A 56811-nucleotide genomic window follows, 5' to 3' on the forward strand; every position below is an offset into this window, starting at 1 on the left:
TTCGGGCGGTGGCGGCTCATCGGGAGGGGGCGGAGCCTCCGGGGATTGGTAGGATGCTGAGCGACACCGACAGGACGCGCATCGCCGACGCAATCGCCACGGCGGAATCGACCACGTCGGCGGAAATCGTCGTTCTCGTGGCCGCCCGCGCCGGCCTCTACCGGTCCGCCGCTTTGGTGCCGGCTTTGGCCCTCGGGCTCGCGGCGCCCTGGCCGCTGATCCTGCTCACCCCGTGGAGCGCCGCCTCGATCGCCCTGGCGCAGGCCGCCATCGTCCTCGCGGCGCTCGCCGCGGCCGCCCATCCGCGAGCCCGCCTTCTCCTCGTTCCACGCTCGATCCGACGGGCACGGGCGCACGAAGCGGCATCGCGGGAGTTCACCGCCCGCGGATTGGCCCGGACGCGCGGACGCACGGGCATCCTGATCTACCTCGCCGTCGCCGAGGGCCATGCGGAGATCGTCGCCGATTCGGGCATCGCCTCCCGGATTTCCCCGGCGGCGTGGTCGTCGGCCATCGACGCGCTGCTGTCGTCCCTTCGACGGGGCGCGGCGGCCGACGGTCTCGTCTCCGCCGTGGAGGGGATCGGCGCGGTCCTCACCAAGCATTTGCCGCGTCGGGCGGGGGATATCGACGAGTTGCCCAACCGTGTGATCGTCACGGACTGACATCGTCCGCGCCTTTGTATTTTTCTCTCTGGCCCCGAAAGAATTTTTGAGCGAGAAGAAACCTGACGATCCGCCATCAAGGACGGGTCGCGGGAGCGAGACGTCGATGGGTGCTATACAGAAGCACGGGCCGTGGGCCCTTGTGGGTGCGTTGGGCGCGGCGGCCCTGGCGATCGTCGCCACCAGCCGCGGCGAATCGATCAACGCCCTGTGGATCGTCGTGGCCGCGGTCTGCGTCTATCTCATCGCCTACCGCTATTACTCGCTCTACATCTCCGACAAGGTGATGCAGCTCGATCCGAGCCGCAAGACCCCGGCCCACCGTCACAACGACGGGCTCGACTACGTCCCCACCAACAAGACCGTCCTGTTCGGCCACCATTTCGCGGCGATCGCGGGCGCGGGTCCCCTCGTCGGCCCGGTCCTGGCCGCGCAGATGGGCTACCTGCCCGGCATGCTCTGGATCCTGGCGGGCGTCGTGCTCGCGGGCGCGGTGCAGGACTTCATGATCCTGTTCATCTCCATGCGCCGCGACGGGCGCTCCCTCGGTGAGCTGATCCGGGCCGAGCTCGGCGTGATCCCCGGCGTGATCGCGCTGTTCGGCACCTTCATGATCATGGTGATCCTGCTCGCAGTGCTGGCGATGATCGTGGTCAAGGCGCTGGCCGAGAGCCCCTGGGGCACCTTCACGGTGGCGGCCACGATCCCGATCGCGATCCTGATGGGCCTCTACGCGCGCTTCATCCGGCCGGGCAAGATCGGCGAAGTGTCGATCCTCGGCTTCATCCTGCTCATGGCCGCCATCATCGGCGGCGGCCAGATCAACGAACACCCGGTCTGGGGCCCGGCCTTCACCTTCACCGGCACACAGCTCACCTGGATGCTGATCGGCTACGGCTTCGTCGCCTCGATCCTGCCGGTCTGGCTCCTGCTCGCCCCGCGCGACTACCTCTCGACCTTCCTCAAGATCGGCACCATCATCGGCCTCGCTCTCGGCATCGTCGTGGTCGCACCGCATCTGCAGATGCCGGCCATGACGAAGTTCGTCGACGGCACCGGCCCGGTCTGGGCGGGCTCCCTCTTCCCGTTCCTGTTCATCACCATCGCCTGCGGTGCCGTCTCCGGCTTCCACGCGCTGATTTCGTCGGGAACGACCCCGAAACTCATCGACAACGAAGCCGACACCCGCTTCATCGGCTACGGCGGCATGCTCATGGAGAGCTTCGTCGCGATCATGGCGCTGGTCGCCGCGAGCGTGATCGATCCGGGCATCTACTTCACCATGAACTCGCCGGGCGCCCTGCTCGGCACCTCCGCCGAGACGGCGGCCGCCGCCGTGACCAATCTCGGCTTCCCGATCTCCGCCGATGTGATCACCCAGACCGCCAAGGATGTCGGCGAGCACTCGATCATCTCGCGCACCGGCGGCGCCCCGACGCTCGCCGTCGGCATGGCCCACATCATCTCGTCCGCCATCGGCGGCAAGACGATGATGGCCTTCTGGTACCACTTCGCGATCCTGTTCGAGGCCCTGTTCATCCTCACCGCCGTGGATGCCGGCACGCGGGCGGGACGCTTCATGCTGCAGGACCTGCTCGGCCTGATCTCGCCGACCTTCAAGGACACCTCGGCCTGGGCGCCCAGCATCCTGGCCACGGCCCTCTGCGTCTCGGCCTGGGGCTACTTCCTCTACCAGGGCGTCACCGACCCGCTCGGCGGCATCTACACCCTGTGGCCGCTGTTCGGCATCTCGAACCAGATGCTGGCGGCCGTGGCGCTGACGCTGGCCACCGTTGTGATCTTCAAGATGAAGCGCGAGCGCTACGCCTTCGTCACGGTCATCCCCACCGTCTGGCTGTTAATCTGCACGCTCACGGCGGGCTGGCAGAAGATCTTCTCGGCCGATCCCAAGATCGGCTTCCTGTCCCATGCGGACCGGTTCTCGGCGGCGATCGCCGAGGGCAAGGTGCTGGGTCCGGCCAAGAACATGGCCGACATGCACAAGATCGTCTTCAACGACCGGATCGACGCGGCGCTGGCCGTCATGTTCGTCGGCCTCGTGGTGGCCATCGCCGTCTTCGGCGTCCAGGCCTGCCTGAAGGCCTACAGGGCCGACCGCTGGACGGCGCTCGAGAGCGGCGGCCCGTCCCCCGTCCCGGCGGAGTAAGAACAATGGCGCTGTCGTCGACGGAATTGCGGGACCGGCTCAAGACCTTCTCGAAATGCGTATGCGACGGCGCCCGCCTCATGGTGGGGCAGGGCGATTACGAAGCCTATGCCGCCCATATCCGCCGGACCCATTCCGACCAGGAACCGATGACCGAGCGGGAATTCTACCGCAACCGGGAGAATGCCCGATTCGGCGTCGGTAACCGGAATGGTTTCCGCTGCTGCTGATCGGAGCGATCTCCTTCGATCATTCGACAGTCGGTGAGACAGATCTCCCCCTCCATCGCGATCACGCGATGAAAACGCTTTTAATACAGGTCTCCGGGCAGACATTCGAAGACCGGACGGGGGCTTTGTGACAATGGCGGCGGCCCCGTACTTCATCCGGGCAAGAGCAGGCCGATCTAAAGTCACGTCGGCGGGTAGCCTCGTCTGAGACGATAGGCTTATATGTCGCCTCCCGAGAGAGGAGGTATCATGTCGCAGCCGCCAATGACCGACACGCGATCCGGGATGGACCGCTCCGGCCCGATCACCTTCGACAGAACACTCAAGGGCCTCACCGGCATCGCCGTCCGTGGCTTCCTCCTGTCCCTCGTCACCTTCGGCATCTACCGGTTCTGGTACATCACCGAGTTGCGGCGCTACTTCTGGAACCGGACAATCGTCGACGGCAGCCCGGGCGAATATACCGGAACCGGCAAGGAGCTGTTCCTCGGCTTCCTCGTCGCCGTCGCCATCCTGATCCCCGTCTACGTGCTGATCTTCATCGCGACGATCTCCGCGCCCTGGCTCGCGGCCTTCGGCAGCGTGCTGTCCTTCCTCGTCCTCTACGTCCTCGGCCAGTTCGCGATCTATCGCGGCCGGCGCTATCGCGCCTCGCGCACCCTGTGGCGCGGCATCCGCCTCGGGCAGGACGGATCGGCGATCACCTACGCGCTGATGGCTATCGGCTGGTCGCTGCTGACGCTTCTGACCCTCGGCCTCGCCTTCCCCTTCATGCGCGCGAGCCTGGAGCGGTACCGGATCAATCACACCCTGATCGGGTCGAGCCGGATGGAATCCACCGCGCGCGGGCGCTCGCTGCTGCTGCCCTGGCTGGCCTTCTACGTGGTGGTGGTGCTGCCCATCGCCGCCGCGCTGATCGCCTTCCTCGTGGCCGCCGATTTCACCATCCCCGACGACCTGTTCATCCCCAAGGAGGGGGGCAAGCCCGGCGAGACGGAGTTCAACAGCGATTACGAGGGCACCCCCATCGCAACGTTCGGGGAGCTCTTCCTCACGACGCTGGGGATTACCATTCCTCTCGGGCTGCTGCTCATCCCCTTCTACCGGGCGCGGGAGACACGGCTCTTCATGAACGCGGCCAGCCTCGGCCCCGTGCGCCTTTCGTCCACCCTGAAGGCCCGCCAGTTCTACTGGCCCTATCTCGTCTACCTTCTCTCCGTGATCGGATTCGTGCTGATCCTCGGCCTCGTCATCGGCGGCGGCGGCCTGCTCCTCCAGGCGCAGGGCATGGAAAGCGGATTTCATTGGGCGCTCTTGTTCGGCATGGCATTCGGCTATCTCGGCGGCGCGCTGTTCTTCGCGGTCCTCTATGTCCGGGTCATCACGGCGCGGCTCTGGGCCGCGGTCGCCACCACGACGGTGGTCGAGAATGCCGGCGGCCTCGATGCCGTGCTCGCGTCGAGCCGGCGCGTGGGCAGCGGCCTCAACGAGGGCCTCGCCGACGCGCTGGATGTCGGCGGCGCCCTCGAAGTGGGGTTCTAGTGCCGGCACAAGCGGTCCACGGCACGTACTACGATGGCTTGAGCGCCAGGGCCCATCCCGTGACCCTGGTCCTCGAGGACAGCCTGGAGATCACCGGGCGGGACCTCCGCCTCGCCTGGACACTCGCCGACCTCGCGGCGGGCGACACGGCCGCCCCGCTCATGCGGGTCGGCCCGGCGGGACGTGCCGAGCGGGTCGATTTCACCGACGAGACTCTGGCCGCCGCGCTGAAGGATCGCTGTCCGGACCTGTACCGAACCGACTCCTCCGCCTCGGGCGGTCGCCTGCGCCTCGTCCTGTGGTCGATCGCGGCCGGGATCTCGGTGATCGGTCTGGCGATCTACGGTGTCCCGGCCATTGCCGTGCGTCTGGCACCCGTCATCCCGGCGGCGATCGAAGCGCGGCTCGGCGGCGCGGTGGACGGGCAGATCGGCAAGATCCTGGGCGACCCGCCGGTCTGCGGCGATGCCCCGGCGCGGGCCGTCCTCGACCGGCTGATCGAGCGGATGACGGCGAATGGCGGCCTGCCGGTCGATCCGGCGATCAGCGTCCGCCGGCACGCCATCGCCAATGCCCTGACCTTGCCCGGTGGGCGGGTCGTCGTCCTGTCGGACCTCATCGATCAGTCCCGGACGCCCGACGAATTCGCCGGCGTGCTGGCCCACGAATTCGGCCATGTCGCCGCGCACGATCCCATGCGCGCTCTGCTGGCGGCGAGCGGAAGCTCGTTCCTCCTCAGTCTCGTGCTGGGCGACCTGACCGGCTCCACGATCGTCGTCGCGGTGGGACAGGCCGCCATCTCGGCCGGCTATTCGCGTGAGGCCGAGAACGCGGCGGATTCCTATTCGGTGGAGGTCATGCGCCGGTCGGGCGGGGATGCGACGGCGCTGGCGACGATCCTCGAACGCATCGCCAAGGACGACGAGAAGCCCGAGTTCGCGGGCCTGCTCCGCAGCCATCCCTTCACGGTGGAACGCGCCAACCGCATCCGCGCGATGGCGGGCTCGGAGACGGTGGGCCGCCGCATTCTCGATGAGACGGACTGGACGACGCTCAAGGGCATCTGCCGCAACGTGCCGGCCAAACCCGCGAAATAGGCGCGGTCCTGGGCGGAGCGTCTCCGCGTACCGGTTACATCCGGAAACAAATATCCCGGCCCGGTCCGCCGCTTGCGTCGCGGCGTCACGGCTACAGATCACCTCGTCGCATGCGACGAACGTGGTACACCAGCCCGAACAGGTTTGCGCGGATACCGTATGGGCCTCGTCCAGTATGCTCTGAAGTTTCGCATCACGATCTACGTGCTGGCCGTGCTGATGATGCTCGGGGGAGCGGCCTCGGTGATCGTGGCGCCCAAGGACGTGCTGCCCACCGTGGACATCCCGGTGGTCGTGGTGGTGTGGACCTATACCGGCCTTTCGACCTCCGAAATGGAGCGTCGCATCACGACCTATGCGGAGTTCTCGCTCTCGAACAACGTCAACAACATCGCCCGGATGGAATCGACGACGCTGCAGGGCACGGCGATTCAGAAGGTCTATTTCGACCAGTCGGTGAGCATCGATCTCGCCATCGCCCAGACCGTCTCGGCGATGAACTCGATCCGCTCGACCATGCCGCCGGGCGTGCAGCCGCCCATCGTCCTGCGGTTCTCGGCTTCCTCCGTCCCGGTGATCCAGCTCTCGCTCTCCTCCACCAGCGAGAGCCTGACCAAGGTCTACGATTACGCGCAGTACCGCATCCGCCAGCGCCTGACCCAGGTGCCGGGCTCCACGCTGCCCTCGCCCTTCGGCGGCACGCCGCGCCAGATCATGGTCGATCTCGACCTCCAGGCCCTGCGCGCACTGGGCCTGACGGCGCTGGACGTCACCAACGCCATGACGGCGCAGAACCTCACCGTGCCCTCGGGCCTCGCCAAGATCGGCGAGCAGCAATACCCGATCCAGCTCAACGCCACGCCGGACGCCATCGAGGCGCTCAATCAGGTGCCGATCCGGGTGGTCGGCGGACAGCCGGTGCTGGTGCGCGACGTGGCCAATGTCCGCGACGGCGGCCCGCCGCAGGTGAACATCGTGCGGGCCGACGGCCTGAACTCTGTGCTGATGCGCATCTTCAAGAACGGCACCGCCTCGACCCTCGACGTCGTCAACAACGTGAAGAAGGCCCTGCCGGACATCCGCGCCGCCGCCCCCGAGGGCATGGCGCTACGCGAATTGTTCGATCAGTCGGTCTTCGTCTCCGCCGCCATCGAGGGCGTGATCCACGAGGCGGTCATCGCCGCCGCGCTCACCGGCCTGACCATCCTGCTGTTCCTCGGCTCCTGGCGCTCCACCATCGTGGTGCTCGTCTCGATCCCGCTGTCGATCCTGACCTCGCTCGCGATCCTCACGGCGCTGGGCGAGACCATCAACGTCATGACGCTGGGCGGACTCGCCTTGGCGGTGGGCATCCTCGTGGACGACGCCACGGTGGCCATCGAGAACACCTACCGGCTGTTCGAGGAGGGGGAGCCGTTCCGCAAATCCGTGGTGGAGGGCGCGGCCGGCATCGCCAAACCCGCGCTGATCTCGACACTCTCGATCTGTGCCGCCTTCGTCTCGGTCTTCGCCCTCACGGACACGCCGAAATACCTGTTCACGCCCCAGGCGCTCGCCGTCGTCTTCGCGATGCTGACCTCCTACGTCCTGTCCCGCACCCTGGTGCCGGTGCTGATCGACGTGCTCGTGGCACGGGAATACGAAGCGCATCACGGCAAGGGCGGGCAGGCTCCGCGAAGGGGCCGCGTCGCCCGTGCGCTGGGATGGCTGTTCGGGCCGCTCTTCCGCCTCGCGGGCTGGTTCCGGCGGGGATTCGAAGCCCGGTTCGCCCGCTTCCACCGTAGCTATCTCGGACTGCTCCACGTGGTCCTGCGCCGCCGCGTCGTCACGCTGGCCACCGTGGCGGTGATCTTCGCGGGCACGGCGGGCCTGTTCGGCTTCGTCGGCCAGGATTACTTCCCGCAGGTCGAATCGAGCCAGATGACGCTGCATCTGCGCACCCGGCCGGGCATGCGCATCGAGACGGCGGTGCAGACCTTCGCCGAAGTCCAGGCCGTCGTCCGCGAGGTCATCCCCGAGGGCGAGATCGACCAGGTTCTCGACAATCTCGGCCTGCCCGCGAACAACTACAATTTCGCCTTCTCGGACGGGTCGTTCGTCGCCAACAACGACGGACAGATGCTCATCAACCTGAAAGAGGGCCACGGCTCGGTCGCGGACTACACCAAGCGCCTGCGCGAGGTGCTGCGCGAGCGCTTCCCCGACCTGATCGTCTATTTCCAGCCATCCGACATCATCACGCAGATCCTCAATTTCGGAACGCTGGCGCAGATCGACATCCAGGTCTCGGGCCGCAACACCGCCAAGGACCTCGCCGCCGCGCAGAACATCGTCCGTCGCCTCAAGGAGACGCGCGGGGCGGTGGACGTCCATCTCCACCAGATCGTCGGCACGCCGCAATTCTTCGTCGATGTCGACCGGCGCCTCGCCTCCGAGCTCGGCCTCACCGAGCAGCAGATCGCGCAAGGGCTCAACGTCTCCCTGTCCGGCTCCTTCCAGGTGACGCCGAACTTCTGGACCGACCCGAAGACCGGCATCCCCTACCAACTCTGGGTGCAGACCCCGGAATACCGCAACGACAGCCTCACGGCGATCCAGAACACTCCGCTCCTCGTCAGCGGCAATTCCGATGCGCCGGGCGTGCTGACGCTGCTCTCCAGCGTCTCGACCATGCGCCGCGAGGGGTCGCAGACCGTGATCAACCACGTCAACACGCAGCCGACCTTCAACATCTACGCGGCGGTGCAGGATTCCGATCTCGGTTCGGTGGCCAAAGACATCCGCCGGATCGTCGAGGAAGAGCAGAAGGCCCTGCCGGCTCCGGACAAGATCACCGTGCGCGGGCAGATCGAGAACATGCAATCGGCCTTCTTCCGCATGGGAATCGGCCTCTCCATCGCCCTGGTGGCGGTCTATCTGCTCATGGCCGTGAACTTCCAGTCTTGGGGCGACCCACTCGTGGTGCTTGCGGCGCTCCCGCTCGCCTTCTGCGGGATCGTCGCGAGCCTGTTCATCACCGGCACGACCTTCTCGATCCCGTCGCTGTTCGGGGCGATCATGTCGGTGGGGATCGCGTCGGCCAATTCCATCCTCCTCGTCACCTTCGCCAAGGAGCACCGGGAGGCCACCGGTTGCAGCGCGGCGGAAGCGGCGTTGCTCGCGGGCGAGACGCGCCTCCGGCCCGTGCTGATGACGGCGGGCGCGATGTTCCTCGGGTTGATCCCGATGGCCCTGGGGACGGGTGAGGGCGGCGAGCAGAACGCGGCGCTGGCCCGCGCCGTGATGGGCGGCATCGCCATCGGCACGCCCTCGACCTTGCTCTTCGTGCCCTTCCTCTACACCCTCCTCAGGCGGGACGAGGTCAAGCCGCTTCAGGATTACGCATGAGCGGGAACAGCCCTGGTGACGCGATCGATGAGAAGTCCGGCACGGTGACGGCTCATGGTTCGAGTGATGGGTCCGGGCGAGGCCCGGCGGAGATCCCGCCGCCGCCGGGGAAGGGGCCGTTCCTCATCGCCGGGCTCATCGCCGTCGGCCTGCTCGGCTGGGGCGGTTACGGCCATTGGCAGAAGGCCGCCGCGGCGCAAGAGACGCAGCGCAAGGCCAGGGAGTTCGTGCCGAAGCTGCGGACCATCGCGGTGGAGCGGGCCGACCAGCCCATCGACATCACCCTGCCCGGACAGACCGACGCCTTCGCCAGGGCCTCCCTCTTCGCCCGTGCCACGGGCTACATCGCCGAGCGCCGGGTCGATATCGGCACGCGGGTGAAGCAGGGCGACATCCTCATCCGCATCGCCGCCCCCGATCTCGACCAGCAGCTGGCGCAGGCCCAGGCGCAGGTGGGCCAACTCGAAGCCCAGCTGCTCCAGGCGAGGGCCATGGTCGATCAGGCGAAAGCCAACGTGAATCTCGCCACCGCCACCAACAGCCGTACCTCGACCCTCGCCGTGCAGGGCTGGGCCTCGAAGCAGAACGCGGACAATTCCCAGGCCAGCGTCCTGAGCCAGGGCGCGAGCCTCGCCTCGGCGGAAGCGGGAGTGAAGGTGGCCGAGGCCAACATCAAGGCGCAGCGCGCCACCGTGGACCGCCTGAAGGCACTGACCGGCTTCAAGGACGTGATCGCCCCGTTCGACGGTGTCGTGACCGCCCGCAGCGTCGATATCGGCGATCTCGTCCAGGCCGACGGCACCGGCACCGCCCTGCTGTCCATGGACCGGGACGACGTCCTGCGCGTGGTCGTCAACGTGCCCCAGAATCTCGCCGTCGGGGTAAGCCCGGGCGTCGCCGCGACGATCAAGGTGCCGCAGATCCCGGACCGGACCTTCTCCGGCAAGGTCGAGCGCAGCTCGGTCGCCCTGCTGACCTCGTCCCGGACCCTGACCACGCAGGTGGACGTTCCTAATGGCGACGGCAGCCTGCGGCCCGGCCTCTACGTCTACGTGACGCTGAAGGTGCCGCGGACGGGAAGGAACACGGTCATCCCGGCCGAGGGCCTGGTGTTCAATCAGCGCGGCACCCAGGTCGCGATCTCCCGCGACGACGGCACGGTGGAATGGCGCGGCGTCCATATCCAGCGCGATCTCGGCACCACCATCGAGATCGACCAGGGATTGGACGGGGGCGAGCAGATCGTCCTGAGCCCGCCCGTCGACCTGCGCGATGGCCAGAGGATGGAGCGCCAGGCACCCAAGCAGGATGGGAAGCCCCTGAAATCGGCGGCACGATAGCGCCGGCTGGCCGGGTGCGCAGCCCGGCCCAGCCGTCCGGCAGGTTCCGTGGAAGGGGGATGATGGCGTAGAGCCTCACCCTCCATGCGCCCTCTCGCGCATCCCTCGGAACGGCCCTGGATCATGCTCGATCGCCCCGCCTCGGACACCCTCGATCGCGCGCATGTGGCGGCGATGAGCGCCGCGATCACCTGCGTGGCGGTGGTCGGCATCGGCCTCAGCCTGTCGATCCCGCTCCTCTCCCTCGAGATGGAGCGTATGGGCGTGACGAGCACGGTCATCGGCATCAATACGGCTCTGGCGGGTCTCGCCAGCATCGTCACCGTGCCGTTCGTACCGCGTCTGGCCGCCCGGATCGGCGTCGTGCGCTTTCTCATCGTGGCGATCTGCGTCGGCGCCGCCTCCCTCGTCGGGTTCAAGCTGCTCCACGATATCCGCTGGTGGTTCCCCCTCCGCTTCGTCTTCTCGGCGACGCTGGGCGTGCTCTTCGTCCTGTCCGAGTTCTGGATCAACGAGGTCGCGCCCCCGGCCCGGCGCGGCCTCGTCATGGGCATCTACGCGACGGTGCTGGCGCTGGGCTTCGCGGTGGGTCCGACCCTCCTCGTCGTCATCGGCACCCAGGGTTACGCACCGTATTGCGCCGGTGCGGCTCTCTTCCTCCTCGGGACCGTGCCCATCGCCCTGGCGCGCGGCCTGGCGCCGGTGATCGAGGGAAAGAGCAGCCGAGGCGTCCTCGGCTATGTCCGGCTGGCGCCCGCCGCCATCTTCGCGGCCCTGGTCTACGGCGCCGTCGAGACCGGGGGATTCGCCATCCTGCCGCTCTACGGCCTGCGGATCGGGCTCGACGCGGAGAGTGCGGCCGGGCTCGTCAGCATGCTCGCGCTGGGCCACGTCCTGTTCCAGATCCCGTTCGGCCTCCTGGCCGACCGGTTCGACCGCCGCCACCTCCTCCTCGCCTCGGCCCTTGGCGGTGCGATCGGCGCGGCCTTGATCCCGGCGGCGTCGGCATCCCCTTTCTGGCTCGCCGTCCTTCTGCTGATCTGGGGCGGCCTGACCGGCACGCTCTACACGGTCGGCCTGGCCCATCTGGGGGCCAGCGTGCGCGGGGCCGAGCTCGCCGGCGCGAATGCCGCTTTCCTGATCTTCTACAATGTCGGCCTGATGGTCGGGCCGCCGATCATCGGCGGCGGCATGGACCTGATGCCCCCCCAGGGCTTCGCCCATGCCATGTGCGGCGTGCTCGTCGCCTATGCCGGCCTCGTCCTGTGGCGGCTTCGGAGAACCGCCCCGGCCTTGACGAAGTGAGCCCGATGAGGCAATGACCGCGCGGAATTCAGCCGGTCCGTGCCGGCCATTTTGCGTTTCGCTCAAGCGGAATGCCGCCACCTTCAGGAGCACCGCGCCATGGCCAAGGCCGTCACCGTTAAAGTCAAGCTGATCTCGACCGCCGACACCGGCTACTTCTACGTCACGAAGAAGAACTCCCGGACGCAGACCGAGAAGCTGTCCATGAAGAAGTACGACCCCGTCGTGCGCAAGCATGTCGACTTCAAGGAAACCAAGATCAAGTAAGCCTAGTCTCCTCATCGAGACTGCACAAAAAAGCCGCCCTTTCGGGCGGCTTTTTCCGTTTGGGATCGGTGCTGGAATTACATCGGCGCGGTGGGGTAGGAGCGCACGCCAGGGCGGGCGCCGGGGACCGTGGTGGCATCGGAGGGCGTCGTGGTCGGCGCGGTCCAGCCATCGGCCTTCCAACCTTCGGCACGCTCGGTGACGTTCACCGAACCGTGCTCTTCCAGCACGTCCATCACCTGCGACGCGCGGGCATCGTCGGCCTTGACGGTCACGAGGGTACCGCCCCGGCGCACGCCCTCGCTGTAGGTATGGGCATCGGCTTCGCTCAAGCCCGCGCCGGTCAGGCCGCCGACGAGGCCACCGGCCGCGGCACCGATGCCGGCACCGGCCAGGGTGGTGACGAGCCAGCCGGCGGCGACGACGGGACCGACGCCCGGGATGGCGAGGAGGCCGAGCCCGGTCAGGAGGCCGGCCGCGCCGCCCAGCAACGTACCGACGCCCGCTCCGGTGCCGGCACCCGTCGATGCCGTCTCGGCGGTGTCGGTGCGAGTATGATCGGCGGTGGTCACGCGTCCGGCATGCCGGTCGTTCTCGTTGCTGCTGACGATGCTGATGTCGCTGTGGCTGATGCCCGACGCTTCGAGCTTGGCGACAGCCTTACCGGCATCGTCGTAGGAATCGTAGAGTGCCGTAATGGTCTGGTATGCCATGGGATCGTTCCTCTCACTGTATCGACAGGCCGGCGGATTCAGGGACGCGGCTAGTTGGCCGCGACGTTGCCCTTGAAGTCGACGCCGACGGTGACCGGCTTGCCGTTGAGCGTCGCCGCCCCGCGCCAGATGCCCTTGTCGTCCTTCTTGAGTTCCTTGACGTCCTTGTAGCCCGCCTGCTCGAGCCGGCTGCGGGTCTGGCCCTCGGTGAAGCTGTTGGCGCCTTCTTCGAGCTTGGCGTTGGCCGCTGTCGCCTGTGTGGTGGCGGGGCGGTTCGCGTCGGGCTTGTCGGTGTTGGGCCGCGTCACGGATTCCTGGCCGCCGGACTTGGCGCTCGTCTCGGCGTCGGTGGCGGGCTTGCCGGTCACGGTGGTCTGCGCGTAGGCCGCGCTCGAACCAAGAATCGCCACAAAGGCGAGTGTAGCCAGCTGATGTCGCATGATAATCTCCCTCATCGGACCCATTCAATTCCGAGGGAAGCCAAAGCGTTCCGTAGATATCACCCGATACACGGCCGCTAAGCGTAGCTGGGATCGCGGCCGTCTCGAAAAATATTTAGCGTTACCATTGCAACCATGCTTCAGGCCGCCACCCATGGCTCAGATGCATGTCGATATCGCCAGGCTCCTACCTGCGATCTTACCGGAGCGACCACGTCGAAGGAGGCTTCGTCCCGGTCCGGCACGTCGCAATTGTGTGAATGTACAACGCTCTTAGGCCCGGATACCGAGCGCCCCACGCGATGATCCGGCCATAGGCACTGTCAGGCCCAGACATCGCTGCTCGAACACGGGTGGAAACGATGGCGACGTACAGCGTCTACGACAAGGTCGATTTTCGAACGCTGGATATCTGGCACCTCGATAAGACGGGTGGACTTTATTACGATACTGGCCCGAACGGATACGAGCTCGATTTCAACGATCGCACGGCCATCCTGGTCCAAGGCCACGATCTGACTTACGCGAGGAACGGAGACCCGACATCGGGGACGACGACGGCACTCGATTACGACGACGGCGCGGGCCTCTACAGCACGCTGCGCGGCATCGACGTGACGGTCGCCCACGAGAAGACATTCTTCGATCACAACGACACGCAATACGTGCTGAAGGACATCTTCGCCGGGAACGACACGATCAACGGATCGCGGTATTCCGACTACATCGATGGCTATACCGGCGCCGATACGATGAAGGGCGGCGATGGTGACGACGTCTACATCGTCGATAATTCCGGCGATCGCGTCATCGAGCGGAGCTTGAACGGCGTCGACCTCGTCAAATCCTCCGTGTCCTTCTCCATCGGCGGCCAGTTCATCGAGAACCTCACGCTCACCGGCACGTCGGCGATCGACGGAACCGGCAACACCGGGGACAACGTTCTCACCGGCAACGCCGCCGCAAACACGCTGAAGGGCGGCGCGGGGGACGATGCACTGATCGGCGGACGCGGCCGCGACGTCCTCCTCGGCGGGGCGGGCGACGACACCTTCCAGTTCAAGTCCGTCAGGGACAGCGCGGTGGGCGCCGAGCACCGGGACCAGATCTCGGATTTCACCATCGGTGCCGACCATATCGATCTGCACCTGATCCAAGCCGTGACGGGTGCGACGGGCGATCAGCCTTTCAGCTTCATCGGCGACGCCGCCTTCAGCAAGCAGGCGGGCCAGCTCCACGCCCTCGTCTCAGGCAGTGCGACGATCGTGGAGGGCGACGTGACCGGCGACGGCAAGGCCGACTTCCAGATCTCCCTCAAGAACGTGGTGGAGAGCCTGCACGCGAGTGACTTCCTCCTGTAGCCGGCACGTCGTTCGGACGTCGAGCCCGCGGCCGGGCAGCCATCCCGGCACGGCATAACCATCTGCGACGATGGATTCTCGGCGTTCGGCGATGACGGGCATCGTGTTCCTGCGATAGAGCGGACGGAACCAGCCCCGCGTTCCGCCAAGATCGCCGAACCCGCATCCGTCACTGTGAGGAATCTGCCATGACCGACGAATTCGACGTCGATCTGTTCGTCATCGGTGGCGGCTCGGGGGGCGTGCGGGCGGCACGCATCGCGGCCGGCTACGGCGCCAGGGTCAGTCTTGCCGAAGAGTACCGGATCGGCGGCACCTGCGTGATCCGCGGCTGCGTTCCGAAGAAGCTCATGGTCTATGCCGGGCGCTTCGCCGACGAGTTCGAGGACGCGGCCGGATTCGGCTGGTCGGTGGGCGAGCCGCGCTTCGACTGGAGCGTCCTGAAAACCCGCCGGGACGCCGAGGTCTCGCGCCTCGAATCGATCTACGACACCAATCTCGAACGGGCGGGCGTCACCGTCATCGCGGAGCGGGCCGTCATCGAGGACGCGCATACGATCCGCCTCGTCGCCTCGGGGCGCCGCGTGCGGGCGAAATACATCCTCGTGGCGGTGGGCGCGTATCCGGTGAAGGTGCCGGTCATTCCCGGCGGCGATCTCGGCATCACCTCCAACGAAGTCTTCGAGCTGGAGACCTTGCCCGAGCGTATCCTCATCATCGGCGGCGGCTACATCGCGGTGGAATTCGCCAGCGTCTTCGCGCATCTCGGGTCGCGCACGACCCTGCTGCACCGGGGCGACCGCCTGCTGCGCGGGTTCGACGACGAGGTCCGCGACGCCCTCGGCCTCGCCTTCGACAAGCGCCTGGATCTCCGGCTCGACCAGACGGTGGAGCGCCTCGAACGGCGCGACAGCGGCATCTCCGCGACCCTGGGCGATGGCAGCGTCATCGAGGTCGACCAGGTCCTCGTCGCCACGGGGCGCAAGCCGGCGGTGAGCGGCCTCGGCCTGGAGAATGTGGGCATCGAGACCGACGAGAGCGGCGCGATCCCGGTGGACGCCTTCTCGCAGACCAGCGTGCCCTCGATCTACGCGGTGGGCGACGTCACCAACCGTGCCGCCCTGACGCCCATCGCCATCCGGGAGGGCCATGCCTTCGCCGACACCGTCTTCGGCGGCAAGCCTTGGGCGGTGAACCACGACCTCATCGCCACCGCCGTGTTCTCGACGCCCGAAATCGGCACCGTCGGCCTCACCGAGGATCAGGCGCGCGAGCGGTTCGAGGCGGTCGATATCTACAAGTCGAGCTTCCGCTCGATGAAAGCGACGCTCTCCAACAGCGCCGAGCGTGTCCTGATGAAGATCATCGTGGATTGCGCCAGCGACCGGGTGCTCGGCGTCCATATCGTCGGCCACGATGCCGGCGAGATCATCCAGGCGGTGGCCATCGCCGTGACGATGGGCGCGACGAAGGCCGATTTCGACCGGACCATCGCGGTCCATCCCACCGCGGGCGAGGAACTCGTCACCATGCGGGTGCCCGCCGTGACCAAACGGCCGGAGGGAGTGGGTTAGAGCCGCACCCCGGAACAGGGACTCGGCGCTGCCGTTGGCTTGCCAACCGACCCAGTGTCAGAGGCCCAGCGAATGACCGACAAGATGGCGGAGCCGAAGATCGAGGCCTATGACGGGCCGGCCGGCGGCTGGGGCTCGGCGCAGTCCCTCACCGAGATCCTTCTGCGGGAGGGGATCCCGGTGTCGGGCGCGGCGCTGCTGATGAAGCAGAACAAGCCGGACGGGTTCATGTGCGTGTCGTGCGCCTGGGCCAAGCCCGCCAAGCCGCTGACGTTCGAATATTGCGAGAACGGCGCGAAGGCGACGGCCTGGGAGCAGACCGCCAAGCGCTGCGGCCCCGACTTCTTCGCCAGGCACACGGTGACGGAACTCCGCGACTGGACGGATTACGCCCTGGAAGAGCAGGGCCGGCTCACGCATCCGATGCGCTACGATGCGGGCAGCGATCGTTACGTGCCGGTGTCGTGGGACGAGGCCACGGCGGCGATCGGTCGGGAATTGCGTGCCCTCGATCCGAAATCGGCGGTGTTCTACGCATCGGGAAGGGCGTCGCTGGAGACGTCCTATATGTACGGGCTCCTTGCCCGGATGTACGGCAACAACAATCTGCCCGACTCGTCCAACATGTGCCACGAGCCGACCTCCGTCGGCCTCAAGGCGTCGATCGGCGTCCCCGTGGGAACGGTGGTGCTGGAGGATTTCGACACCACCGACCTGATCCTGTTCTTCGGCCAGAATGTCGGCTCGAACGCGCCCCGGATGCTGCACCAGCTGCAGGAGGCCCGCAAACGCCGGGTTCCGATCGTCACCTTCAACCCGCTGCGCGAGCGCGGGCTCGAGCGCTTCACCAACCCACAATCGGTGGTGGAGATGGCGACGCGCCACGCCACCGAGATTTCGACGCAGTACCATCAGGTCAAGGCGGGCGGCGATCTCGCGGCGATCACCGGGATGTGCAAGGCGCTCATCGCCGCCGACCGGGAGGCGCTGGGCGTCGGACGTCCGGGCATCCTCGACCGGAGCTTCATCGACGAGCACACCCACGGGTTCGACGCCTTCGCGGCCTATTGCGAAAGCCAGGATTGGGCGGCTCTCGAAGGCCGGTCGGGTCTCACCCGCACCGCCATCGAGGCGGCGGCTACCGTCTATGCCCGCGCGCGTGCCGTCATCGGAGTCTACGGCATGGGGTTGACCCAGCATCGCAAGGGCACGGAATCCGTGCAGATGCTGGTGAACCTCCTGCTCCTGCGCGGAAATATCGGGCGGAAAGGCGCCGGCCCCTGTCCGGTTCGCGGCCATTCCAACGTTCAGGGCCAGCGCACGGTGGGGATCACCGAGAAGCCGGAACTCGCGCCCCTCGATGTCCTGAAGGAGCAATACGGTTTCGAGCCGCCCCGCGAGAAGGGCCTCAACACGGTGGAGGCCTGCGAGGGTATCGTGTCCGGGGACGTGAAGGCCTTCATCAGCCTCGGCGGCAACTTCGTCCGCGCCATCCCCGAGACGGTGCGGATGGAGGAGGCATGGCGGACCATGCGCCTCACCGTGCAGATCTCGACCAAGCTCAACCGCTCGCACCTCATCAACGGTGAGATCGCCTATATCCTGCCCTGCCTCGGCCGGATCGAGATCGACACCCAGGCAAGCGGACCGCAGGCGGTCTCGATGGAAAGCTCGACCTCGTGCTTCCATGGCTCGCGGGGCAAGACCAATCCGGTGAGCGACCAGGTCCGCTCCGAGCCCTGGATCGTCGCCGAGATCGCCAAGGCGACGCTGGAGCCGAATCCGAACGTTCCCTGGGACTCATGGGTCGGTGACTATTCCCGCATTCGCGGGGCCATGGAGGCGACCTACCCCTCGGTGTTCCACAACCTCGAAGGCCGGATGTTCGAGCCGGGCGGCATCCACAAGCCGCTGGCCGCCCGCGACCGCCGCTGGGAGACGGAGACGGGAAAGGCCAATTTCACGGTTCCGGAGGGAATCGAAGCCGATCCCGACATGCCGCTCAGGGGCGCCGACGCCCTCGACCTCATCACGTTGCGCTCGAACGACCAGTTCAACACCACGGTCTACGGCTACGACGACCGCTTCCGTGGCGTGAAGGGCACGCGGACGATCCTGTTCATGAATGCCGACGACATCGCTCGCCTGGGCTTTGCCGATGCCGAGATCGTCGACGTGACGACGGTCTCCGACGATAGGGTCCGTTCGGTGAAGGGGCTTCGCATCGTCGCCTACAACATCCCGCCAGGGAATTGCGCGGGCTACTACCCGGAGCTCAATCCGCTGATCCCGCTCTGGCACCACGACGAGCAATCGAAGACGCCGGCCGCCAAGGCGATCCCGGTGACCATCGCCCGCTCGGCCTCGACCCTTCAGGGCTGAGGCCGCCGCGTCCTCCGGCGCGATGAAGTCGGCGATGCGGGGCTCTCTTGTTTCGAGCGGCTTTCGCGCTCCATAACGGGGCATGGCAAAGAACGACGACGCGCACGACCGGCGCCAGGCGATCATCGACCGAATGCTGGAACAGGCGCTGTTTCCGGATGTCGATCGTCGCCTGCCGAGTCACGACGCCCTGCCGGAGGACATGCGCGAGACGGTGGATCGCCTGCTCGCCAAGGCCGAAGCGCAGCGGGCGCGCCGCCTGACCTACGAGGATCTGGAGGAGGCCCTGCCGCCGCGCGACGTGACGGCCGAGGATCTCGAGGCGATCTTCTGGATCCTGTCGGAACACGGCATCGCCGTGGAGGACGGGGAAGGGGAGTAGGGCGAGGCAGCCGCTCCCGCGTAAGGAGCGAGCGTGCCGTCCTCGACGAGTCCGGAGAAACGCAGTCTTAACGGGAACTCGTCCAAACTTGGTTGTAGACCAATTTCTGGACGACTCTTCCGTGATCGAGCGGCGCACGACGATCGATGCCATCCGTGGTCTCTGCCTCGTCAACATTTTCGTCAATCATCTCGATGGCGGCTATCTCTTCCACCTCTCGCCGTCCCGCCTCGGCTTCTCCGACAGTTCGGAGGTGTTCGTCCTGCTCAGCGGGATCTCGACGTCGCTCGCTTTCTCGAAGCGCCCGCATCCGGTGGACGTCGCCGGGCTCGTCAGACCCCTGTGGGTGCGGGCCATGCGGCTGCACACGTTCAATATTGCCCTGATTCTCGCCACCCTCGCCCTGCTCGCGCTCATTCTGGAAATCCGCGGGCCGATCGGCGAGGTCACGGGCGACGCGGCCTTGCTGCGCGACCACGGCCCCTGGACGATGTTCTGGCATGCGGTGACGTTCCGTCAGACCGTCGGCTATTCCAGCGTCCTGCGCCTGTACGTAGTGCTGATGCTGATCGCACCCGTCCTGCTGCGCCTGGCCGCGTGGCGCTGGTGGGCCCCGATCCCGCCCGCGCTGATCACCTGGGCCATCGCCGGCCATTTCGATCTCGTCTTGCCCAACAGTCTGTCCGGCCAACCCTTCGCCCTGACCATCCTGCCCTGGACCCTCCTGTTCGCGACAGGGATCGCCCTCGGCCGGGCGATGACGCTGGACGTCCCGTTGCCCCATAGCGGCTCGGCGCTTGCCCTATCCCTGGCCTACCTCGCCACATACCCGATGCTCGCCGCGATCGTGATCCGCGTCTCGCCGGACGCCCTCGAATGGGCGGAGCATCGCAACGCGTCGTTCTGGTTCGGCGCCAGCAAAACCTACCAATCGCCGCTGCGTTTCCTGCATGTGATGGCCCTGGCCTATGTCGTCGCCGCCGCGCCGCGAGCGCCGCTCATCCGCCTGTTGTATCGGATGGGGCCCGATCACCCTCTCAGTCGCCTCGGCCGGAATTCCCTTCTCGTCTTCACCGTCGGAGCCGTCGCAGCCGTGGCGGTGAGCGAAATGCTCCATCTCGTCAGGATTTACGTCACCGACGTCCTCGCCGCGAGGATCGCCATCGAGTTGGCGCTGACAGGCATCTTCATTCGCGCCGCGCTCTGCCTCTCACCCAAGGCCTCGCGCCCGGGTCGATCCGCTCCGGCGATCCCCGCCATGGCGTGAGGCCCGAGGAACCCGGCCGCCTTCGGTCTCGCCCCCTCGATGTCACGGGCGAGGAACCCGCTCGCCGTTCCGCCGTCTCGCCGTGGCGATGACCTCGCGCGCGGGGCAGCCCGTCGATCCGAAGCGCTCGCTTCTCTTCGAGAACCGCTCTATAAGCCGCGCTCTTCGCAAAGGATTCCCCCTTTCGTGAAGCCGGCCGAGAGGTGGACGGGAGATCATCATGGGCGAGCGTTGGACATCGAAGACCGGTTGGACGCCGACATCCTGGCGCAACCTGCCGATCCAGCAGGTACCGGCCTATCCGGATGCCGCTGCGCTCCAGACGGTCGAGACCCAGCTCGCCAGCTTTCCGCCCCTCGTTTTTGCAGGTGAGGCGCGCAAGCTGAAATCCGCGCTCGCCCGCGTCTCCACCGGGGAAGCTTTCCTGCTTCAGGGCGGCGATTGCGCCGAGAGCTTCGACGAGCATTCGGCCGACAACATCCGCGATTTCTTCCGCGTCTTCCTGCAGATGGCGCTGGTGCTCACCTTTGCCGGTGGGTCACCGGTGGTGAAGGTCGGGCGTATCGCCGGGCAGTTCGCCAAGCCGCGCTCCTCGCCCACCGAGACGATGGATGGCGTGAGCCTGCCGAGCTACCGGGGCGACATCGTCAACGGCATCACCTTCTCGGAGGAGGCGCGCATCCCCGATCCGCGCCGGCAGTTGGAGGCGTACCGCCAGTCGGCGGCGACGCTCAACCTGCTGCGTGCCTTCGCCACCGGCGGCTATGCCAATCTCGAGAACGCACACCGCTGGATGCTCGGCTTCGTCAAGGACAGCCCGCAATCCTCGCGCTACCAGGACGTGGCGGAGCGGATGAGCGACGCCCTCGACTTCATGCGCGCCATCGGCATCAACCCGGAGACGCATCAGGAGGTCCGCACCACGGATTTCTTCACGAGCCACGAGGCGCTGCTGCTGGGCTACGAGGAGGCGCTGACCCGCGTCGATTCCACCAGCGGTGACTGGTACGCCACATCGGGTCACATGCTCTGGGTCGGCGACCGCACCCGCCAGGCCGACCACGCGCATATCGAGTATGCGCGCGGCATCAAGAACCCGATCGGGCTGAAATGCGGGCCGTCGATGACCTCCGAGGGGCTGATCAAGCTGATCGACCAGCTCAACCCGGAGAACGAAGCGGGCCGCCTGACCCTGATCTGCCGCTTCGGCGCGGACAAGGTCGGCGAGCATCTGCCCGGTCTGATCCGGACGGTGGAGCGCGAGGGCCGCAAGGTCGTGTGGGTCTGCGACCCGATGCACGGCAACACCATCTCGGCCGGCCGTTACAAAACGCGTCCGTTCGAGCGGGTGATGACGGAGATCGAGGGCTTCTTCGGCGTCCACCGGGCGGAGCAGACCATCGCCGGCGGCATCCATCTGGAGATGACCGGCAAGAACGTGACGGAATGCACCGGCGGCGCCCGCGCGCTGACGGCCGACGACCTGCAGGATCGCTACCACACCTATTGCGATCCCCGCCTCAATGCGGAGCAGGCGCTGGAAGTCGCGTTCCTCACGGCCGAACTGGTCAAGCGCGAACGCGCCGAGATCGTCCGCCCGCGCCTCGACGCCGCCGAGTAACGTCAGTCCAAGGCCCGCAAACGAAAGAAGCCCTCTCTCCCGGCAAGGGACAGAGGGCTTTTCCATTTCATACCCGCAGCAACGCCATCGCGCCGGAGGATGTTTCCGTCCCAATGCGGCTCAGTGCAGCCAGGACGTGAAGAAGTAAATCAGCAGAATGATCGGCAATGGGATGCCGATCAACCACAGCAAACCGCCCTTCATCATGGTCGAACTCCAACTCTATCCTCGTTTGTTCAACGGAATGTGAGCGGGTCCGGTTCCTGGATCGTCTACAGAACCTCGCGGACGTTCCGGCCGTTGCGCTCGTAGAAGAACGGGATCGGCAGGTAAGGCGCGAACCCGCCGGCGATCTGCACCTCCAGCTCGTCGAGGACCACGCGGGTGATTCGCGGCAGGTCGAGTTCCCGCGCCTCGGCGAAGCTCACCCAGGCGAGTTCCACGAGTTCGGATGTCGGCGTGACGATCCCCGGCTGTTCGGCGGCCACGGCCTTGCGGTCGATGGTGAAGAAGCGCGTGTCGAACCGGCGCGGCCGGCCCGGCGGCGTGATCGCCCGCGCCACGAGGTGGAGCGCTTCGAGGTCGGGCATCACACCGAACTGCTTGAACGCCTGCCAGCTTCCCTCCGGCACGGTCTCGGGCGGGCCGTATTCGGTGGTGCCGAGGAAGAGGCCGGTCTCCTCATGGGTCTCGCGGATCGCCGCCAGGGCGAGCGCCCGCCCGAGGGAGTGCGAAGCGCGGGGCACGCGTTTCACCAGGGCGTCCTCGGCCCGGGACGAGAGGGCACCGGCCACGCTCATGCGCCGGTCGCCGGGCTCGATCCGCCCGCCGGGGAAGACGAACTTTCCGGGCATGAAGGCGAGGCCCTCATGCCGCTTGCCCATCAGGAACTTGGGATGCCGCGCCGTGCGGTCGATGATGATGAGGGTCGCCGCGTTGCGGGGCCGCAGAGCGGCGGCGCGCCTGGGGGATTCAGGCGCGGCCGAGGCCGGGGGTAGGATTGTCGCTTGGTCCAAGCTGAACCTCCTCGGAGCGGGCAATTGCCACGCTTGGGCCAGTCGGTAGCGTGGCAAAGCCCCCCATGCCAAGGGCGTACTGCAATCCGACCACCGCGCCCTTCACCGGCTGCAGCAGGGCAAGGGCCGATCCGAGGGTGACGATCGGCCAGAACGAGAGCTGAAACCACAACGGCACGTCGTAATTCGTCTCGAGCTCGAGGATGAAATACCCGACGATGTGTCCGATGATGAAGATCACAACATAGGGAGGAAGGTCATCCGCCCGGTGGTGGTGGAATTCAAGCCCGCACGCGTCGCAGGCCGGGCGGACCTTCAGGAACTTGCCGAAGAGCTTGCCCTCGCCGCAATGCGGGCAGCGGCACACGAAGCCACGCGCCATGGATTTGACGAGGCCGATGCGCTCACCGGGCAGGGACTCGACGCTCGCTGTCATGGCTTCCCTACTTTCTGCTTCAAATCTCGAACGCCGCAACCTCATCCCGAGGTGCCCGCGAAGCGGGCCTCGAAGGAGCCCTCCAGCCACCACTGAGCCAGCTGGAGCCCTCCTTCGAGGCCGCTGACGCGGCACCTCAGGACGAGGGGAGCGGTAGGGAGAGATGAACGCTCAACGTTCAGTGACCCTACACCAGCCGCCCTAGCGGCGCGACCCGCGGTGGCGCGACCCGGAGTTGCGGATGCCGGCGGGCCTGCCGGGCGGGCCGGCCTTGTGGAAGCTCGGCGAGCGCGGAGATCTCGCCCCCCCGGCCCCGGGCCGCGTCTGGCCTTCGGAGAGCAGTTCGAAGCGCAGGGCGCCGGCCACGGCCGCCGCCTCCACCAGCCTCACCTCCACCCGGTCGCCGAGGCGATGGGTCTCGCCGCTGCGCGAGCCGACCAGGGCGTGGCGGGCCTCGTCGTGGTGGTAGAAATCGTTGCCGATGGTGGAGATCGGCACGAAGCCGTCGGCACCGGTCTCGTCGAGCTTGATGAACAGCCCGGCGCGGGTGACGCCCGAGATCTGGCCGGTGAAGGTGGCCCCGACCCGGTCGGCGAGGTGATGCGCGATGAGCCGGTCGATGGTCTCGCGCTCGGCCGCCATGGCGCGACGCTCGGCGGCCGAGATCTGCTCCCCGATCTGGTCGAGGGCGCCCACCGTCACGTCTGAGGACAGGCCGTCCGGCCCGAGGCGGCAGGCGGCGATCAGCGCCCGGTGGACGATGAGATCGGCATAGCGCCGGATCGGCGAGGTGAAATGGGCGTAGCGCCTGAGATTCAGGCCGAAATGCCCGAGATTCTGCGCGGCATAGACGGCCTGCGCCTGCGAGCGCAGCACGACCTCGTTGATGAAGATCACGTGCTCGGTCTCGGCCACCGCGCCGAGGATGCGGTTGAACAGGGCGGGGCGGAGTGCCCCTTCCTTGGGGATCTTGATGCCGATGGAGGCGAGAACCTCGCCGAGCGCGCGCATCTTCTCCAGGGCCGGCTCGTCATGGACCCGGTAGATCAGCGGCTGTTTCGCCTGTTCCAGGGTCTCGGCGGCGGCCACGTTGGCCTGGATCATGAACTCCTCGATGAGCTTGTGCGCATCGAGGCGGGCCGGCACCACCACCCGGTCCACGGCCCCGTCCGGCGTCAGCAGCACCTTGCGCTCCGGCAGGTCGAGGGCGAGGGGGCCGCGGGCCTCGCGCGCCGCCGTCAGGGCCGCGTAGGCGGCCCAGAGCGGGCGCAGGATCGGCTCCAGCAGCGGCGCGGTCGTCTCGTCGGTGAATCCGTCGATGGCCGCCTGCGCCTGGGCGTAGGACAGCTTGGCGCGCGAGCGCATCATCACCCGGTGGAAGCTGTGGCGCTTCTTCACTCCGTCGGGGCCGATCACCATGCGCACCGCGATGGCGGGGCGATCCTCCTTTTCCCTCAGCGAGCAGAGATCGTTGGAGATGCGCTCCGGCAGCATCGGGACGACGCGGTCGGGGAAATAGACCGAGTTGCCGCGCAGCAGCGCCTCGCGGTCGAGGGCCGAGCCGGGGCGGACATAGGCGGCCACATCGGCGATGGCGACGGTGACGACGAAGCCGCCCTGATTGGCCTCGTCCGGGTCCGGCACCGCCATCACGGCGTCGTCATGGTCCTTGGCGTCGGGCGGGTCGATGGTCAGGAGAGGCTCGGCGCGCCAATCCTCCCGTCCCTTCATCCCCACGGGCTCCACCGCATCGGCCTCGGCCAGGGTGTCGGCTGCGAAGACGTGGGGGATGTGGTGGAGATGGAGCGCGATGAGGCTCACGGCGCGCTCCGAGCCGAGCGACCCGAGGCGCTCGGTGACGCGCCCTCGCGGCAGGCCGAACCGGCTCTCGCTGACGAGGCTGACGCTGACGAGGTCGCCGTCCCGCGCCTCGCCTTCCTCGCCGGCCGGAATCGCGATCTCGCGGCCCTGCGCCCGCTTTTCAACAGGCACGATGCGTCCGCCATCGGGGCCGGAGCGGTAGACGCCGAGCACCTCCGCCTTGTTCTTGCCGATCACCTTGATGACACGGCCGGAATAGCGCCCGCTCTCGCCGGGAATGAGTTCGACGCGCAGAAGGGCGCGGTCGCCGATACCGGGCGCGGCACGGCCGGGTTTCTTGCCGTTGCGCGGTGACGAGACAAGGATCTTCGGGGGCGGACCCTTGGCGTGGTCCCATTCCACGGGAACCGCGAAGAAATCGCCGTCGCGATCCCGCGACTTGATATCGGCCAACGTCACCGGCGGCAGCCGGCCGGGCGGAACCAACCCGGCCCGCCCGCGCTCGATCTCCCCTTCCTCCTCGATCTCCTTGAGGATGCGCTTCAACCCGATACGGTCGGCGCCCTTGATGTCGAAGGCCGCGGCGATCTCGCGCTTGCCGACCTTATCGGTCGCCTGCGCGATGAAGGCGAGGATCTGCTCGCGGGAGGGAAGGGCGCTCTGCCCGGGGTTGGGATTGATGCGTCTGGCCAAATGTCTCTGGGCTCGAACTCGTATAACGCGCCGCTCATGTCTTGGCGACGAGAGGTCGAAAGGCCTCAGGCTCGGGCCTTTCCACATCCGACAACATGGGACCGCGCGAGGCCGGGGGCAATGTTCTTCCGATGTCCATCAACCGGTGGACGCGGAACCGGCGATCCGCTCCACGCCGAGATCGACGTCGAAGCCTGGGTCGAGCAGGTCGGCGAGAGTAAACGGGGAAGAAGCCGGCAGGCCAAACGACACCCGGCCCTCCGAAACCTGGAATTCGGGCGACTCGGCCTCGCCCACGGCCAGCGTCCAGATCCCGTCGATCTTGAGGGATTTCGCCGCCTCGGCGTCGGAAACGAGGGCGGTATGGGCGCTCCGCGCCTCCTCGCGCCAGCGCAGGCTTTCCGCATCGTCCGAGATCAGGGCCGCCTTCACGAGGCTGGCGAGAAGGGTCTGAAGAATCGTCGTCATTGCTGCGGCCTCCGGCATCATGGAGGGTCAACGCACAAGACCCGCGCCGGGCCTCGCATCGGCGGGTTCCCGGCACGGAGCATTACCCTCAGAGCCTGTTTGAGTCGCTTTTCCAACGCTCTAGCTCATCCTGAGGTGCCGCGTAGCGGCCTCGAAGGAGGCTTCCAGGGATCACGCGAGCACTGGAGGGCTCCCCCAAAGCCCGCTGACGCGGGCTCCTCAGGATGAGGCGGTCTGCTGGGATGCTCGACTCTGGCGTGAGCATCCGCTGAGAAATCCAATCGAACAGGCTTTCAATACGGGGTGCCCTTGGCGCGCTGCGCCTTCAGGGCCTCGGCGTGCCAGACGAGCTCGTCGAGGAACCGCTTGGCGGCCTTCGAGAGCCATTCCTCCTGCGGCACGCCCTCTTCGTCGAGCGCCTTGTGGATGCGGGGGATCGGCAGCAGCGACGCGATGCTCGGCGCGCCGAGCTCGGCCATCATCGCCCGGAGCTGCATCGCCGCCCGTACCCCACCATATTGACCGGCCGAGTAACAGACGATGGCCGAGGGCCGCCAGAAATACTCTTCGAGGAAATGATCGAGCGTGTTCGAGAGGGCCGGCGGGATCGAGTGGTTGTACTCGGCCGAGACGACCACGAACGCATCCGACCGGCGGTAGAGCGTGGCAAGGTCGTCCAGCACCGGAGGCGCCTCGCCCTTGGGATATTCCTTGTACATCTTGTCGAGAAGCGGAAGCTTCAACTCGGCCGGGTCCACCAGCGGAGCTTCGATGCCGCGCTCCTGCAGGCGCGCCACGAGGAATCGCGCCGCGCGCAATCCCTGACGTTCGCTGCGGACGGAGCCGAGGATGACGGGGATCACGAGGGACATGGCGCTGCTCCGGCGAAGATGAATGCGGTGGGTTCATCGTAACGCCACAGGTGAAGGCTGTCGCGTCCTCGCGACCGGACCCGCCGGACCTTTACGGTCCGGGCCGATCCTCACCCTTCGTCAGGCCGCGTTGAGGCAGCACTTCTTGTACTTCTTCCCGCTTCCGCACGGGCACGGATCGTTGCGGCCGATCTTCACCGGATTGCGGATCGGAAGGCCCGCCCCCTCGGCGGTCCAGGCCAAGGCCCCGATGGGATCGTCGAACGTGCCGTAATTCTGTCCGTCGAACCGCTGCAGGTCGCTCGGCTTCGCGGTCGCCCGGCGCAGGGTGGTGTGAAACCACCCTGCATCGCTGAACTCGTCGCTCAGACGCCCGTCGGCCCTGGCCGCCGTGCTCCGCAGGGCAAGGTCGGCGAAACCGAGAAGCGCGATGGTCTCCTCCCAGCCGACCCAGGCGATGTCGCCCTCGACGGCGGCGCGCTTGTCGTCGAACCGCACGAGGAGATCGTGGGTCTGGGTCCGGTCGATCCGTCCGATCTGGGTCAGGTAGGCGAGGGCGGCGAAGACTTCGTAGCGGGCAAAGCCGTCCACCGTCGAATCGAGCAGCAGCGCATGCATCGGCGCCACGTCGCCGTCGAAGAGGCTGGTGAGCATCTTCGCCATGGTGATGGTGAGGGCGTCGCCGAGGAGCGCGTCCAGCCCGTCGGAATCCTCGCGCCGCAGGATGGTGAGAAGCGGGAGGAAGGCCCGCGTCTCGCCGGCCGCCGCCAGGACGTGTACTCCCCAGAACAGCAGGTTGCCCTGCGCCTCGTCGAGCTCCTTGCCCTCCGCCGCCATGCCAAGGACGGCGAGGACCGGCTCGGCGATGTCGGCGGGGCTCGCCAGGGCCTCAAGCATCGCCGCCTTCGGCAGATGCTTGGCGGCCGACAAGACGTCGATCAGTTCCTGGTTCGCCATGTGGTCGGCTTCCTTGTCTGGAGTTCCGAGCGCCGTTTCAAAGCCTGTCGGATCGGATTTTTCGGTGGCTGCTCATGCTCGAGTCGATCATCGAAGCAGACAACCTCATCCTGAGGTGCCCTTTGCCCCGGCGAAGGGCCTCGAAGCAGGCCTCCAGAGGCCGGTGCGTGATCTGGAGCCCTCCTTCGAGGCCGCTACGCGGCACATCGGGATGAGGTAAGGCCTTGGAAAAACACCTCAGACAAGCTCTCACCCCCTCAAAGTCGCGCCGGTCTTGCGGGCGACCTCGGCGACGATCTTGGCCGTCACGGCCTCGATCTCCGTGTCGGTAAGGGTCCGCTCCACCGGTTGGAGCCTCACCGCGATGGCGACGGATTTCGCGCCCTCGGGAATGCCCGTCCCCTCGTAGATGTCGAAGACGTCGATCCCGGCGATGAGCTTGCGCTCGGCAGCTTGCGCCGCCTTCACAACCTCGCCCGCCGCCACGTCGCGCCCGACGACGAAGGCGAAGTCGCGCGAGATCGGCTGGAAGTCGGAGAGGGCCAGCGCGGGCTTCACCTTGGTGGGGCGGTATTTCGGCAGGGGGATCGTATCCAGGGTGATCTCGAAGGCCACGAGCGTGCCCTTCAGGTCCAGAGCCTTCATCACGCGGGGGTGGATCTCGCCGAAATAGCCGATCTGGTTCTTCGGCCCGAACTGCATCGTGCCGGAGCGTCCGGGATGAAGCCAGCCGGGACCACCCGCCACGATCTGGAGGCCGCCGGTCGGCACGCCCAGCGCCGTGAGGAGCGCCAGCGCGTCGGCCTTCGCCTCGAACGCATCGACGGTGGCGGCGGCCCCCGCCCAATGGCGGCCGGCGCCCTCGTGGCGTGCCGTTCCCCGGCGAATGGCCGTGGCGCGGATCGACTGGCCCTCGGGCTGGTCGGTCTCGAAACACTGGCCGACCTCGAACAGGGCGACGTCGCCATAGCCGCGGTCGGCATTGCGCTGGGCCGCCCGGAGTAGGCCGGGCACCAGGCTCGGGCGCATGTCGGAGAGATCGGCGGCGATGGGGTTGGCCAGCGCCAGATCCGCCTTGCCGCCACCGAACAGGACGGCGTCGTCATGCGGGATGAACGACCACGTCACCGCCTCCACGAGGCCGCGCGTGGCCAGCGCCCGCTTGGCGAGACGCGTGCGCTTCTGCAGGGGGGTCAGCGTCGCCTTGGCGATGGCGGCATCACCGCGCGTCAGTGGCTTCGGCTCGATCCGGTCGAGGCCGGCGATGCGGATGATCTCCTCCACGAGATCGGCCTTGCCTTCCACATCCGGGCGCCAGGACGGGGTGAGAACCTTCACCCGCTCGCCCGAGCCGGCCACGTGAAACCCGAGGGTCTCCAGCGTCACCTTCATCTCGGCGCGGGACAGCTCGATCCCGGCGAGCCGGCGGGTCTCGGTCCAGGGAAAATCGATGACACGCTCGGTCTCGGGCAAGTCACCGGCGATCACCGCCTCGCTCGGCGTGCCGCCACAGATCTCGACGACCATGCGGGTGGCGAGGTCGAGCCCCGGCAGGGCGAAGACGGGGTCGACGCCGCGCTCGAAGCGGTAGCGGGCATCGGTGATGATGCCGAGACGCCGGCCGCTCTGGGCGATGTTCACCGGATCCCACAGGGCGGATTCGATGATGACGTCCACGGTGCCGTCGTCGCAGCCGGAGGCCTCGCCGCCGATGATGCCGCCGATGGATTCGGGGCCGTTCTCGTCGGCGATGACGACGATGCCGTCATCAAGCGCATAGGTCTTGCCGTCGAGGGCCTTCAGGCTCTCGCCGTCGCGGGCGCGACGGACCGTGAGAGCGCCCTTCACCTTGGCCGCGTCGAAGACGTGGAGCGGGCGTCCGCGATCGAAGGTGAGGTAATTGGTGATGTCCACGAGTGCGTTGATCGGGCGGAGGCCGATGGCGCGCAGGCGGGCCTGCATCCAATCGGGGGAGGGGCCGTTCTTCACGCCGCGCACGAGGCGCAGGGCGAAATACGGGCACAATCCCTTATCGAGGGGCTCGAAATCGAGGGCGACCGGCACGGGGCACTCGCCCTCGCCCCGCACAGGCGGCATCGGCTCGCGCTTCAACACGCCGATGCCGGCAGCCGAAAGATCGCGGGCGATGCCGTGGATCGAGGTACAATCCGGGCGGTTCGGGGTGAGGTTGATCTCGATGACCGGATCGTCGAGCCCGGCATAGAGCGCGTAGGTCTGGCCGGTCGGGGCGTCCGCCGGCAGGTCGAGGATGCCGCTGGATTCCTCGCCGAGGCCGAGTTCGGCGCCCGAGCATAGCATGCCGAGGCTCTCGACGCCCCGGATGTTGCCGACCGCCAAGGTCTTGTCGAGACCGGGCACGTAGGTGCCGGGGGGCGCGAACACCGTCTTCATCCCGGCGCGCGCATTCGGCGCTCCGCAGACCACCTGCACGGGCTGCCCGTCGCCGGCATCCACGGTGCAGACACGCAAACGGTCGGCATTGGGGTGCTGTTCGGCCGTGAGCACATGGGCGATGACAAAAGGCGCGAGCGCCGCCGCCTTGTCCTCGATGCCTTCGACTTCGAGGCCGATCCGAGTCAGCGTCTCGGAGATGTTCTCCAGAGACGAGTCGGTGTCGAGGTGCTCCTTGAGCCAGGAGAGGGTGAATTTCATTTTCTTCTCGCCTGGAAGAGGAGGTGAACGGCTAGGGTCTGACGGTCTGGGCCGGTCAAACCCTCTAAGCGCGAGACGACACTTCTTGCCCGATCAAGATGTTCCTTGACCGCGGCCAGTTCGAACAGGTTGCTCCGGGGAGGCGAATAATCCGCAATCATGCGCGCCTCCTGAAGCTGGATCAGGTCGGTTCCGATGTCCCGTAGAGCGATCGTCTGCTTCAACGGGCCATTCGTCTGGAATGCATTCTTCATCGGGCCATGATCGATGCCGCGATAGACGCGTTCGAAATCAGCGGAGTTGGTATCGCCGCCGGGCAGCATCTCGGAAGCACAAAGCCACATGAGGGCATGGAAAGCCGCATAGTAGGCCGAGCTAACGGCCCGCCGCTTCGCCGCACCGCTACGGGGGTTCTGTTCGACCAGAGCTTCCGCCTGATCCAACATGAGATCGACCATCGACGCCATGGATCAGTCTATATCGCTCTCAGTCTGCTTTTCGCTGGCGACATCGTTCTTCAACAAGATGAAGCGATCCTCTCCTCGGCTGATGAGAGCAGACCTCAAGATATGGCTGGCATTCAGCAGCGGATCGGGCTTCGTATCTGGCCGACGTTGATAACGAGCGACGATCTTGATGACCGGATCTCCGTCAAAATCCGAACTGGAGACGGCTTCGGCCCCCAGGAACCCGGCCTCGGGAACCTGCTCGCGCAGAACCTCGGACACCAGTCTGGTAATCTCCTGATCGGTCATCGATCGCTCCATGCCCATCAACTCGTCAGCCCGGCCACCAAGCTCGGGATGTCCAACGGGCGGAAGCCGTAATGCTCCAGCCATCGCACATCCGCCTCGAAGAACGGGCGCAGGTCGGGCGTGCCGTATTTCAGCATCGCGATCCGGTCGATGCCCATGCCGAAGGCGAAGCCCTGGACGAAATCCGGGTCGTAGCCGCAATTCCTGAGCACGTTCGGATGGACCATGCCGCAGCCGAGAATTTCGAGCCAGTCGGTGCCCTCGCCGAAGCGGATCTCGCCGCCTTTGCGCGAACACTGGATATCGACCTCCGCCGACGGCTCGGTGAAGGGGAAGAAGGACGGCCGGAACCGCATCTTCACCGCATCGACCTCGAAGAAGGTGCGGCAGAACTCCTCCAGCACCCATTTCAGGTTGGCGATGGTGGCGCTCTTGTCGATCACCAGCCCCTCGACCTGATGGAACATCGGGGTGTGGGTCTGGTCGGAATCGTGGCGATAGGTGCGGCCGGGGCAGATCACGCGGATCGGCGGCTCCTGGGACCGCATGGTGCGGATCTGGACCGGAGACGTATGGGTGCGCAGCACCTTGCGCTGGCCGTTGCGGTCGGGCGCCAGGAAGAACGTGTCGTGCATCTCGCGCGCCGGATGGCCGGGCGGGAAGTTGAGGGCGGTGAAGTTGTAATCGTCGGTCTCGATGTCCGGGCCTTCGGCCACTGAGAAGCCCATATCGGCGAAGATCGCGGTGATCTCGTCCATGACCTGGCTGATCGGATGGATGCGCCCGCGCGCTTCCGGCGCCTCGCGCACCGGCAGGGTCACGTCGATCCGCTCCGCCGCGAGGCGGGCTTCGAGGGCTGCTTCGGCCAGTGCCTCGCGCCGCGTGGCGATGGCGCCCTGGACCCTGTCGCGCAGGCCGTTGATGAGCGGACCGCGCTCCTTGCGCTCGTCCGGCGTCATGCTGCCGAGGGTCTTCAGCAGGTCGGAGATCGAGCCCTTCTTACCGAGCGCCGCGACGCGCACGGCATCGAGGGAGGCCTCGTCGGACGCGCTCCCGACCTGTCCGAGCAGATCGCCTTCGAGGGTTTCGAGATCGGTCATCGGTTCAAACCACCGGTTGGCATCTGGCCTTCGGATCGTGTGCGGCCCCCGCGAGCGGTTTTGCGGGTAAGCGCCGCCAATGCAAGCGCGCCTGCCGACGATCCTTTGCGAAAAACGAAGGCGCGGCACCTTTCGGTCCGCGCCTTTCGCATCGACGAATGAGAGGGCGTGTGAACGCGCCTCAGGCAGCCTTACGGATCAGGCAGCCTTGGCGAGGTCCGGGAGAGCGGCCTTGGCCTTCTCCACCACCACCGCGAAGCTGGCCGGCTCGTGAATGGCGAGCTCGGACAGGGCCTTGCGGTCCACCTCGATGCCGGACTTCGCGAGACCGTTGATGAAGCGCGAATAGGTCAGGCCGTGCTCGCGGACAGCGGCGTTGAGGCGCTGGATCCAGAGAGCGCGGAACGTGCGCTTCTTGTTCTTACGATCGCGGTAGGCATACTGCATGCCCTTCTCGACCGCCTGCTTGGCGATCCGGATCGTATTCTTGCGCCGGCCGTAATAGCCACGGGCGGCCTTGAGGACTTTCTTGTGCTTTGCGTGACTGGTCACGCCGCGCTTGACGCGGGCCATGGGTTCTCTCCTGGATTACGAAAACAGTATCGGCTGCGGCGAAGGATTACCGGCTGTTGGGCAGGAAATACTTCTTCACGTTGGCAGCATCGCCCTCGAACAGGGTGGTGGTGCCGCGCAGGTTGCGGATCTGCTTCGTCGTCCGCTTGATCATTCCGTGGCGCTTGCCGGCTTGGGCATACATAACCTTGCCGGTGCCGGTGATCTTGAAGCGCTTCTTCGCGCCCGACTTGGTTTTCAGCTTGGGCATTTGGCTCTCCTGAACGCGCATGCCCTCCGACCCTGGGACAGGTCGAAGGCGTGCGCTCGGTTGATGCTTCTGATGGAGCAGCACGAACCGCCACGGCAGCCCTATCGGCCGGGCGGTTCAACGCGAGGGGGCGTATGACAGAAAAGAGACGTGGTTTCAATGGCGGCCGTGCTCGTCGAGCCGTCTCCCCGTCCGCACGATCCCGTCTCGAAACGACGGTGACCGGATTTTCCATGGAAATGCGGCGTCCGGTTGCTTGACAGGCCGGGGTGCGGAAACTAGACCCCCGACACCGCCGGAAACGGGGCGGGACGCCGTGCGGGCGTAGCTCAGTTGGTTAGAGTGCCGGCCTGTCACGCCGGAGGTCGCGGGTTCGAGTCCCGTCGCCCGCGCCACGTCCATCATCGACCCGCATCATGTGGGACGATCCGAATGCCAAGCTACCCAGATACGCGGGCGTAGCTCAGTTGGTTAGAGTGCCGGCCTGTCACGCCGGAGGTCGCGGGTTCGAGTCCCGTCGCCCGCGCCATTCACACAACCCAAATCACCGAACGTGCAGCCTCGATACGGGTCGCGCCGGGGATACACTCGACACGGGACGTTCGCGCCCTAGCCTTTTCCCGAGCGCAACTCGCGAAATGGGCTGTCCGAACCATGGCAGGCTTCTTCTTCCTGTATTTCACCGCCTGCATGGCGAATGCGCCGGAAACCTGCGAATCGAAGCGGCTGCCGCTCGATGTCGCCGATGCGAGGGGCTGCATCCGCGTGGCACAGCCGCAGTTGGCGCGGTGGATCGACACCCATCCCGACTACCGTATCACAGCGTGGCGCTGCGGTTCGCCGCCCCGGGAGCTCGGAACGCGGATCTGACGGGATCGGCGCGGGGTTCGAGCTTCGCCTGAATCCATCCGCACAAACACCACGCGTGGCGGATCGGATACACCCGCCCGTCCAACGACCCGGTTCGTCCCGCCGCCGCGATTTCGCCCCATCGGACCGGGATGGCGGAGCCGACGACACCGCAGCGCAGCGAACCGGCACCGAGCGATGATCCCCTTTTCCATGTCTCCCATTCTGTCGCGGCTATGCGCCGTCGTCCTCGTGGGGAGCCTACTGACGCTCGGCGGCTGCGGCGGGCCGACGATCCTGCCCGAGGCCGACAACCTCACCAGCCCGGTGATCCTGGACGAGGGTGCCGCCGCCGCGGCGATCTCCCGCTACAGGGCGTCGCACGGCCTCGGCCCGGTGGTGCTGGATTCCAGCCTGATCAGGGCGGCCTCCTACCAGGCGGAATCCAATGCCAAGGCCGGCAGGCTCAGCCACGAGATCGGCGGCACCTTCGAGTCGCGCATGGCGCGGGCGGGATTCGGCCGCTCCTTCGCGGCCGAGAACCTCAGCGCCGGCTCCAACACCTTCGACGAGGTGCTCGCTCGCTGGAAAAATTCGTCCGAGCACAACAAGAACATGCTGATGCCTCAGCTGAAGCGGATCGGCATCGCCCGCGTCGATGCGCCGGGTACGCGCTACAAGCGCTTCTGGGCCCTGGTCCTCGCAGGAAACTGAAGCGCATCCGTCCTCGCAGCGCGGCTCAATCCGTGAGCTGATCCGACTCGGTCAACCCGTCCTGGATGCTGCGGATGATCGTGCGCATCTCGGGGATCATCGCGATGGCCCTGGCGATCCGCAAAGCCTCCTCGCGGGTCATGAGGCCGGTCGCCTCCCGCTTCTCCGCCTCGTCGGAAAAGTAGGTCCAGGCCACGGCGGCCCCGTCCGCATCCTCGATACAGAAACTCTCGACCTTCTCGACGACGAGCCAGGGTGTGGGGAAGCCGCGCGCGGTCATCGCTGGTCTCTGTAGCCGGGGAGGGGCAAGGGAACGGGAAGAGGCGTGGTGGGCGGTGACGGGCTCGAACCGCCGACCCTCTCCGTGTAAAGGAGACGCTCTACCAACTGAGCTAACCGCCCGATGCGCGCCGCATCGTTAATCCAAGCATCGTCGGGATGGCAACCCTCAGCGGGCCACAAAGAAAAGGCCCCGGAGCGTACTCCGGGGCCTTTCCATTTTCAAAGCACCCTATCGCCTAATGGGCGATCACGGTGGCGGGCTCGTCCTCGCCGACGACGGGACGGCGCGGCGAGGGGAGGGGCTCCTCCCACTCGATCGGCACCGGCTGCCGCACGAGGGCGTGCTTCAGCACCTGATCCATCCGCGAGACCGGGATGATCTCCATCCCGTTCTTCACGCTGTCGGGCACCTCGGCGATGTCCTTGGCGTTTTCCTCGGGGATGAGGACGGTCTTGATCCCGCCGCGCAGAGCCGCGAGCAACTTCTCCTTGAGGCCGCCGATGGGCAGGATGCGGCCACGCAGGGTGACCTCTCCGGTCATCGCCACATCCTTCCTCACCGGGATGCCGGTGAGGGTGGAGATGATGGCGGTGGCCATGCCGATACCGGCAGACGGACCGTCCTTCGGGGTCGCCCCTTCGGGAACGTGGACGTGGATGTCGCGACGCTCGAACAGCGGAGGCTCGATGCCGAAGTCGACGGCCCGGGAGCGGACATAGCTTGCCGCAGCCGAGATCGACTCCTTCATCACGTCACGCAGGTTGCCCGTGACCGTCATCTTGCCCTTGCCGGGCATCATGACGCCTTCGATCGTCAGCAACTCGCCGCCGACCTCGGTCCAGGCGAGCCCCGTCACCACACCGACCTGATCCTCCTCGTCGATCTCGCCGTAGCGGAACTTCGGCGCACCGAGGAAATTCGGCAGGTTCTCCTCGGTGACGGCGACGGCCTTCACCTTGGTGATGAGGATCTCCTTCACCGCCTTACGGATCAGGTTCGAGATCTCGCGCTCCAGGTTACGCACGCCCGCTTCCCGCGTGTAACGGCGGATGAGCATGAGAACGCCCGAATCGTCGATCTCCCATTCCTTGACCGTGAGGCCGTGCTTCTTCACCGCCCCCGGGATGAGGTGCTTGCGCGCGATCTGAAGTTTCTCTTCCTCGGTGTAGCCGGCGATACGGATCACCTCCATGCGGTCCATCAGGGGCGCAGGGATGTTGAGCGTGTTCGCCGTGGTCACGAACATCACGTCCGAGAGGTCGTAATCGACCTCGAGGTAGTGATCGTTGAACGTGCCGTTCTGCTCCGGGTCGAGCACCTCGAGGAGCGCCGCGGACGGATCGCCGCGGAAATCCTGGCCCATCTTGTCGATCTCGTCGAGCAAGATGAGCGGGTTCGAGGTCTTGGCCTTGCGCATCGACTGGACGATCTTGCCGGGCATCGAACCGATATAGGTCCGACGGTGACCGCGGATCTCGGCCTCGTCACGCACGCCGCCCAGCGACATCCGCACGAATTCGCGGCCGGTCGCCTTGGCGATGGACTTGCCGAGCGAAGTCTTGCCGACGCCGGGAGGTCCGACAAGGCACAGGATCGGGCCGGTGAGCTTGTTGGCGCGCTGCTGCACGGCGAGATACTCGACGATGCGCTCCTTGACCTTCTCAAGACCGAAATGGTCCTGGTCGAGCATGGTCTGGGCGCCCAGCAGATCCTTCTTGATCCGCGACCGCTTCGACCACGGGATGCCGAGCATCCAGTCGAGGTAGTTGCGCACGACGGTGGCCTCGGCCGACATCGGCGACATCTGGCGGAGCTTCTTCAACTCGGCCGTCGCCTTCTCACGGGCCTCCTTCGAGAACTTGGTCTTCTCGATCTTCTCCTCGATTTCGGCGAGCTCGTCCTTGCCGTCCTCGGAATCGCCCAGTTCCTTCTGGATCGCCTTCATCTGCTCGTTGAGGTAGTACTCGCGCTGGGTCTTCTCCATCTGCCGCTTCACGCGGGTCCGGATGCGCTTTTCCACTTGGAGCACGGAGATCTCGCTCTCCATCAGCGACAGGACGCGCTCGAGGCGCTCGGCCACCGTGGGGATTTCGAGGATCGCCTGCTTGTCGGCGATCTTGACCGCGAGATGCGAGCCGACGGTATCGGCGAGCTTCGAGGGCTCGTCGATCTGGGTGACAGCGGAGACGACCTCGGGCGAGATCTTCTTGTTGAGCTTCACGTAGTTCTCGAACTCGGAGATGACCGAGCGGGCGAGCGCCTCGGCCTCGACGGGGTCTCCGAGCTCGTCGGTGAGCGTCTCGACCTCGGCCTCGTAGAACGAATCCGATTTGTTGAAGTTCGTGATCCTGGCGCGACCCGCGCCTTCGACGAGCACCTTCACGGTGCCGTCGGGCAGCTTCAGCAGTTGCAGGACGCTGGCCAGCGTGCCGATCTTGTAGATCGCATCGGTGGACGGATCGTCGTCGCTGGCATTGATCTGGGTGGCCAGCAGGATGTGGCGGTCGGTGCGGACGGCCTCTTCGAGGGCGCGGATCGACTTCTCGCGGCCGACGAAGAGCGGCACGATCATGTGCGGGAAGACGACGATGTCGCGCAAGGGCAGAACGGCGTAGGAGCCCGTCGAACCCGGAACGACCGGCTGGCGAGATTTCGATTGGGACATGTCGGACTTCCTCTTGATGGACTCCGGGCTCTAGCTCCTCGAAATGAGCAAGCATCCTGCCACGGGCCGACCAGGCCGCATCGCGGGGTCGGGGACATCGTTGAACTGTGAGGCTGGAGGCGGACACCGCACCTCAGAAGGTGAGCGTGCGGCCGTCGCGTCTGACAATTCAGATGGAAGCCGGGGAGGACTTTTTCAAGAATTCTCCCCGGACCGTTTCGGCGGCTAACCTCGGCCGCCGAGTCGCACCCTCAGGCGCTGACGCTCGCCGGAACGTCCTTGTTGCGGTCGCCGTGGATGTAGAGGGGGCGCGACTTGCCCTCCACCACTTCCGGACCGATCACCACCTGCTCCACGGATTCGAGGCCGGGCAGGTCGTACATCGTCTCGAGCAGGATGGTCTCGAGGATCGAGCGCAGACCACGGGCGCCGGTCTTCCGCTCGATGGCCTTGCGGGCCACCATGGAGAGCGCCTCGTCCTGGAAGGTGAGGTCGACATTCTCCATCTCGAACAGGCGCTGGTACTGCTTGACGAGCGCGTTCTTGGGCTCCTGCAGGATGCGCTTGAGCGCGGTCTCGTCGAGGTCCTCCAGCGTCGCCAGCACGGGCAGACGGCCGACGAATTCCGGGATCAGGCCGAACTTCAACAGGTCCTCGGGCTCGACATTGCGGAAGATCTCGCCGGTGCGGCGGTCGTCCGGAGCCTGGACGGTGGCGCCGAAGCCGATCGAGGTGCCCTTGCCGCGCGCCGAGATGATCCGCTCCAGGCCGGCGAAGGCGCCGCCGCAGATGAAGAGGATGTTGGTGGTGTCGACCTGCAGGAATTCCTGCTGCGGGTGCTTGCGGCCGCCCTGCGGAGGCACGGAGGCGACGGTGCCTTCCATGATCTTGAGGAGGGCCTGCTGCACGCCTTCGCCCGACACGTCGCGGGTGATCGACGGGTTGTCGGACTTGCGAGAGATCTTGTCGATCTCGTCGATGTAGACGATGCCGCGCTGCGCCCGCTCGACGTTGTAGTCGGAGGCCTGGAGCAGCTTGAGGATGATGTTCTCGACGTCCTCGCCGACATAGCCGGCCTCGGTCAGCGTCGTCGCGTCGGCCATGGTGAAGGGCACGTCGAGGATGCGGGCCAGGGTCTGCGCGAGCAGGGTCTTGCCCGAACCGGTCGGCCCGATCAGCATGATGTTGGACTTCGCCAGCTCGACGTCGTTGTGCTTCGAGGCGTGGGCGAGGCGCTTGTAATGGTTGTGGACCGCGACGGAGAGAACCTTCTTCGCGAAATCCTGGCCGATAACGTAATCGTCCAGAACGCGGCGGATCTCCTTCGGCGTGGGCACGCCGTCACGCGATTTCACCAGGGAGGACTTCGATTCCTCGCGGATGATGTCCATGCACAGTTCGACACACTCGTCGCAGATGAACACCGTCGGGCCCGCGATCAGCTTGCGGACCTCGTGCTGGCTCTTGCCGCAAAACGAGCAGTACAGCGTGCTCTTCGAGTCGTTGCCGCCAGTCTTGCTCATGTCGGTCTCCGTTCGCGGGTGCGACGCCAGCCCCGGGGCGCACGCGCATCTTTTAAGATCTAAGGGCGCCCGCCTAAAGAAACAGTCACCTGCGCGCTTTCTGCCGGTAGGTCAGACTCGCGATGCAAGCATGCTGCCGCGACGGGATCAAGGCAAAGCCGCACGCGCGGCCCGCCTCTAAAGGACGCGCCGGGGCCGCCAGGCGGCCACGGCGCGGTCGAAATCAGGCGGCGGCCGGCTCGGGACGCTTCTGGATCACTTCGTCGATCAGGCCGAATTCCTTGGCCGCGTCGGCGGTCATGAAATTGTCGCGCTCGAGCGCCTGGACGATGGTGTCGTAGTCGCGCCCGGTATGCTTCACGTAGATCTCGTTGAGGCGCTTCTTCAGCGCTTCGATCTCGCGGGCATGGATCAGGATGTCCGTCGCCTGGCCCTGGAACCCGCCGGAGGGCTGGTGGACCATGATGCGGGCGTTCGGCAGCGCGAAGCGATGGCCGGGCTCGCCGGCGGTGAGCAGCAGCGATCCCATCGAGGCGGCCTGGCCGACGCAGAGGGTCGTCACCGGGCAGCGGATGAACTGCATCGTGTCGTAGATCGACAGGCCCGAGGTCACCACGCCACCGGGCGAGTTGATGTAGAAGGAAATTTCCTTCTTCGGGTTCTCGGCTTCGAGGAACAGCAGCTGCGCCACGATCAGCGAGGCGCCGTAATCCTCGACCGGGCCGGTGAGGAAGATGATCCGCTCACGCAGCAGGCGGGAATAGATGTCGAACGCGCGCTCGCCGCGGCTCGACTGCTCGACCACCATGGGAACGAGTGCGCTGTTATAATAGTCGACCGGATCTCTCATCATTCTCGTGCCCCAGGCTTCAAGGGGTCCGGCCGCGCGAATCAGGGCGCGGGCCGGACGTGTCAGCGAACTACGGCGGCGGTGAACGCCGCCTTTACATCCAAGCCCGCCGCCCTTTTGGGAGCCTCGAGCTCAATCGACCTTGGCGACGGCCGGCAGATCGTCGCCCGAAGGAGCCTGGGATTCGTCCGCCTTCGACTCGGTCGATTCGGCGCTGGCCGCATCGGCATCCTCATCGGCGAACAAAGCATCCTTCGAGACGGGCTCTTCGACCAGCTTCACCTGAGCGAGGACATGGTCGACGACCTTCTCCTCGAACAGGGGTGCGCGAAGCTCGGCCAGGGCCTGTGCGTTCTTCCGGTAGAAGTCCCAGACCTGCTGCTCCTGCCCGGGATACTGCCGGACACGGGCGATCAGGGCCTGGTTCACCTCGTCGTCGCTGACCTTGATATCGGCGGTCTCGCCCACCTGCGCAAGCACCAAGCCGAGACGGACGCGCCGCTCGGCGATCTTGCGGTACTCGGCCGTGGCCTTTTCCTCGGTGGTTCCCTCGTCCTCGAAGGTCTTGCCGCGGGTCTTCAGATCCTGCTCGACCTGGGCCCAGACGGCGGCGAATTCCTGGTGGACGAGGCTCGGGGGCAGTTCGAAGGCGTATTTGCCGTCCAGCGCGTCGAGGAGCTCCTTCTTGAGCTTGCGGCGCGACTGGGCCTCGAAATCGCCGCCGAGGGCGCCGGCGACGGCCTCCTTCAGCTTCTCCAGCGATTCCATGCCGAAGCCCTTGGCGAGCTCGTCGTCGATCTTGGTCTCGCCCGGAGCCTGGATCGCCGTGACGGTCACGTCGAACTCGGCGTCCTTTCCGGCGAGATGCTCGGCACCGTAGGCCTCGGGGAACGTGGACTTCACGACCAGGGACTGGCCGACCTTGGCGCCGACCAGCTGGTCCTCGAAGCCGGGGATGAACGAGCCCGAGCCGAGTTCCAGATCGACACCCTCGCCCTTGCCACCGTCGAACTCGACGCCGTCGATCTTGCCGACGAAGTCGATGGTGACGCGGTCGCCGGTGGCGGCCTCGGCGCCCTCGTCCTTCGGGGTGAAGGCGCGGTTGGAGGAGGCCATGCGGGTGATGGCCTCGTCGACTTCCTCGTCGCTGGGCTTGGCCACCTGCTTCGTCAGGGTGACGTCGGACAGGTCGGCGAGCTCGAAGCTCGGCAGCACTTCGAGGGCGACGTTGAAGGACACGTCGTCCTTGGCTTCGAGCGCCCGGTCGACGATCGAGGCCTCGCCGGGGAATTCGATCTTCGGCTCGAGGGCGAGCTTCAGGTTGTTGTCGGTGACGATCTTCTGGTTGGCCTCGTTGACCGCGTTCTGCAGCACGTCGGCCATCACCGAGCGGCCGTAGAGCTTGCGCAGATGGGCCACCGGCACCTTGCCGGGGCGGAAGCCCTTGATCTGGGCCTTGTCCTTGAGGGTGGACAGCTCGGTCGTCAGGCGCTCTTCGAGCTCCTTGGCGGCCAGAAGCACCTGGAACTCGCGCTTCAGACCCTGGGAGAGTGTCTCGGTCACCTGCATCGTCGTCTTCCCGCTGTCGTCCGTGTGATCGGTCAAAAATTCTCGCGTGGCACCGCCGTCAGGGCGTGACACCACAGGCGGCGTTTGACGAAGCGCGCCCGACCGGAGGCCGACTCCGAGCGGCAGAGCGGGCCGGCCATCGCTGTGAGCCAATCCGTTCCCGACGGCGGAGGCTGGTGCGGGCGGAGGGGCTCGAACCCCCACGTCTTGCGACACTGGAACCTAAATCCAGCGCGTCTACCAGTTCCGCCACGCCCGCAAGCGCCAACGCCCGGCGCGCCTTTTCAGCCGCCAGAGCGCGGTCCTATAGCATGCGCGCGCAAGTCCGCAGCAAAAAAATAAGACGTCGTCCATCGGGCGCGCGGCGGCGGTTGGCGCCGCGCGGGAGCGCCGTCTACAAGCATGCCGGCGGGGCGGATGCGACCGCCCGTCCATCGACTTCCGTCCGAGGTGACATGCCGAGTTCCGACCCGAAGAATGGCCGTTCCCCCTCGGAGACCGGCGGCCTGTCCCGCCGTTCCCTGATCGGCCGGGCGGCGGCCCTCGGCCTTGCCGGACCGGCTTTCATCACGGTCGCGGAGGCGCAGACGGGGCCGGGGAAAGCCGCACCCAAGCCGGCGCCCGCACCGGCAAAGCCGATGGAACCGTTAGCAGAGCCGCGCGCGCTCGTCGCCGGGCCGGGGGCGAACCGCCTGAAGCCCGAGCCCGCCGCCGAGACGCCGGTCTGGACCTTCGACGGCAAGGCGAGCCTCCCCGTCATCCGGGCGAAGCTCGGCGAGACCGTCCGCCTGCGCGTCGAGAACAAGACGGACAAGCCGCTCTCCCTCCACTGGCACGGGGTCCGCAACCAGAACGCCATGGACGGCGTCGGCGGCGTGACCCAGCCGCCCATCGCTCCGGGGGCGGACTTCACCTACTCCTTCGTCCCGCCGGATGCGGGCACGTTCCTGATCCGGCCCCTCGTCGTGGGCGGTTCGAGCGAACCCTCGGGGCGGGGCCTCGCCGGTGCATTGATCGTCGAGGAGACCGCGCCGCCCTCCCTCGACCAGGACCTCGCGCTGCTGATGCAGGATTGGCGGCTGGAGGAGAACGGTGCGCTGATGCCGTTCGGGCAGGCCGCCTTCGCCGCGGCCTCCGGGCGCCTCGGCAACCTCGTCACCATCAACGGCAAGCCGGTCCCCGAGGCGATCGAGGCCCGTCCGGGATCGCGCATCCGCCTGCGGCTCGGCAATGTCTGCAACGCGCGCGGAACCCGCATCCGGTTCGAGGGCGCCAAGGTCTACGTGGTGGCGGTGGACGGCCAGCCCACCGACACGTTCGAGCCCCTGCGCGCGACGCTGCCCTTCCCCCCCGGCACCCGCTACGACCTGATGCTCGACATGCCGGCGGAGGCCGGCGCCAGCGTCACCGTCAATGCCCTGGTGGGCAACGGCCTCGTCCTGGCGACCCTCACCGCCAAGGGCCAGCCGGTGACGGAGAAGCGTGCGCCGATCGCGCCGGTGGGCGAGAACAAGCTCCTGCCCGCCGAGGTCAAGCTGCAGAACGCCGTCCGCCGCGACATCGCGATCACCGGCGGCGCCAAGCTCGACAAGGACAAGCCCAACGCCGAACCGGCCTATTCGGGTGACCCGAACCGGGTCTGGGCCATCAACGGCATCACGGGCGCCTCCGGCGTGGCTCCCTCCTTCACGGTGAAGCGCGGCCAGGTGGTGGTGCTCGCCATCCGGAACGACACCGCCTTCCCGCAGGCCCTGCACCTTCACGGCCACGCCTTCCGGCTGCTTCACCCCCTGGACGACGGCTGGGAGCCCTATTGGCTCGACACGTTCCAGCTGCTCGAGGGACGCACGGCCCGGATCGCCTTCAAGGCGGACAATCCGGGCCGCTGGGTCATCGGCTCCACGGTGCTGGAGCGGTTCGACACCGGGCTGTGGACGAGCTTCGAGGTGACCTGAGGGACGAAGGGCCGCCTTTTACGGCCTCCGCCGACCTGCTCGGAGCCTGTCCGAGTAGTTTCCCCAAGACGTCACCTCATCCGGAGGTGGTCTGCTGGGATGAGCGGCTGCGCGCCGAGACTTCCAATCCACAGCCCCTCAGGCGCCGAACAGGAACAGCTCGCTCTGAACGTCACGGACATCGTCGACGTTCATGTCGTGCAGGATGATCTTGTTGCCGGCCTCCACGCCCTCGAACGTCACCAGCGTATGGCGACCGCCGCTCATGGGGCGAAGCAGGATATCGGTGGCATCGACACCGGCGATGTCGACCACGATGTGATCGGCGTTCAGGTCCAGGCCGTAGAGGTTGTCGCGGCCGAAGCCGGCCTGGAACCGGAAGCTGTCGGCACCCGTGCCCGCGAAGAGCTTATCGCTGCCGATACCACCGTCGATCGTGTCCCCACCCGTGCCGGCCCTGATCGTGTCGTTGCCTAGGCCGCCGTCGATCGTGTCACCACCCTTGCCGCCCTTGATCGTGTCGTTGCCCGACGTGCCGACGATCTCGACGGCGTGGCCCGACGTCGATTGCGAGACGATTTTGCTCCCGGCCAGCACGTTGGTCATATCGAGATGGGTGTCGTTGCGGACATACACGGTCTCGATGCCGGAGAACGTTCTCTCGATGAGACTGACGGTGCCGCCCCCCGTTACGATGAGCACGTCCTTGTCGTCGCCACCGCTGATGGAGAGGGGCGTCGAAGACAGGACGATCCGGTCGTCACCACCCCGACCGGCGATGTCGTCCTCGCCGCCATTGCCGCGAAGGGTGTTGTCGTTGTCGTCTCCGACCAGCGAATCGTCGAAGGTACTCCCGGTCAGGTTTTCGATGTCGATGAGTGTGTCCTGGCTGGCATCGCCTTCATAACCCATCTGCGCTTCCAGGCTGGCGTAGACCCTGCCGGTGGCATGCTCGTAGCTCGCCGTATCGATACCCAGGCCGCCTCGGATCGTATCGGCGCCCGCGCCGCCTTCCAGCACGTCGTTGCCATTTCCTCCCTTCAGGGTGTCGGCGTCGGAGCCTGCCCGCAGGATATCGCCGAAATCACCGCCCTCCAGATAGACCGACGCCGTGTTGTCGGACATATCGGCCGAGACAGAGTATTCGGTCCCGCCCATCACGTATCCAACGCTATCTCCACTCATTCTGTTAGCATCGATAAATAAATTTCCACCGCTAACAAGGTTAGAAGTATTATTGAAGATGAAGTTGAATCCATCTTCGGGTCCAAAAGCATGAACGCCGCTTGGTCCATCCGTCGCGGAAGACCCATCCTGCAGTATATCTACTTTATCTAGAGGATTATAATCGCCATTATACGTAAAATAAAAGGTCGACATGCGGCATTTCCAAAGGGTAAGAGCTGCGCCCCCGCCCTATTTATTTTAGATTCATTGATAAAGCCCTTTCGCCCCCGAGCGGTCCGTCCGCAGAGGGACAAAGGGGGTCGTCGATCCGGACGAGCGGGATCGCCCCCCTTGCCAAGTCGCTCCGCCGTCACAGCAGGCCGGCGAGCACCTTCGGCATCATCTCCGGCAGATCCTCGGCGATGAGGCCCGGCCCGTGCCGCAGCCCGGCATCGCCGTGGAGCCAGACCGCCGCGCAGGCGGCCTCGAAGGGCGGCATGCCCTGCGCCAGCAGGCCGGCGACGAGGCCGGCGAGGACGTCGCCGGAGCCGGCGGTGCCGAGATAGGGCGTGGCGTGGTCGTTGATGGCGGCGCGTCCGTCGGGCGCGGCGACGATGGTATCGGCGCCCTTCAGCACCACCACCGCCCCAGCGAGGGAGGCCGCCCTCTGCGCCCGTTCGAGCTTGCTCGCCTTCGGATCGACGGCGTCCGTGACCGCAAAGAGGCGGCCGAACTCCCCGGCATGCGGGGTCAGCACCGCTTGGCCCCCGCCATCCGCGATGAGGCCGGCGAGTTGATCGACCTGCCCCTTGAAGCTCGTGAGCGCGTCGGCATCGAGGACGAGGCTTCGCCCGACGCCTGCCGCCACGGCAATGCGCTCGCGGGTCGCCTCGCCGCTCCCCAGGCCGGGGCCGGCGAGGATGACGTTGAGGCGCTCGTCCACGAGGAGATCGTCGAGGTCGTCGGCGGTCTCGCACGGGGTCAGCATGATCGCGGTGAGATGCGCGGCGTTCTCGGGCATCGCGGCGGTGGGGGAGGCGATGGTGACGAGGCCGGCCCCGACCCGCAACGCCGCCCGCGCGGCGAGGCGGATCGCCCCCGTCTTGAAGGCGGGACCGGACAGGGCCAGCACATGCCCCCTGGTGTATTTGTGGCTGACGGCGTCGAGCCTCGGGAAGTCGTGCCCCCAGAGATCGGGTCCGTTGCGCCAGACCCTCGGCGTGCCGGCCAGCCCCTGTTCGAGGGCGGGATCGCCGATGCCGATATCGGCCACATGGAGTTGGCCGCAATGGTCGCGGCCCGGCTGCAGCAGGTGGCCGGGCTTGAGCGCGACGAAGGTGACCGTCTCGCGCGCCCTGAGCGCCACCCCGCGCAAAGCGCCCGTATCGCCGTCGATCCCGCTCGGAATATCGACGGCGAGGACCGGGACGTCTGTGGCGGCGACCCGCTCGACCAGGGTCTTCGCCGCGCCGTCGAGGTCGTGGGACAGGCCCGCCCCGAACAGGGCGTCGATGACGAGGGCGGCGCCCGCCGGATCGGCCTCGGTGAGCACCACCCCCTGCCATTCCGCCGCCGCCAGGGCGGCATCACCCGTCAGGCTGTCCACCGGCACGGTGCAGACGAGGTCGACCGCGTAGCCGTTCCGTTCGAGGAGACGGGCGGCGACGAGACCGTCCCCACCGTTATTGCCGGGTCCGCAGAGGACGAGGATGCGGGAGGGCGCGGCCACCATCGCGGCGGCCCTGGCGGCCACGGCGGCGCCCGCCCGGCGCATCAGCTCGATTCCCGGAACGCCCGCCGCTATGGCGGCGGCATCCATCCTGCGCATCGCGTCGACGGTGATGAGACGGTGTGACGGCATTGCGAACTTTCGCCTTGTCTCGTGTGACCATGCCTGCGCACCGCTCATGCCGCGCCGCTATTTCAGGCGCAAAGCGGTCGTGGCTGAAACGATTTGCATTCAATGCCTACCGAATAGGCAATTTAACACCCGTCTCCGGGAAAACGGCGTGGCGAAGGCCGAGCCGCGATGGTAGGAAAAGGACCCGGAGCAGCATTCAGGTCAGGCCCGTTCGGCATGAAGAAGATCGAAGCGATCATCAAGCCATTCAAGCTGGACGAGGTGAAGGAGGCCCTTCAAGAGGTTGGCCTTCAGGGCATCACCGTGATCGAAGCCAAGGGGTTCGGCCGGCAGAAGGGCCATACCGAGCTCTATCGCGGCGCCGAATACGTGGTCGACTTCCTGCCCAAGGTGAAGCTCGAGATCGTCCTCTCCGACGCCCTGGTGGAGGGTGCCGTGGAAGCCATCCGCAAGTCGGCCCAGACCGGACGCATCGGCGACGGCAAGATCTTCGTCTCGACCATCGAGGAAGCGATCCGCATCCGCACCGGCGAGACCGGCACCGACGCCATCTGACGCGTCCTCCCGGCACGGCATCGGCCGGCCGGCGGCGATGGTCGGGCGGCAAGGATCTGACGGCAAGGATCCGACGGCATGACGGGGTGCGAAGGCGTCGACCTGTCACGATACGGTGGCGCACGGCTCTAGCCTCGCGCCGCACCAGAAGCTAAGTCCCTTCGCGCACGCCCCTTCCCAATCCGCGGCACGCCACCGCGTGGTGCGGCAAAACCACGGCCGAAACAGGCCGAGCCTCGAAGGAGACACAGGGATGGCAAAGACCGCCGATCAGGTCCTCAAGGACATCAAGGACAACGACGTCAAGTACGTCGATTTCCGCTTCACCGATCCCCGGGGCAAGTGGCAGCACGTCACGTTCGACGTGTCCCTCGTCGATGAGGAAATCTTTGCCGAAGGCACGATGTTCGACGGCTCGTCGATCGCCGGCTGGAAGGCGATCAACGAATCCGACATGCTGCTGATGCCCGACCCGGCGACCGCCTGCATGGACCCGTTCTTCTCGGCCTCCACCATGTCGATCGTCTGCGACGTGCTCGAGCCCTCGTCCGGCCTGCCGTATTCGCGCGATCCGCGCAGCACCGCCAAGCTCGCCGAGGCGTTCCTCAAGTCCACCGGCATCGGCGACACGATCTATGTCGGCCCCGAGGCCGAGTTCTTCGTGTTCGACGACGTGAAGTTCGGCTCCGACCCGTACCATACCGGCTTCCAGCTCGATTCGGTGGAACTGCCCACCAACGGCTTCACCGATTACGAGGGCGGCAACCTCGGCCACCGCGTCGCCACCAAGGGCGGCTATTTCCCGGTGCCGCCGCAGGATTCGGCGCAGGACATGCGCGGCGAGATGCTGGCCGCCATGCAGTCCATGGGCGTCAAGGTCGAGAAGCACCACCACGAGGTGGCGAGCGCCCAGCACGAGCTCGGCATGAAGTTCGACACGCTGACCCTGCTCGCCGACCATATGCAGATCTACAAATACGCGATCCACAACGTGGCCCAGAGCTACGGCAAGACCGCGACCTTCATGCCCAAGCCCGTCTTCGGCGACAACGGCTCGGGCATGCACGTGCACCAGTCGATCTGGAAGGACGGCAAGCCGATCTTCGCCGGCGACAAGTATGCCGATCTCAGCCAGGAATGCCTCTGGTACATCGGCGGCATCATCAAGCACGCCAAGGCGCTGAACGCCTTCACCAACCCGTCCACCAACTCCTACAAGCGCCTGGTGCCCGGCTACGAGGCCCCCGTGCTGCTGGCCTATTCGGCCCGCAACCGCTCGGCCTCCTGTCGTATTCCGTGGACGACGAACCCGAAGGCCAAGCGCGTCGAGGTCCGCTTCCCCGACCCGATGGCGAACCCCTACCTCGCCTTCTCGGCCCTGCTGATGGCCGGCCTGGACGGCATCATCAACAAGATCGATCCGGGCCCGGCCATGGACAAGGATCTCTACGACCTGCCCCCGCGCGAGCTGAAGAAGATCCCCACCGTCTGCGGCAGCCTGCGTGAGGCGCTCACCAACCTCGACCGCGACCGCGCCTTCCTCAAGGCCGGCGGCGTGTTCTCGGACGACCAGATCGACTCCTTCATCGAACTGAAGATGACGGAAGTGATGCGCTACGAGATGACCCCGCATCCGGTCGAATTCACGATGTACTACTCGCTCTGAGAGCAGGCCGGCCGGGCGCGCTCGCCCGGCCTTTCGGACAATGCGCGACGCCGGGGCCTCGACAGGGGCTCCGGCGTTTCGCGTCTCAGCGCCCCTGTTTCGTGATCAAGATCAAGCTATTATTCCCTTATAGGTATAATAGCTTGATCTAGGGGGTGAATCCGATGTCGTCGAGCGCAACGGCCCTTCTGCGGGCGAGATGGCTGATCACGTCGTGCCGTGTTCAGGTCGCGTTTCAGCGGTTGCGTCTGTCGCTCCGTGCGTAGCACGCCGATCAACCCCGCGTGCCGGCCGGACATCCGGACGGCGGCCAATGGACGGACGGCGGTGCGGGCGACGGATATGATTCCGGTGACGATGCGCGGATCGTCTACGTCTCGGATGACCTCAACCGTCGGTACACGGTCGAGATCTCCGAAGAAGAGGTGCGCGGCGGCCATACGCTTCGCGAGCATGTCGGTAAAACAGATGCACAACTGCTAGCTCGCATCCAGGCCAGCAAACGAACATTCCCCGTTGTAACCTACGGCTTGCGGCGAGATGGTTCTTTCGAATCCATTGAGACTGCGAACGATCTCGTCAATCGCACCTTGGAACAGAATGCTTCGGAGGTTGACGACGTCGCGACCGGTAAAAGGGACGATGCATTCATAAAATCCCGCTTCGGATACAGAACCGGGCGGGAAGCCTATACGGCGGGGCAGCTCGAGCCGTATCTGCGTACGACCTACGGTGTCGGAATGTATATCGTTCACGATCCGGGCAGTCCCCGCGGATATCGCATCCATACTGCTTATCCGCGAAACGACGGAGATTGACATGCAGGCCTCCCCGGAATTTCTGACCTTTGCACGCTGGTACATACAGGACATCGATCGCATCGCGCCGACGCTTGAGGAGATGTACGACTTCGGTCTCAGACGTTTTCAAGGCGAGGAGCGCGTCCGGCTGCGGCAATTCATCGACCGTGCCCTCCGCGAGGCGTCCGACGCGACGTTGGAGCAACTTTGGAACAAGACGGAAGCCGACATCTACTTCCCCACCGCGCAGGATCTGCGCGCATTCCTGACCGGCGCCCGCGACCGGCTCTGAGCGCATTGTTCGCGCTTCGCGGACGTGATCGAGACCGGAGGCGCTAGCCCGCCCGGTCGTGCAATTGCCAAAACGGGCGATGGAGGATCTCAGGGAGCAGCGATGTCACCGACACACCGGCGCAACGACGGAGATTGACATGCAGGCGTCCCCGGAATTCCTGGCCTTCGGCCGTTGGTTCATGCTGGACATCGGTGGCGGCGCGCCGACGCTCGACGAGATGTACGATTTCGTTCTCAACCTCTTCCGCGGCGAGGAGCGCGTCCGCCTGCGGCAATTTATCGACCGCGCCCTCCTCGAAGCCTCCGACGAGACGCTGAAGCAGCTGTGGAAGGAGACGGACGCCGACATCTACTTCCCCACCGCGCAGGACCTGCGCGCATTCCTGACCGGCGCCCGCGACCGGCTCTGAACGCCGTTTCGTTCGCCCTGCGCGACGCCGATCCAAATCGGCCGCCGATATTCACCCATCTGGCGGGCACCTCGGGTCCCCTCTCCTGGAAGGAGAGGAAGCCCGTCGCGCCTCATGTCGAACCCCGGTTGGATAGAGCGAGTAGCCCACAAGGGGGAGAGGGACGCGCTCCGCCTGTCCGAGGAGTGGTGTGAACCCCGTCGGTCAAAAACTCCGCGTCGGCCGGTCGAGGACGCTGCGTCCCATCAGGCTGGCGGCGAGATCCGTCATCAGGATCGCGGTGCGGCCGCGCTCGTCGAGGAAGGGGTTGAGCTCCACGAGGTCGAGGCTGCGGACGAGGCCGCTGTCGTGCAGCATCTCCATGGCGAGATGCGCCTCGCGGAAGGTCGCCCCGCCCGGAACCGTGGTGCCGACGCCCGGCGCGATGCCGGGATCGAGAAAATCCACGTCGAGGCTCACATGCAGCCATCCGCCGGCGGCGGCCACCCGTTCGAGGAAGGCTTTGAGCAGGATGCCGATGCCGAACTCGTCGATGGCGCGCATGTCGTGCACGGTGATCCCGGCCTCGCGGATCGTCCGCCGCTCCGCCGGATCGACGCTGCGCAGGCCGATCATGCAGACGTTGCGCGGTTTCACCGGCGCCACGGGCGGCGGCAGGTAGGGGCCGAACCCCTTGAGGCCGAGAGCATAGGCCATGGGCACGCCGTGGAGATTGCCGCTCGTCGTCGTCTCCAGGGTGTGGAGATCGGGATGCGCGTCGAGCCAGAGCACGTGCAACTCGCTTCCCTCCTCGGCCGCCCGCCGGCTCATGCCCGAGATCGTACCGGCCGAGAGGCTGTGATCGCCGCCGAGGAAGATCGGCAGGCCCTCGCCCCCGGCCCGATAGGCGGCCTCGCTGAGCGCCGACGTCCAGCGCGCGAAGTCGGAGAGGTTGGTCACGCTCGGATTGGGATGGGCGACGGCCTCGCCGGGGGGAGGGGCGATGTTCCCGCGATCCTCCACCACCAGGCCGAGGGCGGTGAGGGCGCCGCACAAACCGGCGGCCCGGTAGGCGCTCGGGCCCATGTCGCAGCCCAGCCGGCTCGTCCCCTCCTGGACCGGCACGCCGATGAGGATGCAGCGTTTCTCGTCCATGGGTTCATTCTCCGGTCCGCCGACAGCATAGGGGCCGCGCACGACACTCGTGTGAGGAGGGGTCACGGTCGCGTGGCAGGATCGGGACCAGTCTCGGCATCCGTTCGATCACGCCCTCGGAGTCGTGGGAGGCGGCATGGCGCTTGCTGCCGTTAGCAAAGAAACAAGATCGGCACCCCTCGTCCCGGTCGCTGTGAGGTCGTGTAGCGATGGGGTCGGTGATCGGATCGGACGAGGGACGAAGCGACTGGCGCCGGGCGGTGCTGCGGCGGAAACCCGTCTCGCCCACGGCACAGGATACCGACGCGGGAGCCCGGCCCCTCGAACGCTCCATCGGCCTGTTCCGCCTCGTCATGCTCGGGGTCGGCGCCACGGTGGGCACCGGCATCTTCGTGATCCTGAGCGCGGCGGTGCCCGAGGCCGGCCCCGGCATCCTGGTCTCGTTCGTGCTGGCCGCCGTCACGGCGGGACTCACGGCGCTCTGCTACGCGGAACTGGCCTCGGCGCTTCCGCTCTCGGGCTCGTCCTATTCCTATGCCTATGCGACGCTGGGCGAACTCGCGGCCTTCCTCGTCGGGGCCTGCCTCCTCCTCGAATACGCGGTCGCCGCCTCCGCCATCGCCGTCGGATGGGGCCAGTATCTCAACGAGGTCTTCGGTGCGCTCATCGGCTGGACCATGCCGGATGCCATCAGCCAGCCCCCCGGCCGGGGCGGCTACGTCAACCTGCCGGCCATCGTCCTCATCGGCCTGTGCACCCTGCTGCTCCTGCGGGGTGCCGCCGAATCCACCGCGATCAACGCGGTTCTCGTGGTCCTGAAGCTCGCCGTGCTGGTGTTCTTCGCCGTCATCGCCCTCACGGCGTTCCGGCCTGCGAACCTCACGCCCTTCGCGCCGCTGGGGCTTGCCGGCATCGGCACCGCCGCCTCGACGATCTTCTTCTCCTATATCGGCCTGGATACGATCTCCACGGCGAGCGAGGAGGTGCGCGACCCGGCCCGCACGCTGCCCCTGGGCATCCTCCTCTCCCTGGTCATCGTCACCGCGATCTACCTCCTCGTCGCCTTCGCGGGGATCGGAGCCCAGCCCTGGACGCACTTTGCCGGGCAGGATGCCGGGCTGGCGGTGATCCTGCGCAATGTTACCGGGACGGCCTGGCCGGCCCTCGTCCTGTCGATCGGGGCGGTGGCCTCCATCTTCTCCGTGACCCTGGTGACGATGTACGGCCAGACCCGCATCCTCTTCGCCATGAGCCGGGACGGGCTGCTGCCGGCGCTGTTCCAGCGGGTGGACCGGCGGACCCGGAGCCCGAACGCCAACACGCTGGTAGTAGCGCTCTTCGTCGCCGCGCTGGCGGCCCTCGTCCCCCTCGATGTGCTCGCCAACCTCACCAGCATGGGCACCCTCGTGGCCTTTTCGGCGGTCTCCCTCGGCGTCGTCATCCTGCGCCGGACGCGGCCCGACCTGCCGCGGGGATTTCGCGTGCCGTTCTACCCCCTCGTGCCCCTCGCGAGCCTCGCCTGCTGCCTCGCGCTCATCGCGGCGCTGCCACGGGACACCTACCTGCTCTTCGCGATCTGGATCGGCGCCGCCCTGGTGATCTATGCCGCCTATTCCCAGCGTCATTCGCGATTGGCTCGGGGCTGAGGAGGCGCGGACGATTGTTTCGCCCTATAGGTTGGGCCGTCAGGCCTTGCGCCGCCGCGCCGCAGCTTACAGGTGATGGCAGCTGTTCCTCGAGCGGATCGAACGCGCCGATGCCCCGATTTTTCTTTCACACCCATATCGGCCGGGAGGTCATCGCCGATCCCACCGGCACCGAATTGCGGGATGCCGACCATGCCTGGGAGGTCGCCCGCGACACGATCCAGGCGACGATGGCCGAATCGGAGGCCCAGGCCCGCCTGATGGGAGCCATCCTGGTGGTCACCGACGAAGCCGGGGAAACGGTTCTCGAATTCCCGTTCTCCGAAGTCGTCACCCTCGCGCCGGAGGAGCCGGCGCCGACCGTGCACTGAGCGCCGGTTTAATCGGATGCTCATGCCGGAGCCGATCATCCCAGCGGACCACCTCATCCTGAGGTGCCCGCGTCAGCGGGCCTCGAAGGAGCCCTCCAGACGCCACAGCGATCCCTGGAAGCCTCCTTCGAGGCCGCTTCGCGGCACCTCAGGATGAGGTAAAGCCCTGGAAAAACGACGGACTCAGGCGGTGAGACGCCCCCGCGCCTCACCGGGTCTTCGCGGCCTCGCCCTCCGCCGTCACGGCCTGCCGGATCGCCGCCAGGAGGGCGCCTTCGAACAGCAGGGCGGAGCCGTAATGGAGCTCGAGATCGAAGGGGCGCCGCGAGTTCATGGAGAGCGAGGCGCTCTGCATCGCCACGAGACGGCCCGACAGGTCGAACAGGCCGGAGCCCGAGCCGCCGAACCCGTCGTTGCAATTGTGCCGGGCGCGGCGGATGTCGTCCTCCGTCGGCGGATCGATCTGGTGGATCGCGCAGGTCTCGGTGCTGCTCGGCCCGCGATAGTTCTCGTGCCCGCCGGGTGAGACCATCACCACCGGGATCTCCGCGATGCCCGTGGCCAGAATCGGCGCGTCGGGGACCGGCTGCGGCGGCGCGCCGACCACCGCCTCGGTGAGATCGAGCAGGGCCCAATCGTCGGTGATGTGCAGGGCCTTGGCGTCGGGCGCCGCACCGAGGCGCAGGCTCGCCGGCACGAAGCCGTAATTCCGCCCGCCGATCTGGAAGAAGCAATCCTCCACCTCCCGCGTCACCTCCATGCGGCGGTTGCGGAAATTGTGCGCGTTCATCACCACGAGACGCGGCGACCCCACGAGCCAGGCCGCCGCCGCCTTCTGGGGGATGCCGTCCGGCCGGCGATGGCAGAAGAGGACGCCCGCGCCGGGATAGCGTGTGATGTCGGCGCCGGTCAGGTCGCGGCGCCCGTCATGCGGATAGAGAGCGGCCATGCGCCCTTCCTCCGCCGACGCCGCCCCCGCCACCATGAGGGCGAGGCCGGCCAGGGCCGCTCCGGGTGTCAGGCGGAACCGGGCACGGTGCCTCCGGCGGATCGAGCTTTCGGCTGCGACATGGGTCATCTGCGATGTGAACCGATGCTGATGCTGCGCCATCGCCGCTCGATCCGGGGAGGAGGGCGGTTCGGAATCCGTGGCCTCGCGCCTTGAACACGGGCCTGCGCCAAGGCCGCCTATTCCGGCGGGTCCTTCTTCACGGACACGCACATCTTCACCGCCGATTCCAGCTTGATCTCGCCCGGATTGCCGATGTTCGCGGTCTCTTCCAGGCAGCGGATGAAGTAGTTCTTGTCGAGCTCGGCGTTGAGGCTGGAGAAGGCCTTGCCCATGCGCGTGGCGAAATCGATCTTCTCGTCCGTGGAGGCACGGGGCCAGCGCGACACCTTGTCATCCATGGTCAACCGTGCCGCATTGGCAATGGATGGCAGGACAATCAGGCAAATCACCAGCGCAGTTGTTCTTCTGATCATCGGCATGTCTCGTTTTTGTTTCCTACCCGGGCTTAGTTTAGCGCCGGTCCACATTGAGTAAAGCGTGGGTTCGAGGGCACAGGACGCTTTTCCTGACGCGGAACGGTGCAAAAATCTTGCGCATTATGACCGCCGGGCCTCTGCGCGCAGGCATGATGCCCTGCCGGACGCCGGATCGCCCCATCGCGCGGATCGCCATCGCCGAGCCGGCTAAGCCCTTCGACCCGCAGGGAAAGACCGGCCCCGCCCGCATGTGGCGCATCGACGGATGCCTTCCGGATCGACCCGGAACAGCTGCACAAAGGTATGGTTCAAGTTGCCAAATCGTCCTGTAAAAAAAGGTTGAAGTGGCTAAAGACATCAGGCAAAGCAAATGATTATATAGCTAGCCGATGGATCAGTAATAAGTCTTTTATAAGAGCGGCCAGCGTCAGGTTATTCTTATAAATACGTTCATAACATCGATCGACTGACTGTTTGCTGAACCGGCGAAAGCAATGGCTGCGGCCGATCCCCTGGGGTCGAGCACGCGGCAGAAGGGCAGGAGACGCAGAATGAACAGGTTACTGAATTCAGTCTCGGTGCTGGCCGTCTTGGCCCTGGCACCGATCGGACTGTCAGGGATCGCCTCAGCCAACGACAAGCTCATCGATCTGTCGAACAGCGATGAAAACTGGGTGATGCCGGGCAAGAACTACGACTCGGACAACTACAGCAAGCTCAAGCAGATCAACACGACGAACGTGAAGGACCTCAAGGTCTCCTGGACGTTCTCGACCGGCCTGCTCAACGGCCACGAGGGCGCGCCCGTCGTCGTCGACAACAAGATGTACATCCACACCTCCTTCCCGAACAACACGTTCGCCCTCGCCCTCGACGATCCGGGCAAGATCCTCTGGCAGGACAAGCCCAAGCAGAACCCGGCCGCCCGCGCCGTCGCCTGCTGCGATCTCGTGAACCGCGGTCTGGCCTACTGGCCCGGCGACGGAAAGACCCCGGCGCTGATCCTCAAGACCCTGCTCGACGGCAACGTCATGGCGCTCAACGCCGAGACCGGCGAGACGGTGTGGAAGGTCGAGAATTCCGACATCAAGGTCGGCTCCACCCTGACCATCGCGCCCTACGTGGTGAAGGACAAGGTCATCATCGGCTCCTCGGGCGCCGAGCTCGGCGTGCGCGGCTACCTCACCGCCTACGACGTGAAGACCGGTTCCCAGGTCTGGCGCGCCTACGCCACCGGCCCGGACAAGGACCTGCTGCTGGGTGCGGACTTCAACATCAAGAACCCCCATTACGGCCAGAAGAACCTCGGCACCTCCACCTGGGAGGGCGATGCCTGGAAGATCGGCGGCGGCACCAACTGGGGCTGGTACGCCTACGATCCGGGCACCAACCTGATCTACTTCGGCACCGGCAATCCGGCGCCGTGGAACGAGACCATGCGTCCCGGCGACAACAAGTGGACGATGACCATCTTCGGCCGCGACGCCGATACGGGTGAAGCCAAGTTCGGCTATCAGAAGACCCCGCACGACGAGTGGGATTACGCCGGCGTCAACGTGATGATGCTGTCGAACCAGAAGGACAAGGACGGCAAGGACCGCAAGCTCCTGACCCATCCGGACCGGAACGGCATCGTCTACACGCTCGACCGGACGGA

51 protein-coding genes and 4 tRNA genes (1 of these 55 only partly in view) are annotated in these 56811 nt (G+C 66.4%); 28 read left to right on the forward strand and 27 right to left on the reverse strand.

Features of this window, described 5'->3' with window-relative positions; translation table 11 throughout:
- The first annotated feature begins 53 nt into the window (after positions 1-53).
- From FV220_RS02850 to rpmG, 9 genes are all read left to right on the forward strand, one after another.
- Positions 54-665, forward strand: coding sequence for a TPM domain-containing protein (locus FV220_RS02850; RefSeq protein WP_147829548.1), 612 nt, complete (start codon positions 54-56; stop codon positions 663-665).
- A gap of 106 nt (positions 666-771) precedes the next feature.
- Positions 772-2832: a carbon starvation CstA family protein gene (locus tag FV220_RS02855; protein ID WP_056146156.1), complete on the forward strand. Its 2061-nt coding sequence runs from the start codon at positions 772-774 to the stop codon at positions 2830-2832.
- 5 nt (positions 2833-2837) lie between these two features.
- Entirely contained in the window at positions 2838-3062 is a 225-nt protein-coding gene (locus tag FV220_RS02860) for a YbdD/YjiX family protein (protein WP_147829550.1), read from the forward strand.
- Between the two features lie 249 nt (positions 3063-3311).
- Positions 3312-4604 (forward strand): YjgN family protein, encoded by a 1293-nt coding sequence (locus FV220_RS02865; RefSeq protein ID WP_056146158.1) that lies wholly within the window; start codon positions 3312-3314, stop codon positions 4602-4604.
- Positions 4604-5701: a M48 family metallopeptidase gene (locus FV220_RS02870; protein WP_056146160.1), complete on the forward strand. Its 1098-nt coding sequence runs from the start codon at positions 4604-4606 to the stop codon at positions 5699-5701. Before FV220_RS02865 ends, FV220_RS02870 begins: the two co-directional genes overlap by 1 nt.
- A 159-nt stretch (positions 5702-5860) precedes the next feature.
- Positions 5861-9088: an efflux RND transporter permease subunit gene (locus tag FV220_RS02875; RefSeq protein ID WP_147829552.1), complete on the forward strand. Its 3228-nt coding sequence runs from the start codon at positions 5861-5863 to the stop codon at positions 9086-9088.
- The gene (locus FV220_RS02880) at positions 9085-10428 is read left to right on the forward strand and encodes an efflux RND transporter periplasmic adaptor subunit (RefSeq protein ID WP_187273309.1); all 1344 of its coding nucleotides are present in this window, start codon (positions 9085-9087) and stop codon (positions 10426-10428) included. Before FV220_RS02875 ends, FV220_RS02880 begins: the two co-directional genes overlap by 4 nt.
- Positions 10429-10551: 123 nt before the next feature.
- Positions 10552-11733: an MFS transporter gene (locus FV220_RS02885; protein ID WP_147829554.1), complete on the forward strand. Its 1182-nt coding sequence runs from the start codon at positions 10552-10554 to the stop codon at positions 11731-11733.
- A gap of 99 nt (positions 11734-11832) precedes the next feature.
- A complete protein-coding gene (rpmG, locus tag FV220_RS02890; RefSeq protein ID WP_018044575.1) occupies positions 11833-12000 on the forward strand; it encodes a 50S ribosomal protein L33 in 168 nt (55 codons plus the stop codon).
- Between the two features lie 77 nt (positions 12001-12077).
- Here rpmG and FV220_RS02895 read toward each other — a convergent pair whose 3' ends face one another.
- Both FV220_RS02895 and FV220_RS02900 read right to left on the reverse strand, forming a co-directional pair.
- Positions 12078-12713, reverse strand: a complete 636-nt coding sequence (locus tag FV220_RS02895) for a general stress protein (RefSeq protein WP_147829556.1) — start codon at positions 12711-12713, stop codon at positions 12078-12080.
- Between the two features lie 50 nt (positions 12714-12763).
- Positions 12764-13153 (reverse strand): hypothetical protein, encoded by a 390-nt coding sequence (locus FV220_RS02900; RefSeq protein ID WP_018044573.1) that lies wholly within the window; start codon positions 13151-13153, stop codon positions 12764-12766.
- A gap of 362 nt (positions 13154-13515) precedes the next feature.
- On the opposite strand from FV220_RS02900, the gene FV220_RS02905 reads away from it, so the two are divergent.
- The 6 genes from FV220_RS02905 to FV220_RS02930 all read left to right on the forward strand — a co-directional run bounded on the left by FV220_RS02905 (position 13516) and on the right by FV220_RS02930 (position 21740).
- Complete coding sequence (locus FV220_RS02905; protein WP_056146171.1) at positions 13516-14514, forward strand: M10 family metallopeptidase C-terminal domain-containing protein; 999 nt, start codon at positions 13516-13518, stop codon at positions 14512-14514.
- 188 nt (positions 14515-14702) lie between these two features.
- Entirely contained in the window at positions 14703-16088 is a 1386-nt protein-coding gene (gene gor / locus FV220_RS02910) for a glutathione-disulfide reductase (RefSeq protein ID WP_147829558.1), read from the forward strand.
- Between the two features lie 84 nt (positions 16089-16172).
- The gene (locus FV220_RS02915; protein ID WP_147829611.1) at positions 16173-18470 is read left to right on the forward strand and encodes an FdhF/YdeP family oxidoreductase; all 2298 of its coding nucleotides are present in this window, start codon (positions 16173-16175) and stop codon (positions 18468-18470) included.
- A gap of 82 nt (positions 18471-18552) precedes the next feature.
- Positions 18553-18852, forward strand: a complete 300-nt coding sequence (locus FV220_RS02920; RefSeq protein ID WP_018044569.1) for an RNA polymerase sigma factor region1.1 domain-containing protein — start codon at positions 18553-18555, stop codon at positions 18850-18852.
- A 121-nt stretch (positions 18853-18973) separates the two neighbouring features.
- Positions 18974-20119, forward strand: coding sequence for an OpgC domain-containing protein (gene opgC, locus FV220_RS02925; protein ID WP_147829560.1), 1146 nt, complete (start codon positions 18974-18976; stop codon positions 20117-20119).
- 220 nt (positions 20120-20339) lie between these two features.
- On the forward strand, positions 20340-21740 hold the full coding sequence (locus FV220_RS02930; RefSeq protein WP_147829562.1) for a 3-deoxy-7-phosphoheptulonate synthase class II: 1401 nt from the start codon (positions 20340-20342) through the stop codon (positions 21738-21740).
- Between the two features lie 67 nt (positions 21741-21807).
- On the opposite strand, the gene FV220_RS25365 is transcribed toward FV220_RS02930, so the two are convergent.
- The 13 genes from FV220_RS25365 to rpmI all read right to left on the reverse strand — a co-directional run bounded on the left by FV220_RS25365 (position 21808) and on the right by rpmI (position 33354).
- Positions 21808-21960 (reverse strand): hypothetical protein, encoded by a 153-nt coding sequence (locus FV220_RS25365; RefSeq protein WP_187273310.1) that lies wholly within the window; start codon positions 21958-21960, stop codon positions 21808-21810.
- Positions 21961-22012: 52 nt separating this feature from the next.
- On the reverse strand, positions 22013-22756 hold the full coding sequence (locus FV220_RS02935) for an NUDIX hydrolase (protein WP_147829564.1): 744 nt from the start codon (positions 22754-22756) through the stop codon (positions 22013-22015).
- Entirely contained in the window at positions 22713-23192 is a 480-nt protein-coding gene (locus FV220_RS02940; RefSeq protein ID WP_147829566.1) for a DUF983 domain-containing protein, read from the reverse strand. The genes FV220_RS02935 and FV220_RS02940 overlap by 44 nt, the downstream gene beginning before the upstream one ends.
- Positions 23193-23393: 201 nt before the next feature.
- Entirely contained in the window at positions 23394-25706 is a 2313-nt protein-coding gene (gene rnr, locus FV220_RS02945) for a ribonuclease R (protein WP_147829568.1), read from the reverse strand.
- A 138-nt stretch (positions 25707-25844) separates the two neighbouring features.
- Positions 25845-26174 carry a hypothetical protein gene (locus FV220_RS02950; RefSeq protein WP_147829570.1) on the reverse strand — a complete coding sequence of 110 codons (330 nt, stop codon included), beginning with the start codon at positions 26172-26174 and terminating at the stop codon, positions 25845-25847.
- A gap of 293 nt (positions 26175-26467) precedes the next feature.
- Positions 26468-27046 (reverse strand): NAD(P)H-dependent oxidoreductase, encoded by a 579-nt coding sequence (locus FV220_RS02955; protein WP_147829573.1) that lies wholly within the window; start codon positions 27044-27046, stop codon positions 26468-26470.
- Positions 27047-27166: 120 nt separating this feature from the next.
- Positions 27167-28003 carry a DUF1186 domain-containing protein gene (locus FV220_RS02960; protein ID WP_018044561.1) on the reverse strand — a complete coding sequence of 279 codons (837 nt, stop codon included), beginning with the start codon at positions 28001-28003 and terminating at the stop codon, positions 27167-27169.
- A 249-nt stretch (positions 28004-28252) separates the two neighbouring features.
- Positions 28253-30676 (reverse strand): phenylalanine--tRNA ligase subunit beta, encoded by a 2424-nt coding sequence (gene pheT, locus FV220_RS02970; protein ID WP_147829575.1) that lies wholly within the window; start codon positions 30674-30676, stop codon positions 28253-28255.
- A complete protein-coding gene (locus tag FV220_RS02975) occupies positions 30673-31143 on the reverse strand; it encodes a hypothetical protein (RefSeq protein ID WP_147829577.1) in 471 nt (156 codons plus the stop codon). The genes pheT and FV220_RS02975 overlap by 4 nt, the downstream gene beginning before the upstream one ends.
- 3 nt (positions 31144-31146) lie before the next feature.
- Positions 31147-31431 carry a hypothetical protein gene (locus tag FV220_RS02980; protein WP_147829579.1) on the reverse strand — a complete coding sequence of 95 codons (285 nt, stop codon included), beginning with the start codon at positions 31429-31431 and terminating at the stop codon, positions 31147-31149.
- Between the two features lie 17 nt (positions 31432-31448).
- On the reverse strand, positions 31449-32531 hold the full coding sequence (gene pheS / locus FV220_RS02985; protein ID WP_018044557.1) for a phenylalanine--tRNA ligase subunit alpha: 1083 nt from the start codon (positions 32529-32531) through the stop codon (positions 31449-31451).
- Between the two features lie 198 nt (positions 32532-32729).
- Complete coding sequence (gene rplT, locus FV220_RS02990) at positions 32730-33104, reverse strand: 50S ribosomal protein L20 (protein ID WP_018044556.1); 375 nt, start codon at positions 33102-33104, stop codon at positions 32730-32732.
- A 46-nt stretch (positions 33105-33150) separates the two neighbouring features.
- Positions 33151-33354 (reverse strand): 50S ribosomal protein L35, encoded by a 204-nt coding sequence (rpmI, locus tag FV220_RS02995; RefSeq protein ID WP_018044555.1) that lies wholly within the window; start codon positions 33352-33354, stop codon positions 33151-33153.
- 318 nt (positions 33355-33672) lie between these two features.
- Between rpmI and FV220_RS03000 the strand changes: the two genes are divergently transcribed.
- The 4 genes from FV220_RS03000 to FV220_RS03015 all read left to right on the forward strand — a co-directional run bounded on the left by FV220_RS03000 (position 33673) and on the right by FV220_RS03015 (position 34917).
- A tRNA-Asp gene (locus tag FV220_RS03000) sits at positions 33673-33749 on the forward strand.
- 57 nt (positions 33750-33806) lie between these two features.
- Positions 33807-33883, forward strand: a tRNA-Asp gene (locus tag FV220_RS03005).
- 125 nt (positions 33884-34008) lie between these two features.
- Complete coding sequence (locus tag FV220_RS03010; RefSeq protein ID WP_056146211.1) at positions 34009-34224, forward strand: hypothetical protein; 216 nt, start codon at positions 34009-34011, stop codon at positions 34222-34224.
- Positions 34225-34416: 192 nt separating this feature from the next.
- Positions 34417-34917 (forward strand): CAP domain-containing protein, encoded by a 501-nt coding sequence (locus tag FV220_RS03015; RefSeq protein ID WP_056146582.1) that lies wholly within the window; start codon positions 34417-34419, stop codon positions 34915-34917.
- A 25-nt stretch (positions 34918-34942) separates the two neighbouring features.
- Here FV220_RS03015 and FV220_RS03020 read toward each other — a convergent pair whose 3' ends face one another.
- From FV220_RS03020 to FV220_RS03050, 7 genes are all read right to left on the reverse strand, one after another.
- Positions 34943-35197, reverse strand: a complete 255-nt coding sequence (locus FV220_RS03020; protein ID WP_056146214.1) for a hypothetical protein — start codon at positions 35195-35197, stop codon at positions 34943-34945.
- A 46-nt stretch (positions 35198-35243) separates the two neighbouring features.
- Positions 35244-35319, reverse strand: a tRNA-Val gene (locus FV220_RS03025).
- Between the two features lie 116 nt (positions 35320-35435).
- Positions 35436-37865 carry an endopeptidase La gene (lon, locus tag FV220_RS03030; protein ID WP_018044551.1) on the reverse strand — a complete coding sequence of 810 codons (2430 nt, stop codon included), beginning with the start codon at positions 37863-37865 and terminating at the stop codon, positions 35436-35438.
- 251 nt (positions 37866-38116) lie between these two features.
- Entirely contained in the window at positions 38117-39388 is a 1272-nt protein-coding gene (clpX, locus tag FV220_RS03035) for an ATP-dependent Clp protease ATP-binding subunit ClpX (RefSeq protein ID WP_018044550.1), read from the reverse strand.
- A gap of 223 nt (positions 39389-39611) precedes the next feature.
- Entirely contained in the window at positions 39612-40238 is a 627-nt protein-coding gene (locus tag FV220_RS03040) for an ATP-dependent Clp protease proteolytic subunit (RefSeq protein ID WP_026176059.1), read from the reverse strand.
- 132 nt (positions 40239-40370) lie between these two features.
- Positions 40371-41807 (reverse strand): trigger factor, encoded by a 1437-nt coding sequence (gene tig / locus FV220_RS03045; RefSeq protein ID WP_056146585.1) that lies wholly within the window; start codon positions 41805-41807, stop codon positions 40371-40373.
- Between the two features lie 174 nt (positions 41808-41981).
- Positions 41982-42066: transfer RNA gene (locus tag FV220_RS03050), tRNA-Leu, on the reverse strand.
- A gap of 196 nt (positions 42067-42262) precedes the next feature.
- On the opposite strand from FV220_RS03050, the gene FV220_RS03055 reads away from it, so the two are divergent.
- On the forward strand, positions 42263-43762 hold the full coding sequence (locus FV220_RS03055; protein ID WP_147829581.1) for a multicopper oxidase family protein: 1500 nt from the start codon (positions 42263-42265) through the stop codon (positions 43760-43762).
- A gap of 138 nt (positions 43763-43900) precedes the next feature.
- Here FV220_RS03055 and FV220_RS26350 read toward each other — a convergent pair whose 3' ends face one another.
- Positions 43901-45142: a calcium-binding protein gene (locus FV220_RS26350; protein WP_147829583.1), complete on the reverse strand. Its 1242-nt coding sequence runs from the start codon at positions 45140-45142 to the stop codon at positions 43901-43903.
- A 157-nt stretch (positions 45143-45299) separates the two neighbouring features.
- Positions 45300-46790 carry an NAD(P)H-hydrate dehydratase gene (locus FV220_RS03065; RefSeq protein ID WP_147829585.1) on the reverse strand — a complete coding sequence of 497 codons (1491 nt, stop codon included), beginning with the start codon at positions 46788-46790 and terminating at the stop codon, positions 45300-45302.
- Positions 46791-47006: 216 nt separating this feature from the next.
- On the opposite strand from FV220_RS03065, the gene FV220_RS03070 reads away from it, so the two are divergent.
- The 5 genes from FV220_RS03070 to FV220_RS25370 all read left to right on the forward strand — a co-directional run bounded on the left by FV220_RS03070 (position 47007) and on the right by FV220_RS25370 (position 50515).
- Entirely contained in the window at positions 47007-47345 is a 339-nt protein-coding gene (locus FV220_RS03070; protein WP_003600526.1) for a P-II family nitrogen regulator, read from the forward strand.
- Between the two features lie 253 nt (positions 47346-47598).
- Positions 47599-49011 carry a type I glutamate--ammonia ligase gene (gene glnA, locus FV220_RS03075; RefSeq protein WP_147829587.1) on the forward strand — a complete coding sequence of 471 codons (1413 nt, stop codon included), beginning with the start codon at positions 47599-47601 and terminating at the stop codon, positions 49009-49011.
- Positions 49012-49295: 284 nt separating this feature from the next.
- Positions 49296-49829 (forward strand): RNase A-like domain-containing protein, encoded by a 534-nt coding sequence (locus tag FV220_RS03080; protein ID WP_238253795.1) that lies wholly within the window; start codon positions 49296-49298, stop codon positions 49827-49829.
- A gap of 1 nt (position 49830) precedes the next feature.
- On the forward strand, positions 49831-50103 hold the full coding sequence (locus tag FV220_RS03085; protein WP_056146232.1) for a hypothetical protein: 273 nt from the start codon (positions 49831-49833) through the stop codon (positions 50101-50103).
- A gap of 139 nt (positions 50104-50242) precedes the next feature.
- The gene (locus tag FV220_RS25370; RefSeq protein ID WP_187273311.1) at positions 50243-50515 is read left to right on the forward strand and encodes a hypothetical protein; all 273 of its coding nucleotides are present in this window, start codon (positions 50243-50245) and stop codon (positions 50513-50515) included.
- Between the two features lie 204 nt (positions 50516-50719).
- On the opposite strand, the gene rocF is transcribed toward FV220_RS25370, so the two are convergent.
- Positions 50720-51649: an arginase gene (gene rocF / locus FV220_RS03090; protein ID WP_147829589.1), complete on the reverse strand. Its 930-nt coding sequence runs from the start codon at positions 51647-51649 to the stop codon at positions 50720-50722.
- A gap of 209 nt (positions 51650-51858) precedes the next feature.
- Here rocF and FV220_RS03095 point away from each other — a divergent pair, with 209 nt between their 5' ends.
- Together FV220_RS03095 and FV220_RS03100 are read left to right on the forward strand one after the other, a co-directional pair.
- A complete protein-coding gene (locus tag FV220_RS03095) occupies positions 51859-53295 on the forward strand; it encodes an amino acid permease (RefSeq protein ID WP_147829591.1) in 1437 nt (478 codons plus the stop codon).
- 110 nt (positions 53296-53405) lie between these two features.
- Positions 53406-53666: a hypothetical protein gene (locus FV220_RS03100; RefSeq protein WP_018044538.1), complete on the forward strand. Its 261-nt coding sequence runs from the start codon at positions 53406-53408 to the stop codon at positions 53664-53666.
- Between the two features lie 208 nt (positions 53667-53874).
- Here FV220_RS03100 and FV220_RS03105 read toward each other — a convergent pair whose 3' ends face one another.
- Positions 53875-54651 (reverse strand): trypsin-like peptidase domain-containing protein, encoded by a 777-nt coding sequence (locus FV220_RS03105; RefSeq protein WP_246689371.1) that lies wholly within the window; start codon positions 54649-54651, stop codon positions 53875-53877.
- A gap of 203 nt (positions 54652-54854) precedes the next feature.
- Positions 54855-55157 carry a hypothetical protein gene (locus FV220_RS03110; protein WP_238253793.1) on the reverse strand — a complete coding sequence of 101 codons (303 nt, stop codon included), beginning with the start codon at positions 55155-55157 and terminating at the stop codon, positions 54855-54857.
- Positions 55158-55705: 548 nt separating this feature from the next.
- Between FV220_RS03110 and FV220_RS03115 the strand changes: the two genes are divergently transcribed.
- Positions 55706-56811 carry the 5' portion of a methanol/ethanol family PQQ-dependent dehydrogenase gene (locus FV220_RS03115; RefSeq protein ID WP_056146245.1) on the forward strand. It continues 775 nt past the right edge of the window, so 1106 of the gene's 1881 nt are visible here — the first part of the coding sequence; the start codon lies at positions 55706-55708; its stop codon lies beyond the right edge, outside the window.

Source organism: Methylobacterium sp. WL19 (assembly GCF_008040005.1).
Lineage (GTDB): Bacteria > Pseudomonadota > Alphaproteobacteria > Rhizobiales > Beijerinckiaceae > Methylobacterium > Methylobacterium bullatum.

Bases quoted from the DNA above. Each gene is read 5' to 3' on its own strand.
- FV220_RS02850 (WP_147829548.1), top strand. From the start codon at position 54: ATGCTGAGCGACACCGACAGGACGCGCATCGCCGACGCAATCGCCACG.
- FV220_RS02855 (WP_056146156.1), top strand. From the start codon at position 772: ATGGGTGCTATACAGAAGCACGGGCCGTGGGCCCTTGTGGGTGCGTTG.
- FV220_RS02860 (WP_147829550.1), top strand. From the start codon at position 2,838: ATGGCGCTGTCGTCGACGGAATTGCGGGACCGGCTCAAGACCTTCTCG.
- FV220_RS02865 (WP_056146158.1), top strand. From the start codon at position 3,312: ATGTCGCAGCCGCCAATGACCGACACGCGATCCGGGATGGACCGCTCC.
- FV220_RS02875 (WP_147829552.1), top strand. From the start codon at position 5,861: ATGGGCCTCGTCCAGTATGCTCTGAAGTTTCGCATCACGATCTACGTG.
- FV220_RS02880 (WP_187273309.1), top strand. From the start codon at position 9,085: ATGAGCGGGAACAGCCCTGGTGACGCGATCGATGAGAAGTCCGGCACG.
- FV220_RS02885 (WP_147829554.1), top strand. From the start codon at position 10,552: ATGCTCGATCGCCCCGCCTCGGACACCCTCGATCGCGCGCATGTGGCG.
- rpmG (WP_018044575.1), top strand. From the start codon at position 11,833: ATGGCCAAGGCCGTCACCGTTAAAGTCAAGCTGATCTCGACCGCCGAC.
- FV220_RS02895 (WP_147829556.1), bottom strand. From the start codon at position 12,713: ATGGCATACCAGACCATTACGGCACTCTACGATTCCTACGACGATGCC.
- FV220_RS02900 (WP_018044573.1), bottom strand. From the start codon at position 13,153: ATGCGACATCAGCTGGCTACACTCGCCTTTGTGGCGATTCTTGGTTCG.
- FV220_RS02905 (WP_056146171.1), top strand. From the start codon at position 13,516: ATGGCGACGTACAGCGTCTACGACAAGGTCGATTTTCGAACGCTGGAT.
- gor (WP_147829558.1), top strand. From the start codon at position 14,703: ATGACCGACGAATTCGACGTCGATCTGTTCGTCATCGGTGGCGGCTCG.
- FV220_RS02915 (WP_147829611.1), top strand. From the start codon at position 16,173: ATGGCGGAGCCGAAGATCGAGGCCTATGACGGGCCGGCCGGCGGCTGG.
- FV220_RS02920 (WP_018044569.1), top strand. From the start codon at position 18,553: ATGGCAAAGAACGACGACGCGCACGACCGGCGCCAGGCGATCATCGAC.
- FV220_RS02930 (WP_147829562.1), top strand. From the start codon at position 20,340: ATGGGCGAGCGTTGGACATCGAAGACCGGTTGGACGCCGACATCCTGG.
- FV220_RS02940 (WP_147829566.1), bottom strand. From the start codon at position 23,192: ATGACAGCGAGCGTCGAGTCCCTGCCCGGTGAGCGCATCGGCCTCGTC.
- FV220_RS02950 (WP_147829570.1), bottom strand. From the start codon at position 26,174: ATGACGACGATTCTTCAGACCCTTCTCGCCAGCCTCGTGAAGGCGGCC.
- FV220_RS02955 (WP_147829573.1), bottom strand. From the start codon at position 27,046: ATGTCCCTCGTGATCCCCGTCATCCTCGGCTCCGTCCGCAGCGAACGT.
- FV220_RS02960 (WP_018044561.1), bottom strand. From the start codon at position 28,003: ATGGCGAACCAGGAACTGATCGACGTCTTGTCGGCCGCCAAGCATCTG.
- pheT (WP_147829575.1), bottom strand. From the start codon at position 30,676: ATGAAATTCACCCTCTCCTGGCTCAAGGAGCACCTCGACACCGACTCG.
- FV220_RS02975 (WP_147829577.1), bottom strand. From the start codon at position 31,143: ATGGCGTCGATGGTCGATCTCATGTTGGATCAGGCGGAAGCTCTGGTC.
- FV220_RS02980 (WP_147829579.1), bottom strand. From the start codon at position 31,431: ATGACCGATCAGGAGATTACCAGACTGGTGTCCGAGGTTCTGCGCGAG.
- pheS (WP_018044557.1), bottom strand. From the start codon at position 32,531: ATGACCGATCTCGAAACCCTCGAAGGCGATCTGCTCGGACAGGTCGGG.
- rplT (WP_018044556.1), bottom strand. From the start codon at position 33,104: ATGGCCCGCGTCAAGCGCGGCGTGACCAGTCACGCAAAGCACAAGAAA.
- rpmI (WP_018044555.1), bottom strand. From the start codon at position 33,354: ATGCCCAAGCTGAAAACCAAGTCGGGCGCGAAGAAGCGCTTCAAGATC.
- FV220_RS03010 (WP_056146211.1), top strand. From the start codon at position 34,009: ATGGCAGGCTTCTTCTTCCTGTATTTCACCGCCTGCATGGCGAATGCG.
- FV220_RS03015 (WP_056146582.1), top strand. From the start codon at position 34,417: ATGTCTCCCATTCTGTCGCGGCTATGCGCCGTCGTCCTCGTGGGGAGC.
- FV220_RS03020 (WP_056146214.1), bottom strand. From the start codon at position 35,197: ATGACCGCGCGCGGCTTCCCCACACCCTGGCTCGTCGTCGAGAAGGTC.
- lon (WP_018044551.1), bottom strand. From the start codon at position 37,865: ATGTCCCAATCGAAATCTCGCCAGCCGGTCGTTCCGGGTTCGACGGGC.
- clpX (WP_018044550.1), bottom strand. From the start codon at position 39,388: ATGAGCAAGACTGGCGGCAACGACTCGAAGAGCACGCTGTACTGCTCG.
- FV220_RS03040 (WP_026176059.1), bottom strand. From the start codon at position 40,238: ATGAGAGATCCGGTCGACTATTATAACAGCGCACTCGTTCCCATGGTG.
- tig (WP_056146585.1), bottom strand. From the start codon at position 41,807: ATGCAGGTGACCGAGACACTCTCCCAGGGTCTGAAGCGCGAGTTCCAG.
- FV220_RS03055 (WP_147829581.1), top strand. From the start codon at position 42,263: ATGCCGAGTTCCGACCCGAAGAATGGCCGTTCCCCCTCGGAGACCGGC.
- FV220_RS26350 (WP_147829583.1), bottom strand. From the start codon at position 45,142: ATGTCGACCTTTTATTTTACGTATAATGGCGATTATAATCCTCTAGAT.
- FV220_RS03065 (WP_147829585.1), bottom strand. From the start codon at position 46,790: ATGCCGTCACACCGTCTCATCACCGTCGACGCGATGCGCAGGATGGAT.
- FV220_RS03070 (WP_003600526.1), top strand. From the start codon at position 47,007: ATGAAGAAGATCGAAGCGATCATCAAGCCATTCAAGCTGGACGAGGTG.
- glnA (WP_147829587.1), top strand. From the start codon at position 47,599: ATGGCAAAGACCGCCGATCAGGTCCTCAAGGACATCAAGGACAACGAC.
- FV220_RS03085 (WP_056146232.1), top strand. From the start codon at position 49,831: ATGCAGGCCTCCCCGGAATTTCTGACCTTTGCACGCTGGTACATACAG.
- FV220_RS25370 (WP_187273311.1), top strand. From the start codon at position 50,243: ATGCAGGCGTCCCCGGAATTCCTGGCCTTCGGCCGTTGGTTCATGCTG.
- rocF (WP_147829589.1), bottom strand. From the start codon at position 51,649: ATGGACGAGAAACGCTGCATCCTCATCGGCGTGCCGGTCCAGGAGGGG.
- FV220_RS03095 (WP_147829591.1), top strand. From the start codon at position 51,859: ATGGGGTCGGTGATCGGATCGGACGAGGGACGAAGCGACTGGCGCCGG.
- FV220_RS03100 (WP_018044538.1), top strand. From the start codon at position 53,406: ATGCCCCGATTTTTCTTTCACACCCATATCGGCCGGGAGGTCATCGCC.
- FV220_RS03105 (WP_246689371.1), bottom strand. From the start codon at position 54,651: ATGGTGGCGGGGGCGGCGTCGGCGGAGGAAGGGCGCATGGCCGCTCTC.
- FV220_RS03110 (WP_238253793.1), bottom strand. From the start codon at position 55,157: ATGCCGATGATCAGAAGAACAACTGCGCTGGTGATTTGCCTGATTGTC.